We start from the raw sequence: 56834 nt of genomic DNA, 5'->3' as shown, positions 1-56834 counted from the left end.
AAGCTATGCGTTTGGTGGCGATGGCGGAGGGGTTCCACACGTACCCATCCCGAACACGACCGTTAAGCCCTCTAGCGCCGATGGTACTTGGACCGCAGGGTCCTGGGAGAGTAGGACGCCGCCAAGCGAACTCTTTCATCATACATAGAAAACAGGCTCTGCATGTTGATGTTGTACGATGAATTGCATTTGCACTGCAAATGCATATATTCCCTGATAGCTCAGTTGGTAGAGCACTCGACTGTTAATCGAGTTGTCACAGGTTCGAGCCCTGTTCGGGGAGCCATTAAGGCCCGTTGGTCAAGGGGTTAAGACACCTCCCTTTCACGGAGGTAACAGGGGTTCGAATCCCCTACGGGTCATATTATGGAGGCTTAGCTCAGCTGGGAGAGCATCTGCCTTACAAGCAGAGGGTCGGGGGTTCGATCCCCTCAGCCTCCACCATATAAACTTTATAACGACGCGGGGTGGAGCAGCCCGGTAGCTCGTCGGGCTCATAACCCGAAGGCCGCAGGTTCAAATCCTGCCCCCGCAATTATACTTTCCTTTGAGAAAGTGATCTGGAACCGTGGTGTAGTTGGCCTAACATGCCTGCCTGTCACGCAGGAGATCGCGGGTTCGAATCCCGTCGGTTCCGCCATTTTTATATTAATAATACCGTGTGCGGAAGTGGCTCAGCGGTAGAGCATCGCCTTGCCAAGGCGAGGGTCGCGGGTTCGATTCCCGTCTTCCGCTCCAATTTTTGCGCCCTTAGCTCAGCTGGATAGAGCGTTTGACTACGAATCAAAAGGCCGGGAGTTCGAATCTCTCAGGGCGCGCCATTATAACTTCAAATTTGCCGGCGTGGCGGAATGGCAGACGCGCTCGACTCAAAATCGAGTGGGAAACCGTGGAGGTTCGAGTCCTCTCGCCGGTATATATAACGGGATGTAGCTCAGCTTGGTAGAGCACCTGGTTTGGGACCAGGGGGTCGCATGTTCAAATCGTGTCATCCCGATCTCTAAAAAGCACTATCTATAATTAGATAGTGCTTTTTTTATTTATCTATATAAGATTCTATAAATGCAGGTTCGATATTAACTATGACAAATTCTCTAACCTAACACATGTGTGTTCCTTCTTCAGACTACAAGTTAATTGTGCATAAAGCCTCAATCTTTAGGTCACAATAGGTTTAAAAAGTGATAGAAGGGGTTCATGTGAACACGTTTAACTTCAGAAAACAATTCAAGAGACGCTGGGGACGGTGGAAACGAACAGTATGGATGACGGCGGCTCTGCTTGCAGTTACGATATTGGCTTACAGCGGGTTGTCTATCTCATCGGCGATAGAGCGTTTGCTGACAACTAATTTTAGTGAGGCAACCAGTGTGATGGGCCCTGTTACGCAGGAAACAAGATCAGAACAGGAGATTCAGGCGTTAGTAGAGCAACTTGATTCTGATCCGGATCATTTAACAAGTGTGGTTTTGGAGACAAAGTACATCTGCGGAGTGGAAACAGAGCAGTTAGGCAAGATGGCTAGACCACAGTTGAAGATGCTGCTGGCTCAACATCCGGAATGGGATGCTACCGTTGGAACATCAGATGAGTTGCATTTGAAGCAACGTGTAGATGACCTTTCACCGCTTTGTAAACAACAGGCTTATATCAGCATAGATGCTGTAGGGAACCTTAATTTGTACGAGGGTAAGCCTGCAGAAGAGAAGGTTATTCGTACGTTCTTTCAATTGGATGTTGGAACGTTGGAAAGTTCTTTGCCTGAAGGCGTACTAGAACAATTGCAGCAGGGTATTCGGATTCAAGACAAGGATGAGTATGATAGCGTGATCTCTACGTTCAGTGACTATGCCGTGGATGAAGACCATCATTTAATCCGTAATGGCGGGTAATCCAAACGTCCTCACCTATGGTATTAAAATTGTGAAGTACTGAAACGATGGTGGTAAGCAATAACATTGGTGGTTTACGTAACCAAGCGATTGAATCTAAAATACGTGGAATGTGATGAAGGACATCGAAGAGATGTCCTTTTTGTCGTTTAAACTAAAATAGTTAAAAATACGAATAAACATGTAAAAAATTCGCGAATAAAGACGAGTAATCAGTTAGACAAAGTTTTTCCTGCCGCAGGGTCTATCTTTTGTTATAATGAAATGAACGATACATATGTTCGCTTTTGTGAGGGAGAGATGGTTTTGCGTTTTTTGGGAATTGACCCGGGGATTGCGATTGTTGGTTTTGGTTTTGTGGATAAAATCGGCAGTAAGGTGGTACCCGTACAATATGGATGTATTCAGACGGAAGCTCATACCCCTGAAGAGGAACGGTTGCTTCATGTATATGAAGGTATGGTGCAATTGATTGATAAATACAAACCGGACGCAGTAGCGCTGGAGAAACTTTTTTTCAATCGGAACGTTACAACAGCAATGTCTGTCAGTCAGGCGAGAGGCGTTATGGTACTCGCTGCCGCACAGAAGGGTTTGCCTATTGCAGAGTATACGCCAATGCAGATCAAGCAGGCTGTTGTGGGGTACGGTAAAGCAGAGAAGAAGCAAGTACAGGAGATGGTCAAAATGTTTTTGCGTCTTCAGGTCATTCCTAAGCCGGATGACGTAGCGGATGCATTGGCTGTAGCCGTGTGCCACGCACACTCTTATACATTAAATTCCAAGTTGAATGAGGTATTGCGAAAATGATTGATTTTCTAAGAGGACAGTTCATTCATGTAGAGAATGATTATATTGTGCTGGATGTTCATGGTGTAGGTTATCGCGTATTCTGTCCAAATCCATTTGCGTTTGCGAAGCAAGAAGGCGAAATTACCGTGTACACTCACCATCATGTACGTGAGGATGCGATGTTGCTGTTTGGATTTGTTACACGGGATGAGCAGCGTTTGTTCCGTAAACTGATTGAAGTATCCGGTATCGGTCCAAAAGTAGCTCTGGGCATACTCGCTGGAGGTACACCAGAACATGTGGTTACGGCGATTTACCAGGAGAATCTTACGTTCTTGACCAAATTGCCAGGCATCGGCAAGAAGACTGCACAACGCATGATTCTGGATCTCAAGGATAAGCTGGATAGTTTTGGCGCGGCAACGTATGCAACAGGGTTGTTCGCTCCTCCATCGGAAGAGTCGGGAAGTGGTTCAGCCTGGGATGAGGCACGTGAAGGTCTCAAGGCACTTGGGTATACTGACAGTGAGCTTGATAAAGTATGGCTCAAATTGAAAAAGGATGTTACTACAGCAGATTCCGTTGATGTGTTGATGAAAAAGGCGCTGCAAATGCTGTTTACGGGATAATACAAATTGCATATTATAATATAGCTGTAGCCTGCAAAAAAAGGTAGGGATGAACATGGATGACCGGATTATTTCCGCGAACCTGATGATGGAGGACCAAAATGTTGAGTTGAGTCTTCGTCCCCGGTATCTGAATGAATATATCGGGCAGAATCAGGTGAAGGAAAATTTAAAGATATATATTGAAGCTGCCAAATTTCGTAATGAGGCATTGGATCACGTTTTGTTATATGGACCACCTGGACTTGGTAAAACAACACTTGCCAACATTATTGCCAACGAATTGGGCGTTAATTTACGAACTACGTCAGGCCCGGCCATTGAACGCCCGGGTGATCTTGCAGCATTGTTAACCAATCTGCAGGAAGGCGATGTCTTGTTTATTGATGAGATTCATCGTTTGCATCGTACGGTTGAAGAAGTCATGTACCCTGCTATGGAAGATTCGGCATTGGATATTATGATTGGTAAAGGTCCAAGTGCACGTTCCGTTCGGCTGGATCTGCCGCCATTCACTCTGATTGGGGCTACAACGCGTGCTGGATTGCTGTCTGCTCCACTTCGAGATCGATTTGGTGTTATAAGTCGCTTGGAATTCTATACAGTTGATGAGCTGGCTTATATCGTCTCACGCTCTACCGAAATTTTGGGTGTAGAGATTGTGGGAGATGCTGCGCAAGAGATTGCATTGCGCTCACGTGGGACACCAAGGATTGCGAACCGTTTGTTAAAACGAGTACGCGACTTTGCACAGGTACGTGGTGATGGGATTATAACGCAGACACTGGCGGAAGAAGCGCTGCAACGTCTCCAGATCGATCCACGCGGATTGGATGACATTGACCATAAGATGCTCAAATCGATGATCAACAGCTTCCGGGGAGGTCCCGTAGGATTGGATACAATTGCTGCTACAATCGGTGAAGAAAGTCAGACGATCGAGGATGTCTATGAACCGTATCTGCTTCAGATTGGTATGATTCAGCGTACACCAAGGGGCAGGATCGTAACTGATCTCGCCTATCATCATTTGGGTCTTCCTGTTCCACCAAGAGACGGGAAATAATCAAATCTGTTGAATATGCTCATTTGAACATTCATCATAAACATTGAAATAATCACGTGTTAACCCGATATAAAATGAAAGAAATGCATGGAGAGGAGTCTGATTGTGGGAAAAGCAATACGAACGAAGAAGTGGAGTCGTCGATTGAAGGTACTGGCGGCAGCTCTTTTGACAGTGGGTTGTTTGCAAGTGCCTGCGTATGCAGCAGCAAATGATGGACAGACGATCCGGGTTGCCATGTTTGCAAATCTGGGTAGTACGTATAAATCAACTACACCACTCATTACGCTTGAATCGACGGGACAATGGAGCATCCAATCGGAGAGTGGCGCAAATGTAAGCCTTCCGGCAGGGCAAGTCCGTTTCAGTGCAGATGGATTCCGAGTGAAAGTGTTGGAAACAGCGGATTTCAAGGCAGCATCTGCAGCAGCAAAATTGTTGCAAGCAACAGCGGATAAGCCTTTGCTGTTCACAACGTCTGTGAATGGAAATGCCATTTATCAGCTCTACACAGGCAACTATGCAACGGAGGCACTTGCTGGACAAGCTGTTACACGGGTACAAAAGGTAGCAGCAGCTCAATTGGCTGGTCAAAAGCCAGCTGTAACGGGAAGTAAACGCCTGTCTGCTGGAACCTATGGTTCGATTCAGGAAGCAGAGGCAGCACAAGCCAACCTTTTATCAGTAGGAGTTAGTAGTGTCAATCCAGTCCTTCAACTGAGTGGGGGAAGCCAAGCATACGCGGTATGGGTGGGTGAAGCTTCAACGGATGCGGAATTAACCGCATTGAAGAACAGTGTGGAAGCCAAAGCTCCAGGGGTAAGCCTTTCACCTGTCAACAATAGTGCAGGGCTCATCATCCGCCAGGATGCAGGATTAAGTACGGATGCACTCAAAACAGCTCCGCATTACACCATTGCAGGTACTGAATCCAAAGCATTGGTACAAGGGAATGGCAATGGTATCAAAGTAGTGGAACGTTCCCAGCGAACGTATCGTGGAGATATGGAAATCAGCATCGTAAGTGGTGATCTGGCGTTGGTCAACGTTGTTCCACTGGAGCAATACCTGTACTCTGTCGTAGGGGCAGAGGTGTATTCCTCCTGGCCTGCTGAAGCTCTGAAAGTTCAAGCCGTAGCTGCTCGATCCTACGCGCTTCAACAGGGTGAACGTTTCAAAATTGCGAATGTTGTGGATACAACGCTCAGCCAAGCCTATAACGGGATTGGTTCGGAAAACGATAAAGTAACCAGCGCAGTGGATGCAACTGCTGGAGAAGTGGTCAAGAGCGGTGGTAAAATCATCGAAGCTGTGTTCTCCTCCAATGCGGGTGGACAGACTGCGCATCCTTCTGAAGTATGGAACGGTGGAGCAGGTGTTTTCACCAATGTAGTTAGTTCGGGAGATACATCAGCCCAGGCAGGATTACATACGTGGTACCATGTGCTGCTGGGTACAGGTGTTAGTGGGTACATTCGTGAGGATAACATCAAAGAATTAACAACCAAGACCAATGCGGGACTGGCAAAAGTAACGGTAACCGCTCAGAACACCAATGTGCGTGCCGTTCCGTTAATTCAATCCACCGTTGAACCTGTAGCTAAAATGAATCCAGGCAACGAAGCTGTTGTGTTGGCAAAAGTTGCTCAATCCAACGATTATGCTTGGGTGAGAGGACCTTTCACGTCTGCCCAGTTGGTTAAATCCCTTCAGGGTAAAACAACAGCGTCTGTTCCTGCTTCAATCTCAACCTTGGAAGTGACCAAGCGTGGACCTTCCGGAAGAGCACTTGAAGTCACTGCCAATGGACAGGCTATGACGGTGAAATATGCCGATACATACCGCTCTGCGCTCGGTGGATTACCGAGCACTTTATTTGATATTGCAGGGACCGGAAGTTATACTGTATTAGGCGCTGACGGCAAAACAGCCAGTAAAACCGGCTCAAATGGTGCCTCTGTATTGTCTTCTTCTGGCGCAGGAACATCATCCGGTAATGCACTTGTGGTTATGAGTGGTGATGGTCAAGCGAGAGCGGTGACGCAGGGTCAGACCTTCATGTTCATCGGTCAGGGCAATGGCCACGGATTGGGCTTGTCCCAATGGGGAGCCAAAGGCATGGCAGATGAAGGGTATGATTACCAGGCAATATTGAAACACTATTATCAAAATGCGACTATTGTTAAGGAATGAAACTAAATGAATGTGAACTTATATGATTTTGAATTACCAGAGCAATTGATAGCACAGACGCCGTTACTTGATCGCACGGCATCCCGTTTGCTTACCTTGAACAAAGATAGTGGTGAGATTAATCATCAAACGTTTCCTGATATTATCGATTTTCTGAATCCCGGTGATACATTGATTCTGAATGATACACGCGTTCTACCAGCCCGTCTGTTCGGTACAAAAGAAGATACCGGAGCAAAAGCGGAAGTGTTATTGCTCAAAAATGTGGAAGGCGACAAGTGGGAAGCACTGGTTAAGCCGGGTAAAAAGCTGAAAGCCGGTTCGGTCATCGTATTTGGTGATGAATTGAAGGCAATCATTGAAGAAGAGGGCGAGATGGGGGCACGTACACTTACGTTTACGTATGATGGAATCTTTCAAGAGATTCTGGATCGTCTTGGTGAGATGCCGTTGCCACCTTATATCAAGGAGACATTGGATGACCGCGAACGGTATCAGACCGTGTATGCCAAGCATGAAGGATCGGCGGCTGCACCTACAGCGGGACTGCACTTTACGGATGAATTGTTGGATCAGATTCGTGCCAAAGGTGTTAATGTCGCCTTCATTACGCTTCATGTAGGACTGGGAACATTCAGACCAATGTCGGTTGATGTTGTTGAAGATCATGTTATGCATGAGGAGTATTACTCCTTGTCACAAGAAACGGCAGATCTGATTAACCAGACTAAAACGAATGGACACCGTGTTTTTGCGGTTGGGACAACGAGCTGTCGGACTTTGGAAACGGTAGGCAGCAAATTTGAAAATGGAATACTGCAAGCGAGCAGCGGATGGACCAGCATTTTCATCTATCCGGGCTATTCCTTCAAAGTGATCGATGGGATGCTTACGAATTTTCATCTCCCGAAATCCACGTTGGTTATGTTGGTTAGTGCACTAGCAGGCAGGGAACATATTATGCAGGCATATGAGGAAGCCATCCAAGAGAAATACCGGTTCTTCAGCTTCGGCGATGCCATGTTGATATATTAGTATAACGGTATAACGATTAACTTTTAGAGGATGATTAAAACCAATGGCAGCAATTACGTATGAACATATCAAAACTTGCAAACAATCCGGTGCACGTCTGGGACGTGTACATACACCTCACGGTATTATTGAGACACCAACCTTTATGCCTGTAGGTACACAGGCGACTGTCAAAACAATGAGCCCTGAAGAGTTGAAAGAAATGGATGCTCAGATTATTTTGAGTAATACCTATCACCTGTTTCTGAGACCAGGACATGAAATCATCCGTGAAGCTGGCGGGTTGCACAAATTCATGAACTGGGATCGTCCAATTCTGACGGACAGCGGCGGATTCCAAGTGTTTTCTCTCAGCGAGATGCGCAAAATTACGGAAGAAGGCGTTAACTTCCGTTCTCATCTGAATGGAGACAAGAAGTTCCTTTCTCCTGAAGTGGCGATGGAAATCCAGAATGCACTTGGCTCCGATATTATGATGGCGTTTGACGAATGCCCACCGTATCCGGCTGAATATGAATATGTAAAAAAATCACTCGAAAGAACAAGTCGCTGGGCAGAACGTTGTCTCGAAAGTCACGCTCGTCCGCATGACCAAGGTCTGTTTGCCATCGTACAGGGAGGCATGCATGAAGATCTTCGCCGTCAGAGCGCCGCAGATTTGACTTCCATGGATTTCCCGGGGTATGCTATTGGTGGACTGAGTGTTGGAGAACCGAAACATTTGATGTATGGTGTATTGGATTATACGTTACCTTTGTTGCCGTCCAATAAACCACGTTATTTGATGGGGGTAGGTTCGCCCGATGCGTTGATTGAGGGATCTATTCGTGGAGTGGACATGTTTGATTGTGTTCTGCCTACTCGGATTGCCCGTAACGGAACAACGATGACCAGTCAAGGACGTCTGGTAGTTCGTAATGCCAAGTTTGCAACCGATTTTGGACCATTAGATCCTGAATGTGATTGCTACACTTGTCGTAACTATTCCAGAGCTTATCTGCGTCATTTGATCAAAGCAGATGAAACATTTGGCCTGCGTTTGACAACGATCCATAATCTTCATTTCTTGCAGAATTTGATGCGTAATGTACGTAAAGCCATTATGGAAGATCGTTTGCTTGATTTCCGGGATGAATTTTTCGATCAATATGGTCTTCATGACAATGACAAAGGTTTCTGATTGAATTTTTGAGGAAACCGGCGTAACAAGTAATATCTGTATGTATAGTCGATAAGGGGGAGTTTGAATGTTTCAAGGAATGCCTCTAGCAGGAGCGCAAGGCGGTGGGATCGTATCTTTGATTGTACCTTTAGTACTCATGGTTGCGATTTTCTACTTCTTAATGATTCGTCCACAGAACAAAAAGCAAAAGCAACGGAATTCCATGCTAAGCCAATTGAAAAAAGGCGATAAAATTGTAACGATTGGTGGCCTTCACGGTACGATCGCTGAGATTACGGACGATGTGGTTGTATTGCGTGTAAACGATGTAACTAAGCTTACATTTGACCGTAATGCAATCAGCACGGCTGTAGCTCGTGATACGGCTGTTGAATAGTTACTGTAACATAGAATAACGAGGGTGCGTTTGTGGCGTATTCCCTAGTAGAGAACCGGATCTCCTTGGAGACCCGGTTCTCTTTTTGATTTATGAGGGAAGGTCGATGTTCTGTACCAGTCAGCTAGGAGCGATGCGTATTAACACCGAACATGCCACCGAGAGCTGAAATGAAGAACGCGCTAAGCAGTTGTAAACTATCCTTCCAATTAAACGAAGCATCCAGCGCGAGAAATCCGATCAACAGCACAAGGAGTCCATATACGATTCCGGTAATCCCTCCGTAGTACCATCCTTTTTCACCAGAACGTTTGCCTGCGACAAAACCACCTACCAATAATGACAAGCCATGAACAACATAGGTATACAACGAGAGGTCCTGTTCCCGCATTCCGCTCATCCAGAGAAACAAGGAGAGAATAAATGCCCCGATAAACATCCATACAAAAGCCTGACAGAGGCCTGACAGAATCGGATTGGACACTCGAAACGAAACCAAGCGGCGGATCAATTGCATGAAGCAACCCCCTTGTACAAGTTATAAGTTAATACAGTGTATGGTCAAGCCTTCGGACTTATGAACTGTTTTCCATTAAATGAACGGATTATTTCTGCATGAGCATGTAAGGTTCAGGTCAAAATAGGGATTGCACTACCCAGCTAACTGTTAAAAACTCAGTTTCGAAGGAGGACCCCTGTTGTGAACTTCCCAGATGTCGGATCACATATCTTTCGAACCATTCTCATGTACTTTCTGGTGTACTGTGCAATGAGGGTTATGGGTAAACGTGAGATTGGTAAGCTATCCATGTTTGATCTTGTTGTCTCCATTATGCTTGCTGAAATGGCTGCTTTTGTCATTGAAGATATTGATAAACCGCTCTCTCACGGGATTGCCCCCATGCTTACCTTGATCATTGTACAGATCGGAATGGCGTTTATAGGTCTTAAAAGTCGGCGTCTTCGCCTGATAATTGATGGCAAACCTACTGTTTTGATCTCCAAAGGCGTTCTTCACCGGGATGAGATGCGGAAGCAACGATATAATCTGGATGATCTATTGCAACAACTCCGTGAACAGAATGTAGACAGTATTGGTGAGGTTGATTTCGCTATTTTGGAGACCACAGGCAAGCTGACCGTGTTTCCCAAGGATGAGAATACTTCTAACGGCAGCAGTTCTTCCGGCTCTGATTCAGAAGGGGCTTCTTCCGGTAAATCCAAAACAGAGAAAAATCAGATTGACGGATTTCCAAATATCAAATATGAAGGTCTTCCACTCCCCTTAATTATGGACGGAAAGGTCCAGGATCAGAATCTGGAGATCATCCAGAAAACGAGATTTTGGCTGAAAAATCAAATTCAACAGAACGGAATTATGGATTTCAAAGATGTATTTATATGCTCCATTGACCACAATGGGAAGATATATGTCAGTCCAAAAGATGATAAAAAATGAAAATCATTTGCCTGAGCGGCGCTTGAACCATGAACCAATCAAAGGAGCACGGGATAGATCATGAAAGTCAATCATTTTGGTCCAGCCCATGACGATGAAATACACGATAAGCCCGACAAAAGGAGCGAGAAGCATCCTCACCCAAAAAGGCAATATCATGGCAGTCTCTTCGTATACGAGTAGGGTCGCCGCTCCCATGATAAACATTCCTGCACCCGTCTTGACCCAATCCAAAATTTTGAAGCGGAACTGTAGCAGGCTACGTACGCTTTGGGCATGTAACAGGGTAACTACCGTAGAATTCACACAGATGGCGATGACTGCACCGAAGATGCCATATTCAGGCCGGGACGCAAGCGTTAGAATCAACGTAATTTTGATAACAGCACCGATAAACGTATTTAGCAATGCTTTGCCCGGACGGTCAAGAGCTTGTAATGCAGCTTGAAGAGGAGCTTGAATATAAATGAACAAAGCAAAAGGAGCCATTAGCTTCAGCATGCTTCCGATCGATGCATCATTATACAGAACAAGACACATCGGTTCGGCAAGCACATACATAAACACGGAAAACGGAGCACCTGTCACAAGTGCCAAGCGTAATGCCTGATGCATTCTTTTGTGAATCAGTGCGCGATCTCCCTGAGCAGAAGCTTCGGACAGTGAAGGCACAAGTGATGTCGCGAGCGATGAGGTTAGTGCCCCCGGCAGCAGCAACAGAGGAATAATCATACCTTGTAATGCACCATATTGTGCTGTAGCGAGTCCTTTGGATATGCCTGCCAGAGCCAGACTCTGGGCAGTAACGATGGTTTCGGCCAAATAGGATAAGGAGCCAACCAATCGGCCTGCTGTAACAGGAATAGAGATTGCAAGCAAACGCCGGATTAATCCCGGCTGTGGAGTACCCGTTTCTTTCAGAACTGAAGGTATTGGGTTTAAAGGTTTGGCTGTGAGATTGGACATGTTCTGTTGGTTAGCGAGCGGTAACTCTTTCTTCTGCCTGTTATACTTCCACAACAGTATAAGCATACCGCCGAATTCTCCAACGAGCGCTCCCAGCATGGCACCAGCAGCAGCTTGGGCAATACCGTGGGGGAGGAGAAGCCAGGCAAACCAAATGACACAGACGATACGAATGATGGTTTCAACAATGGATGAAATGGCAGTAGGCATCATGTTTTGCTTACCTTGGAAATACCCTCTGTAGACAGCAGATACGGCGATAATGGCAATCATGGGGCTCATACTAACGAACGTATGGTATACCCGCTCATCTGTGAGCACGTACTTGGTAACCCAGGGTGCAAACAGGATGCACAAAAACATGAATACAACACCCAGGGTCAACGTAAAGCTTAAGCTTACCTGCAGGATTCGCTGGGGGGAATAACGATTGGCACCGGTATCAGCTTCGGCTACGAGCTTGGCTACGGCGAGCGGAATACCACCCGTAATTAATGTCACCAGTACGATAAAAAAGGGATAGCTCAATTGGTAGATGCCAACACCTTCTGCACCAATGACTCGTGGCAGCGCAATGCGCGGGATGAAACCAAGTATTCGATTAATTATGCCTGCCGCGAGCAGGATCATGGCCCCCTGGATAAATGTCTGTTTCTTCAAGACTACCCCTCTTTCCCGGTTGAAAGTACAGGCTATCAACATAAACGGGACAAAGCCGTTGTTCTTCATCCTATGCCAGTCCTTTATCTTCTCATGACAACTTGGACACGATTAACAAAAAGAACCATATTCAGCAAGAAGGAATATGATCAGGCGAAGTCGAATCATGTAATATTGATGCCGCATAAAGGCTTGGATGTACGAAGGGAGGCTCCCCGTTGGAAGAAATGAATGATGTGGAGTTGGAACAGTCAATAGAGATGCTCTGCCGTAGCAAAGCGGAGGAATTAAGGCTTGTAGGTTACGAATATGTCACCAGCAAAGATGTCTGGAATTGCGTCAGTCATAAATATGAAAAACAGGGCATTCCACCGCTTCACCAGCTGGTGAACGACATTTTGTCACTGAAAGCAACAAGCTTTATGAACTTTATGACCGTGTCTGCATACCGGGGGTCCTCTTTCTAGACGAAAGGGATCTTTTTTGTTGAAAATTGACTGCTTTTTACGGCATCGCTATAATAGGAATATTGAGAACGAAAGGGGATCTAGGAACGGCATGAAAAGAATTATCAGTTTCATTCTGGTCGTGCTTGTCACCACAGGGGTAATGGTGGGAACAAGCCCGGAACTGCTCAAAAATATACGCTTGGGCCTTGATTTAAAGGGAGGCTACGAGATCTTATATGAAGCAGAGCCGCTCGAAGCAGGTCAACAAGTCACCAAGGCATCTTTGGTGCAAACGGCCAAAAGCCTTGAAAGCCGCGCCAATGCGCTCGGAACAAGCGAACCGGAGGTAACCACTGAAGGAAGCAACCGGATTCGATTGAAGTTGGCAGGGGTTACGGATGAGGCTGAAGTTAGAGCCAAAATGAAAGAACCTGCTGTTTTGACCTTCCGTAGTAAAGCAGAGAACGACAAGGAAGGCGAATACACCAAAATTGAGCTTCGCGGAAATGAATTTGTTGAGAATGCAGCCAAAGTTGTGTTCACTCAATTGAATGAGCCGATGATTGACATTCAAGTGAAAGACAAAGCCAAATTTTCCGAGATCACCAAACGTTTGATCGGACAACCTCTCGCGATTTATTTGGACGATGAGCTGCTCTCTGCTCCAACCGTTAGACAACAGTTGACAGATGGTTCCGCTCAGATTTCGGGTGCTTACACACGTGACGAAGCAAACCAGCTTCGTGACACCATTAACCTGGGTGCATTGCCACTGAAACTTACAGAGAAGTATTCACAAAGTGTTGGTGCAACACTTGGTAAGCTTTCTCTGGATCAGACCATTAAAGCAGGATTGATTGGTTCCGTTATTATTCTAGTGTTCATGATTGGGCTTTATCGCATTCCTGGTATTATTGCGAGTTTTGCCTTGATCACACATACGTGGCTGGTACTTGCAATCTTCTATATGGGAGAATTCGTACTTACCCTCCCAGGTATTGCGGCGTTTATCCTGGGTATAGGGATGGCGGTCGATGCCAATATCATCACGTACGAACGGATTAAGGAAGAGATGCGAAGTGGTAAGTCGATTTTGTCATCGGTTAAAGCGGGGAGCAAACATTCCTTCCGTACAATCATTGACTCCAATGTCACTACCATTATTGCGGCCGCTGTTATGTTCTTCCTGGGTACAGGTGCGGTTAAAGGTTTTGCACTCGTGCTGATCTTTGATATTGTCACCAGTATCATCACGAATATTTTCTTCTCCCGCTTCCTGTTGACCCTGCTCGTACGGGCTAACGTGTTGAAGAAGCCTAAGTACTTCGGAGTGAAGGAGAGTGAAATTCGTGCGCTTTAATTGGAATTATAATTATGTTAAAGGTAGTAAGATTGCCTATATCTTCTCGATTATTCTTACGATTACGGGGATCATCAGCATTCTGGCTTTGGGTTTGAATTATGCAGTTGATTTCCGTGCTGGATCGAATGTGGATATTTCGGTATCCAAAGCAATCACAGCGGAGCAGATTAAACCTATCGTTAAGGACATCGGTGTTGATGAGGGTGATGTTACCATTACACCGGGGGCTGACCGTGTAAATGTTCGTTTCTCCAATGAACTGGATGAGACCCAAGAGAGCAAATTTAAACAGGAATTTACCAAACTGGATGCATCTGCTTCCTATGAAGTAAATACCGTTGATCCAGAGATGGCCAAAGAATTGGAGCGCAACGCGATCTACGCGGTACTCATTGCAAGTATCGGGATCATGATCTATGTTGCGATACGGTTTGAGTGGCGCTTTGGTTTGGCTGCGGTTATCGCACTCTTCCATGATGCATTTGTTGTAATAAGTGTGTTCTCTATCTTCCGGTTGGAAGTCGATCTGACCTTTATTACTGCAGTATTGACCATTGTCGGGTTCTCGATTAACGATACGATCGTTATCTTTGACCGGATTCGTGAGAATCTGCGTTTTGCCAAAAAGACAACCAAAGCCGACCTACGCGAGGTAGTCAATCGCAGTTTGGCTCAAACGATGACACGTTCCCTGAATACAACATTCACCGTGTTTGCAGCTTCAATCTGTTTGTTCATATTTGGTGGAGAATCCATTCGCATGTTCTCGCTTGCGATGGTTATCGGAACACTGTTCGGCGCATATTCTTCAATCTATATCGCTGCCCCACTATGGCTGATGCTCAAAGGTAAACAAGTGGATAAGCCAAAAACAGTAGCTAAAGAATCTAACTAAACATCTTATTGTGAAGCCGCGTCTGCCAGGCGCGGTTTTGCAACTTTATGTACAGAATTAAGGGGGAATATTCATGACCAGAGAACATATCCCATCTGCTCAGGCTGCCACATGGAGCGGTATTGCCGGTAATATGGGACTTGCGGTGATCAAAGCGGGAGTTGGTTATATGGCAAACAGCAAATCATTGCTCGCTGACGGCTTGTATTCTGCTTCTGAAGCTGGTTCTGCCCTGGCTGGTCTCTTTCCCTCCAAGTCTGTACGCGATAAGAGCAAGGCTCGCAGGGGACGGTTTAAAGAACATTCACGTGTTGCTAGACCGGGAATCTCAGTATTGTTATCTGTGCTGATTCTGATGGGTGGATTACAGCTTGCCATCTCTGCATTGGGTAGTCTCTCCGGAAGTGAACCGGAAGCACCCGGCAAGTCGGTACTTTTGGTGGCTGTTGCAGCTTTGGCTGTGAAAGAAGCGATTTTTCAATTTCAGTACAGATATTTCCGTAAACGAAACCAGTCTCAGGCGCTGGCCTATGCACAGCAACATCGCCGTGCACTCTATTGTTCGCTCACCGTGTTAATCGGCATTATAGGATCGATGGCTGGTGAAGAGACGGGTTTGAGCATGCTGCTCTACCTGGACCCCACGGCTGCGTTGATTGCTTCCTGTTTTGTGCTTCACAAGGGTTACCGAATGATTGTGGACACAGTCTATGGTTCACTCGTTCAGGAACTGGAGCAGGAAGAAGCGTCCGATTTCAAAGAGACTGTACAGCGGGTATATGGCATCATTACCATTGAGCATTTGGTTGCACGTGAACAGGAACATGACGTTACGATTGAGCTGGTCATTAGTGTGAATCCGAGGATCTCGATACTGGAAGCACAGGAGATTGCAAATCGTGCCAAGACTCTACTGTTAACCCGATTTAGTCATGTGAAAGAAGTACAGATTCAAGCGATACCTTATGATCCAGGTTATCCCTATAAATCCAATCATGAACTGCCCGATCACGAAGCGACATTAATTCAGTAGTGAAGCGCGGGTCCAGTAGATCAGGAAAGGAGCGTTATCATTGCTTTATTCGCAATACCGGTGGAATACACCGAATATCGATTTGGAGGCGGCTGCGGGACTCTCGCAGGCGCTTTCCGTTTCACCCCTTGTTGGACGTTTGCTTGTGAGTCGAGGAGTGCACAATGAGAAGGAGGCCGAACGTTTTTTGCATCCTGACCTGAATCAGATGCATGATCCCTATCTGCTCCTCGGCATGAATGAAGCTGTGCCACGTATCAAGCTGGCATTGGAGCGGGAAGAACATATTTTGATCTACGGGGATTATGACGCTGATGGCGTATCCAGCACATCGCTCATGATCCATTTGATGCGTCATCTTGGGGCTTCGTACGATATATATATCCCTCATCGCTCGAATGAAGGGTATGGATTGCACAACCATGCGTTGGATTGGGCCCATCAACAAGGCGTTTCATTGATTATTACCGTGGACACCGGAATCAGTGCTGTTGAACAGATTGCCTATGCGGCCACGCTGGGCATCGAAGTCATTGTGACAGATCACCACGAGCCGCCTGAAATTTTGCCCGAAGCCTTTACACTTATTAATCCAAAACTTCCGGGATGCCCGTATCCTTTTAAAGGTTTGGCAGGAGCGGGAGTAGCCTTGAAGCTCGCTCAGGCATTAATCGGGGAAGTGCCCGGTGAATGGATGGAGATTGCCGCCATCGGCACCGTTGCCGATCTGATGCCTTTGGAAGGGGAGAACCGGGTTATTGTCAGTTATGGAATAGAATCGATGCGTGGTTCACGTCTTCCTGGTGTAAGTGCATTGCTGGAAATCAGTGGTGTGGATCAGAGTCAGGTGACTTCGATTAATATTGCCTTTGCCATGGCACCTCGTATTAATGCCAGTGGACGTTTGGATCATGCCGGGAGAGCGGTATCGCTTCTCACCACCGAGAATCTGGATGAAGCTCATACGCTTGCGGGCCAGCTTGATCTATTGAATCGGGAGCGGCAGCAAGTCGTAGAGGGCATATTACAAGAAGCAACGGCACAGTTGGAACAAAAGATACAGCTTCGTTCAGGATCCGTTCCAGATGTAATCGTATTGGCTGGTGAGGGCTGGAACGTTGGAGTGGTTGGTATTGTGGCTTCCAAATTGCTGGAGCGTTATTACCGACCTACACTTATCCTTGGGATCGATCCAGAGAGCGGTGTCTGCAAGGGCTCTGCACGCTCCATTGAGGGCTTGGATATCTATCAGGCACTCACAGTCAATAAACACACTATGGACCATTACGGGGGACACCCTGCAGCAGCAGGTATGACCTTGCATCGGGATCAGCTGGAAGAACTTGAGGCTGGTTTGAATGAGTTTGCTGCATCTGTATTAACTGAAGAGGACTTTGTACCTCAACGTCTTGCGGATGATGAATGCAGAATCAGTGATGTTCCGCTGAAAGTGATCCAGGAGATCGACAGATTGCAGCCTTTTGGAATGAGCAATCCTTCGCCACGGTTTGTATTGAGAAGTGTGACTGTGAAGGAAACCAGAACGATGGGACGAGAGAAACGCCATCTGAAACTGGTTCTGGAACAGGATGGTCAGCAACTGGAAACCGTCGCTTTTGGTAAGGGAGCGTTAGCAGAGTTTCTTCTCCCAGGTTCCGTTATTGATGTGATGGGAGAACTGTCCATCAATGAATGGAATGGGATGAGAAAACCTCAATTGATGCTTCAGGACATTCATGTTCCTCAGGTCCAAGTGTTTGATTTGCGCGGTAATGCCGAGCCATTAAATGCGATGAAACATTTCTTGAGCTCACTTGAGGTGCATCTGCGATATAAATCTGGTTCTGTTGGTGCTATTGTTCGGAAAGAAACAGATGTTTCCGAGGGAAATTCATTGTATGAACCTTGCCTTTGGGTATATGATAGAAAGGTCGGGTTATTTCCGTGTAATGCTGCTGCACAGCATTATGGACAGGAACAAGTCCGGACGTTATTTGTGTTTGATACGCCGGAAACCCCGGAACAACTTAATGCCATGCTGGCTTTGTTCAGTGGAGCTGAGAATATCATCCTTCTGCACGGATCAGGCAACCGCCGAGATCGCCTTCAGATGCCTTCCAGAGAACTCTTTAAGCGTATTTATATGCAGGTGTTGAAATGGAAAGCTGAACCCGTGGAGGAACAAGAGATTACTCCTGTGCTCAGTCGTCAGTGTGGTTGTTCGCCGCGCATGATTACGATGATGTTGGATGTATTCGAAGAGTTATCCTTCATTACCCGTGATAACGGCAAAATTGCGTTTGTGGATAACCCGCCTAAGCGTGAACTAACCGCTTCACGTCACTATCAGGCGCTCGAAAATATGGCCGAAATAGAACAGGTGATGCTGGATGCAGCCACACCGCAACTGACACAATGGATGATATCCCGGATGAAGGGCGTATCTTAGATGGAAGTTTGTGTATTTATTTTAGGAGGAGATTATTTTGGATTTTAAAGATTATATTCGTGTCATTCCTGACTTTCCACAACCGGGAATCAGCTTTAAGGACATTACAACATTGTTGAAGGATGGAGAAATGTACCGCAATGCGATCAATGAACTGAAAGTGATGGTTTCTGATCTCAAAATTGACGTTATTGCTGGACCTGAAGCACGTGGTTTCGTTGTGGGCGCCCCTCTGGCATACGCTCTTGGTGTCGGTTTTGCTCCGATTCGCAAAAGTGGAAAACTGCCTGGAGAGACGATTGAAGTTGGTTATGATCTCGAGTATGGCAAGGATACACTCGCGATGCACACAGATGCGATTGAAAAAGGTCAAAATGTCCTGATCGCAGATGATCTGCTCGCAACGGGTGGAACGATTGCAACTTCCATCAACTTGATTGAACAATTGGGTGGGAAAGTTGTCGGAGCTGCCTTCCTGATTGAGCTGTCTGATCTGAATGGTCGTGCTAAATTGCCAGAAATCGATGTATTCACATTGATGAATTATTAAGCTGCAATCTCCACATGTACCGCTGTGACGAAACATGAATTGTTTTTTCCGTTTCCCGGGAAATAATATACAGCATTAATGATTATCAAAAAGCCTGTTCTTCCAACCGTAAGGTTAGGGAGAACAGGCTTTTTGATGTGTATACGATGGAAGTTAATCGGGCGTTTTTTCAGTGATAGGCTGTTTACGTGAATCGTCATTCAACCAACCCAGCACTTCAAACAGTTTGAACAACAAGCTCATCAGGATTCCGACGATGGTTGCCAATGCCATCCCTTTCAGATGAACGCCATAGAAGGTAACTTCTGTACCACTCAGTCCAATGACCAATACAAGTGTAGTAAGCAGCAGATTGGTCGGTTTGGCAAAATCGACTTTCTGTTCAACCAAAATACGCAGACCAGATGCTGCAATAACCCCGAACAGAAGCAAGGATACGCCACCCATAACTGGCACAGGAATATTGGCTACAAGCGCCGAGAATGTTCCTGAGAAGGAGAGTACGATTGCAATGACTGCTGCGCCACCAATGACATATGTGGAGTATACGCGAGTCAGGGCCATTACACCGATGTTCTCACCATAGGTTGTATTGGGAGTAGATCCTACAAACCCGGACAGAATGGTGGAGACCCCATTACCAAGCAGGGAACGATGAAGCCCAGGGTCTTTCGAAAGATCTTTGCCTACAATGCTGCTCGTTACAAGCAAATGTCCAATATGTTCAACGATAACCACAAGCGCTACAGGTAAAATGGTGAAAATAACGGACCAGTCAAATGTAGGCGTTGTTACGGTTGGTAGTGAGATGAAATCAGCGTTTCCAATAGCCTGTTTATCAACCAGACCCATAGAATAGCCAAGGATATAACCGACTACAATACCGATTAGAATATGAATGATTTTGGGGAATCCACGGAACGTTACGGCACCAATGACAGTGATACCAAGCGTGGCCATGGATAAAATGATTGGTTTGGCTTGAGGTGCCCAGTTGGGATATTTAAGGATATCGGGATTAATCAGACCTGCCATTCCGGCAGCCACGGGTACAAGCTCCAGTCCGATCAGAGCAACGATGGCACCCATAACCGCTGGTGGGAAGACAACATTGATCCATCCGGTACCCGCAAATTTAATAATGAGGGCCACGAAACAGAAAACAAGTCCTGTTATGATAAAAGCTCCAAGTGCCATGGAGTAGCCATTCTCAGGATGTTGTTTTAATACCATTGTGACAGGTGCAATAAAGGCAAAGCTTGATCCGAGATATGCTGGAATCTTTCCTTTACACATCAGTATGTACAACAGTGTTCCAATCCCGTTCATCAGCAGGATCATACTTGGATCAACACCGAACAGGTTGGGTACAAGTACGGTACTGCCAAACATGGCGAACAAATGCTGAAGGCTAAGCAGTGAACCTGAGCCAAGTGGCATCTTTTGATTAACCTGAATTTCGCGTTGCAATGAATTTCATCTCCTTTTCCGAAACACAAACTTTCAATAGATTACAGAGTTTCTCTTAATTAATCAATAACATTTTTGACGTAGCAAAGCGATGGATTTTATATTTTCATGAATTTTCCTTCTATTTCAGCAAATAACGGCAATAATACATAAGAAATAAGAAATACATCCAATCCCCTGTGAGTCATAGGGAAACGGGATAGAAGTAATTCAGATCACCAATATAAAAATTGGATAAGCGCTCTTATTCGTCAGCAGTTGACGGGAAACGGGCGAAGCGTCATAATTATAGGAAATTACTTTTACGGGGAACCTGTGTTGCAGCACTGTCACGGGTTCCATTTGGTATAGAAAGGACACGGAACAGATCAGAATGGGCATAGAGCAATTACTCGAGAAGGCCGGGGCATATATCAAAGAACCCGATCTGGTGCGCATACGAGAAGCTTACGAATTTGCTGATCAGGCCCACCATGGACAGACGCGAAAATCGGGAGAACCGTATATTCTGCATCCGCTTGCGGTTGCCGACATTGTTGTGAACATGCAGATGGACACCATCTCCATAATAGCAGCGCTTCTTCATGATGTAGTAGAGGATACTACGGTCTCACTTGAAGAGATCCGCAATCATTTCGGCAATACGTGTGCCATGCTTGTTGACGGCTTGACGAAGCTGGAACGTATTCAGTTTCGCTCCAAGGAAGAACAGCAGAACGAGAACTACCGCAAAATGTTCATCGCCATGGCGCAGGACATCCGTGTCATCGTGATTAAATTGGCTGACCGTCTGCATAATATGCGGACACTCAAGTTTCAGTCGGAAGAAAGCCAGCGCCGGATTTCATATGAAACGCTGGAAATTTTCTGTCCGATTGCAAACCGTTTGGGTATCTCTGCAATCAAATGGGAAATGGAGGACATCGCCCTCCGTTATTTGAATCCGCAGCAGTATTACCGAATTGCAAACCTGATGCACAAAAAACGTGCGGAACGTGAGCAATATATTGATACGGTTATGGATGGAATTACGAACAAGCTCGATGAGATGGGGATTCAGGCAGACCTTTCTGGCCGTCCGAAACATATCTACAGCGTGTTCAAGAAAATGACCACCAAGAACAAGCAGTTTAATGAAATTTATGATCTGCTTGCTATTCGTATTATTGTGGATAATATCAAGGATTGTTATGCTACCTTGGGAATTATACACACGCTATGGAAACCGATGCCTGGACGCTTCAAAGACTACATTGCGATGCCAAAGGCGAACATGTATCAATCGCTGCATACAACGGTAGTTGGTCCCAATGGCGAACCAACAGAAGTACAGATCCGGACATGGGATATGCACCGGACTGCTGAATTTGGTATTGCTGCCCACTGGGCCTACAAAGAAGGCGCTGCGAACGGAAATCATTTTGAAGACAAGATTACGTTCTTCCGTGAAATTCTTGAACTTCAAAACGAAGCACAGGATGCATCAGAATTCGTAGAGTCACTCAAAATGGATTTCTTCTCGGATCTGGTATTTGTATTTACGCCAAAAGGAGAAGTCATCGAATTGCCAATCGGCTCTGTTCCTTTGGATTTTGCTTATCGAATCCATACGGAGGTTGGTAATCGGACCATTGGTGCCAAAGTAAACGGTCGGATTGTTCCGCTCGATTATCATCTGAAGACAGGTGATATCATCGAAATTTTGACGTCCAAACATTCTTACGGACCGAGCCAGGACTGGATGAAAATTGCGAAATCTTCTCATGCACGAGCGAAGATCAAGCAATGGTTCAAAAAGGAACGCCGTGAAGAAAACGTTGAAAAAGGTCGGGAGAGCTGTGAGCGTGAACTGAAGCGCATGGGGCTTGATCCTTCTGCATGGATGACGGATGACAAGTTGATGGAAGCTGCCAAAAAATATGCGTTTAACGATATTGATGACATGCTTGCGGCTGTTGGATTCGGTGGGATTACTGCTGCACAGATTGTAACCAAAGCAACCGAAAAACTGCGTAAAGAGCAGGAAGAGTCCAGTTTGCTGGAATTAAATTCCGAGATGCGCGAGCTGAAACCTGCGCCTGAACGCAGAAATCGACCAACCAACGGTATTCGTGTTAAAGGCATCGATAATCTGCTTGTTCGATTCGCACGATGCTGTAATCCTGTACCTGGAGATGACATTATCGGATACGTTACACGCGGACGCGGCGTTTCCGTACACCGTAGTGACTGTCCGAATATCCCGACAAGTGCAGACGGTGAAGAAGCAGCACGTGTTATTGAGGTCGAGTGGGAAGAGAATATCGAAGCAAGTTACAGTGTGGATATTGAGATTACAGGCCATGATCGGAATGGCTTGCTCAACGAGGTACTTCAGGCTGTATCTGAAAGTAAAACCAACATATCTGCCGTTACAGGACGGACAGATAAAAATAAATTAGCATTGGTGCACGTCACAATTCTGATTCGTAATACGGATCATCTGCAATCCGTTGTAGAACGGATCAAACGTGTGAAAGATGTCTATTCGGTGCATCGGATTATGCAGTAAGGAGCCTGTAAGATGAGGGTGCTTGTACAACGCTGTAAAGAGGCTCAGGTGACCGTGGGAGACGAGCTGACAGGTAAGATCGAATCCGGATTAATGCTGCTCGTGGGCATTACCCATGAGGATACTGAGAAGGATGCCCAGTATCTGGCTGACAAAGTTAGTGGGTTGCGGATATTTGAGGATGATCAGGAGAAGATGAATCTCAGTCTGCTTGATGTTGGCGGTGCTGTATTGTCTGTTTCCCAGTTCACCCTGTACGGAGATTGTCGCAAAGGAAAGCGCCCGAGCTTTGCGGCTGCGGCCCGACCTGAAGCGGCAGAACTGTTATATGAAACGTTTAATCAACTGCTACGTGATAAAGGTATTCAGGTTGAAACCGGGCGTTTCGGAGCGATGATGGATGTAACATTTACCAACTGGGGACCCGTGACTTTGATGCTTGAAAGTCCGATTCGTCAGGAACCACGTGCATAATTCCATGGGGTTCAGGCCATAATAAGGGATAATTCGTTGATGACTATTTCATGATCAAAGGAGTATCCATCCAATTATGCGCCAATCTGCGAAAGAAACACGTACCCGTACAGAACCTTTGTTACTCCCTGGTAACCTGTATGAATCATTGCACCTTGCCCGTTCGGCTGCTGAGTATGTTGCAACGATCTGGGCACTTCAGGATTCGGACAAAGGGAAGCAGAGTCATCTTCCGCGATCTTGAATGTTTACACAGGGATATAAACATCCGATATTTGGATTATACAGATTGTGAAAAAGTCCTGATTCCTTCCCGAATCAGGACTTTTTGTCGTGAGTAGAACTTTTTAAGTGTTCGTTTGACGACTTCGTTACAAAATGAAATTACATTGAATTGTTATAAATTGCTCTGGTGAGGGTAATAACAAAACGAGGCACAACGAAGTGCCAATGTACTGCAAGACCCGATTTTATAAAGAAAGTTCGAACACGGAAAGGAGAACATACGTTATGAGTAAAGTTGCTTTTTTATTGGCGAATGACTTTGAAGATTCGGAGATGCAGGTCCCGTATGACGAAGTAAAAAAAGCTGGACATGAAGTAGAGATTATCGGATTAAAAGCCGGTGAGACCCTTAAAGGTAAAGGAGGAAAGGCCTCCTATACCACAGATAAGGCGATTGGTGATGCATCCGCTTCAGATTATGATGCAGTCGTGATTCCTGGTGGATCATCCCCTGAGAATTTGCGAAGTGATGCGCACATCTTGAAATTTGTCACCGAGATCAACAGTGCGAAGAAACCAATTGCTGCGATCTGTCATGGTCCGCAAATTTTGGCTAGTGCCGGTCTGTTGAAAGGCCGCACCATTACATCCTATCCACCACTTAAGGATGATATGGTAAACGCAGGAGCAAAGTTCAAGGATCATGAGGCCGTTGTGGATGGAAACTATATTACATCCCGAACGCCTGAAGATGAGCCAGCGTATGTACGTGAACTGCTAAAAGTTATATAACTTCAGCCAGTACAACTGACATACATTGATGTATCTTAACTACGTTACATCGTGGGGTTACCAAACTTCACGTTGCATCTCATTCCGAAAAAGGAGGGTTTGACATGACAAAACATATTCAGGCGTATTTTCGAACCGAGGACGAGGCAGAGGGAGCAAGAACTTCACTTCAGACGTTCCGTACAGAGCATTTGGAAGTAGGTCAACTGGATAGTGCGATAGGTAGAGACACGCGTGTTATGGTGCCACTGGTGCCTTATAATACAGCAGGTGGCGTAGGCACCAACGGAGCAATGGGTGTAGGTGCAGCCCCTGGTGTTCCAGCCAGCGAAAATGTGATCCCTGTGGTAGCCAATGTGGACCGTGATGCAGAACGGGATACTCGTGACAGAGTGAATGAGGATGGAGACCTGCTGAATGCTGCAGATGTGTCTTCGGCGGATTATAATGATCTGCATTATGTTCTGTCTGCCAAAGTAAGGGATGAGGATTATGACGAGATTGTTCATAAGCTTCGTTCCAACCATGCCTATGTGGAAGATTTGAATTAACGTGTAGATACTTCTTGGCCCTTGCACTGCTCGACTACACAGTCGAGTGATGTGCAAGGGCTTTTTGATCATGAGGATATTAAAAAAACTAATTTATAAAGCGCTATCATTTTTGTAATATTACTGTAATATTACATACATAAGCCTTTAACATAGTGGGCTTATAATAACACACATGACCCCCTTTTTTTATATATCCTTTGAGCCTGCACACCGTGTGCAGGCTATTTTTTTTGAGCTGAGAATGTGTATGTTTTGGGTAGAGCTTACCCCTTTATTCAATTTTTGCTAGAATAGAGAGATGGGTTTATATATTCTACAGCGAATTGTTTTCATAGTTGGGCTACATTGGACGGTAAATCTAGCTCCAGCGATTGGGTTCAGGCGAATCCAATCCTATGACAGAGAGTATGAGGAATTCATCGCCAGAGTGATCCGTCATATTCCAGATGAACATATACTCGCTGAAACGGCCCCGCCTTTTTTATATAAGTACGGGGCAGCGGTTTCTGCTTGATCGATGGAATTTGAAAGTAATATAGAATGCCTCGTTTGAGAAATGACACCTACAATGCTAAAGCAACAGAGTTCTCATGCGAATGGCTAGAGACAGATTTAAGGGGGAATTAGTTTTGAGTAAGATTGGAAGAAATGATTTATGCCCATGCGGTAGTGGGAAAAAATATAAGAAATGTTGTCTGAACAAGGAGTCCTCTGCAGTAGAATCCATACTGGGGATAATATCAACGGAGCAGCCGGTCCGGGAAGCCTCCATTCAGCCTGAGAGCAAACTGACCTTGACCAAGCTGAAAAAGATGGTGGCAAGCGATTTGAGATGGGAGCACCCGGCTCACGAACAGCTGGCCCTGCAGACTATTGAGAACATGAGGAACCAATATGAGCCAGAGGTAATTTTGGAAGCTCTGGTGTTATGGAACGGCTACTCCCGTCAGACCCGCCCTACTGTGAAGAAGACAGGCTCGTTCTCTGCTGCAATTGAGTTTTTGCTGTCCGAGGAATACGGCTTCAATGTCACAAAGGCTGAGCTGGCTGATAAATATGAGGTAACGACAGGCACGATCTCCCGGAAGGTTAAGGAGATGAATAGTTACATCGAAGAATACGGCATGGGCGGTGAAACGGACGAGCTATTGATGCTGAACGGTCCAGGCACATCGAAAGACAAAGCACAGGCTCTGCTGTCTAAGGCGAGGGAAGCGAGCTCTTCCAAACGGAGAGTACATCTGGCGGAAACAGCGCTGGAGATGTTTCCTGACAGCTCTGATGCGTATCTTATTCTAGCTGAGGAATCGGACAATGAGAATGATGCACGATCTTACCTCAAGGAAGGAATCGCTGCTGGCAAACGTGAACTGGGCGAACTGTTCTTTGAGGAGAACAAAGGGGACTTCTGGGGGCTTCATGAGACTCGTCCCTATATCCGGATATGCAAAAGTTATGCCGAATCCTGCTGGTTTGGCGGAGATACGAATGAAGCAGCACAGATTCTGGAGCATATGCTGGAGCTTAATACGGAAGACAATACCGGAGCACGTTACCTGCTCGCTGCTGTGTATTTGTACAGCAACCAATTGGAACAGGCAGAGCAATTGCTGGAGGAGTATGGAAGAGGTGACGCCGCAACGGCCTTTGCCTATGACAAGATCATTCTGGAATATAAGAAAAACGGAATCACCTCCCAGCTCAAAATGCTGTACCGTGTGGCCCGGGGTGTGAACAAACATGTGCCTGATTACCTGTTGGGTTTGAAACGGCTGCCGCATAACCTCCCTGACTTTGTCGGCATGGGCGACTCCGACGAAGCGATTGAATATGTCATTATGCATTCCCGTTTATGGGCGAGCGCGCCGGATCTGTTGAAGTGGATGCTGCAACAATAGAGAAATAAGAAGCGAATAGAAGTTGGAATTCATATGATGAATCCAGCTTCTATTATCCGTGATTTCTGTCACTCCCCCATCCGGTGCAGCGTGTTAGCAAAATTTTTTTAGAGCTATCTTTTCGTGTTAACCCTTGACTTTAGCACTGCGGTTCATTACAATCAGAAAATAATACGTTGACTATAGTCAATACAAGTCGATTTTTGAACTATATTACTGATTTGATGACGGGACCAAGTACTCCGTGCCCACATGACCAGAGAGGAATCCCCAGGCTGTAAGGATTCTCTTGATGAGCGGACGAATGACTTCCCCGAGAACAGACGGCGAACACAGCAGATATGATCTGTTGACCAGTAGCTGGCCTGCGCAGGACGTGCGTTACACGTAGAGCGGAATATCTGCTGATCACAGTGCCTTATGCAATGTTGAATCATCAGAGATCACCTGAACGGCTAAAGTGTCAGGTTTCCGGAATGTGGGTGGTACCACGGGTGAATGTATATTACACAATCTCTCGTCCCTTGTTTGCTGTATACACAGCGACAGGGCGAGGGATTTTTTTGTTATATAAGTTGATTTAAAAGAAATACACGAAAACGGAGATTGTAGAACCAAGCTGTAGAAGCGAAGCGTTCGCCTAAAAGCTTTCTGAAAGAAAGCTGCATCGGAAGCATATGCTATCCCCGGATTTCCACATTATAAAATTAATTCGAAAAATCTGGGGATAACAGCGATTGTAAGGTTGTTCTGCCCGCGCAGTGATCACGTGTAGAATTTTTTAACTTTTAGAGAAAAAAATCAATGCTGGAGGGATCAAGATGGCTTTTCAAAAACCGACTGGAACGCAGGACTTACTGCCTGGAGTTGTCGAGAAATGGCAGTACGTAGAAGAAAAAGCACGAGATCTGTGTCGACGGTTTAATTACCGTGAGATTCGCACACCGATCTTCGAACAGACTTCTTTATTTGTACGCGGTGTAGGAGAGACTACCGATATCGTTGAGAAAGAAATGTATACCTTTGATGACAAAGGCAATCGCAGCATGACTCTTCGTCCAGAGGGAACAGCAGGTGTTGTCCGTGCGTATGTAGAGAATAAAATCTACGGTGAACCGGATGTGAGCAAGCTCTATTACATCGGTCCGATGTTCCGGTATGAGCGTCCGCAGGCAGGCCGTCAGCGTCAGTTCCACCAGTTTGGTGTAGAAGCCATCGGTGCGCTGGACCCGGCAATTGATGCCGAAGTAATCGCACTAGGTTACCAGTTGTGCGTCGAGCTCGGCTTGAAGGATGTAAAAGTGGAGATCAACTCCGTTGGTAACTCAACCAGCCGTGCAGAATACCGCGAGACGTTACTTGGGTTCCTCAGACCGATGAAAGACAGCCTGTGCAAGGACTGCCAGTCCCGCATGGAGCGTAATCCGCTGCGTGTGCTCGACTGCAAAGTCGATCAAGACAAATTCGTTGGGGCACCGTCGATACTGGATAGTCTGGATGAAGAGTCTTTGAATCACTTTGCCAAGCTGCAGGCATACCTGGATGATTTCGGAGTGGATTATGCTGTGAACAATCGTCTGGTACGGGGCTTGGATTATTACACGCTAACTGCTTTTGAATTAAAAGCCCAAGGTATTGGAGCAATAGATACGGTTGGCGGCGGTGGTCGGTACAATGGTCTGGTTGGAGATATCGGCGGACCTGATCAGCCGGGCATCGGCTTCGGTATTGGTCTGGAGCGTATTCAACTGATTCTGGAGCACCAAAATATTGAGGTTAGTACGCTGGCTCCACTGGATGTGTACTTTGTTGCTCTGGGAGAGGCTGCTGATCGTGAAGTGAACCGTCTGTTGTTCAAACTTCGTCAGTCTGGACTGTCTGGGGAACGTGATTATCTGGGTCGCAAGATGAAAGCACAGATGAAATCAGCTGACCGTTTCAAATCCCGCTACACTGCCATCCTTGGTGATGACGAGCTGGAGCGTGGTGAGATCGCCCTCAAATCAATGGATACGGGTGAGCAACAAACCGTGAAACTTGATGACCTGGTAGCGACAATTCGCGAAGGTAAATAAGCACGAAGTGTTACATTAAGATCAAAACTTTCGAGTAAAACAATTGATCCGGCAAAAGTACTGAGGTTCACCGACGATTCCAATTAAGCGGAAGTTGGCGAGCCAGAGGTAACATGCCTTTTCGAATACATGGTCTACACGTAACCGGACTGTTGAAGAGCAGGTACTAACTGCCCACACAGAACGGAAATTCACATAATGAGGAGTTTGGTTATGAAAAGAAGTCATCATTGCGGCGCATTAACACCCGCACACATCGGTGAAACAGTAACATTGAACGGTTGGGTTCAGACCCGCCGTGACTTGGGGGGCGTACTCTTCATCGACCTGCGTGATCGCAGCGGGATTGTACAAGTTGTCTTTAACCCGGCTTATTCCGGTGAAGCTCTGCAAATCGCAGATCGCGTACGTAGCGAGTATGTTATCGCTGTAACGGGTAAAGTTGTTAAACGTGATGCAGAAACTGTTAATAAAAACCTGCCTACAGGCGAAATTGAAGTTCAAATTACAGAAATCGAAGTGCTGAACGCAGCTAAAACACCTCCATTCTTCATTGAAGATGGTGTCGAAGTTGATGAATCCCTTCGTTTGAAATATCGTTACCTGGACCTGCGTCGTCCGGAAATGTTTGAAACATTGAAACTGCGTTCCAAAGCATCCAAAGTGTTCCGTGACTACCTGGATGGAGAAGAGTTCGTTGAAGTGGAAACACCAATCCTGACCAAGAGCTCCCCGGAAGGTGCGCGTGATTATCTCGTACCGAGCCGTGTGCATGAAGGTGAATTCTTCGCCTTGCCACAATCCCCACAAATCTACAAACAATTGCTGATGGTTGGTGGCGTTGAGCGTTATTATCAGATCGCTCGTTGTTTCCGGGATGAGGATCTGCGTGCAGACCGTCAACCAGAATTCACTCAAGTCGACATCGAGACTTCTTTCTTGCAACAGGATGACCTGCTGCCAATGATGGAAGAACTGATGGCCAAATTGCTACGTGAAACCAAAGGAATTGAGCTGGAACTGCCTTTCCAACGGATTACGTATGCAGATGCAATGGGTAAATACGGTTCAGACAAACCAGATCTGCGCTTTGGTATGGAACTGGTTGAAATGAACGATATCGTAGCAAACAGTGGTGTGAAAGTATTTGCTTCTGTCATCGAAAAAGGTGGAGAAGTGAAAGTGCTGAACGCTAAAGGCTGTGGCACATGGAGTCGTAAAGAGATCGATGATCTCGGACCATTTGCTGCACGTTACGGTGCGAAAGGTCTGGCTTGGATTCAAGTGAAAGACGGCGAGTTCAAAGGGCCAATCGTGAAGTTCTTCACGCCTGAAGAAATCGAAGCTGTCAAAGAACGTACTGGTGCTGAAGATGGCGACTTGTTGCTCTTCTCCGCAGACACTAAAAAAGTGGTTGCTGACGTTCTGGGCGCATTGCGTCTGAAAATCGGCCGTCAACTTGGACTGATCGATGACAGCAAATTCAAATTTGCTTGGGTTGTGGACTTCCCACTCCTCGGATATGATGAAGATGCGAAACGTTATGTGGCAGAACACCATCCCTTCACACGTCCAAAAGACGAAGATGTACATCTGTTCGACACTGATCCGGGTGCAATCCGTGCTCAAGCCTATGACCTTGTTCTCAATGGTTATGAAGTAGGTGGCGGTTCAATGCGTATCTACAAACGTGATGTTCAGGAGAAAATGTTTGCTGCCCTTGGACTCTCTACAGAAGTAGCGAATGAGAAATTCGGCTATCTGTTGGAAGCTTTCGAATATGGAACTCCACCGCATGGTGGTATTGCCTTTGGTCTGGACCGCCTCGTGATGTTGCTGGCGGGCCGCACGAATCTGCGTGAAACGATTGCCTTCCCGAAAACGGCAAGTGCAACGGATCTGCTCATGAATGCACCATCCGAAGTGGATGACTCACAATTGGAACAACTGCATATCCGCGTAGCCCGTAAACCGGTAGCGGAAAAGAAATAAAGGAGGCATCGATTCTCAATGCTCCATCAATTTTCAAGAACAGAACTTGCGATCGGACCTGAAGGTCTGAACACATTGAAGAATAGTACAGTCGCTGTGCTCGGTATTGGCGGCGTAGGTGGAATTGCTGTAGAAGCTCTTGCCCGTAGCGGCGTTGGGCGTATCATCCTGATTGATAAGGACGTCGTGGACATCACCAATATTAACCGCCAGATTCATGCTCTGACTACGACAGTGGGGCAGAAAAAAGCGGATCTGATGGTGGAACGTGTGAAACTGATCAATCCGGAATGTGATGCAATTGCCCTGAATATGTTTTACACGGAAGAAACATATGAGGAATTGTTCAAATATGATCTGGATTATGTGCTGGATGCATCCGACACGATTATCTACAAAATCCATCTCATTAAAGAGTGCCTGAAACGTAAAATTCCGATGATTTCGAGTATGGGTGCGGCGAATAAAATGGACCCGACGAAATTCCAGGTTGCAGATATTTCGAAAACGACCATGGACCCGATTGCCCGTGTTGTGCGTACGACACTTCGTAAAGACGGCATCAAAAAAGGTGTGAAAGTGGTCTTCTCGACTGAAAAGCCGATGAAACCGCGTGAGGATGTAACACAAAAAATCGTTCCCGAGAATGCTCCGGAAATTCGCAAGGCTAAACAGCCACCTGCGAGTAACTCATTTGTGCCTCCGGTAGCCGGACTGATTATGGTCAGTGTTGCGATTAAGGATTTGTTAGAAATTGCAGAGAACAAGCAGCTGTAACTTGTTTCCAACTGAAGAAGCGTGGATGCTGATAAGGCATCTGCGCTTTTTTGTGTGATCATACTTCGCAAGAGAGGAGCGGATGGGACGTCAATCGTCTATGATAGCCGAACTGTATTCCTAGATAAATGTCAGAGTTACGTCATGTACTTCAAAGTCAAAACCGTGTATGATATTCACTGCTGCGCGAAATGATGATACATACATAAAGAATTTGCGGCTACAGAGAGGGGAATAGAACGAAATGAAACACGGATGGATGACCAGACGTCTTGGCATGGAGCCAGGAGACCAGTGGAAGAAGGAAGTTGTGGCGGGAGCCATTTCCTATTTTGCCGTGGTCTATATCGTTATGGTCAATGCTACAATTCTTTCCGATGCCGGGATGCCTTTGCAGGCAGCTATGGTTGGAACACTGCTGACGTCCATTGCAGGATGTTTGCTCATGGCATTTGGCGGAAAATCACCGATTATCGTGGTACCCGGAATGGGGATTAATGCATTTTTCACGTATACACTTGTACATTCCATGAAATTAAGCTGGCAAGAAGCGCTGGCTGTTGTAACCGTTACAGGTATACTGTTTGCCATTGTTGCGTTTACGTCACTATACAAAATGATCAGCGAAGCAATCCCGAAAAATCTGCAGCATGGCATTACGGTCGGGATTGGTTTGTTTCTGACATTTATCGGTTTGCAAAAAAGTGGAATCGTTATCGCACATCAGACCACGTTTGTTGCGATTGGGCATTTCAATGATCCCAATGTCATTACAGCCTGCGTTACGCTGGTGCTTGCCTTGATTTTATTTATACGTAACGTACAGGGTGGACTTCTGATCAGTATTCTGGTCGGGACAGGCCTTGCCTATGTACTTGGTGCAGTGAACCCGGGTGAGTCCGTATCAGCTATGGATGCGCTGCGTCAATACGGCGGCTTGTTTGGCGAATTATCTTTGATGAAACTGGCTGATGTCGCATTCTGGATCGCGGTATTTTTGCTACTGCTAATTGTGGTGTTCGAAAATATCGGATTAATTACCGCTCAGACACAGATGATTGGTCGTCCAGAGCGGTTCAAAGGAAGTCTACGCGCACTATCCATTAGTACCGTATTGGCAGGCGTATTCGGAAGCAGCCCTCCAGTTGCTGCAGCCGAGACTACAGCCGGAATTGCAGCAGGCGGTCGCACAGGTTTGACTCCGCTCGTTACAGCCGTGTTATTCGGGGCTACTTTTTTCTTCATCCCACTGCTCGGTTACATTCCGGACAGTGCAATTGCACCCATTTTGATCATTATTGGTGGCCTGATGGTACAAGGTGTGAAAGATATGGATTTTGGTGACTTCACAGAGGCATTCCCGGCATTTCTGATCATGGTCATGATTCCATTTACATATAGCATCGTGGACGGTATGGCGTTTGGATTTATTGCCTATCCATTAGCGAAGCTGGCAGCAGGTCAAGGTAAACAGGTGCCTGTGGTCATGTATGGCATTTCCATCCTCTTTTTAGCCAACTTTGTGTTGCATGGAGTTTTGTAATAACAAAAGGCAACGTCATGTAAGTTCATACGTATGATCTCTGGTGAGCAGATGGAGAACGGGAGGAACGGGAATGGAAGAGCAGCAACAAACAGGGCAGAATGAACCGAAGGTAGGAAAAAAGGGATTTAAGGATTTCGTCAAGCTTATCGCTTCCACGAACCCGCCAAAACTGATCTTGATTCTGGCCCTCATCTTAACCCTGATTCAAACTACAGCCGGACTGATCGTGCCATTGATGACCAAAGGTCTGATTGATGGATTAACCACTTCGGCATTGAACAAATCTGTTATTTTGTTATTGCTTGGGGCATTTGTGATTCAGGCGATTGCCTCGGGTATTAGCATTTATATGTTAAATTACGCCGGACAACGCGTCGTCGCAACACTTCGCACCAAGCTGTGGAACAAGGTATTGTCGCTACGAATGCCGTATTTCGACCGCAATCGTACAGGCGATACGATGAGCCGGATTACGAATGATACAAGCCAGATCATGACGTTGATCGCGGATTATCTGGTTTCCTTTGTATCCAACATCGTTGCTGTTGTGGGTGGCGTGGCATTACTATTTTACTTGGATTGGGTGATGTCGCTCATTATTCTGAGTCTGGTGCCGCTTACGCTGTTGATTCTGTTGCCGGTGGGTAAGAAAATGTACAAGATCTCCAAGAAGCAGCAGGATGAGATGGCTGGTCTTACGTCCGTGCTCAGTCAGGTTATTGGCGAGATCCGCTTGGTGAAAGCTTACGGAACGGAGAAACAGGAAGTGGAAGCAGGAGATTCCCGGATTCGTAAAATGTTTGCTTTTGGCTTGCAGGAAGCGCGCATTCTTGCTCTGATCGGTCCTTTGTTTACATTTGTCATGACTGCCGTTCTAGTCGTTATTCTGGGTGTGGGGGGAATGCGCGTAGCGTCTGGACTGTTGTCGCCTGGTGAACTGGTTGCGTTCATTTTACTGTTGTTCCAGGTCATTATGCCAATGGGACAATTCACGACGTTATACTCCCGTTTGCAAAAAGTCGTAGGTGCAACGGAGCGCATACAAGCTATTCTTGCCGATGAGGAAGAGCCACATGACAGCACTAAGGTAGCGCCAAAAGGAAATGAGACGATTGCATTCCATGATGTACATTTTTCCTATGTTACAGGTGAGGAAGTGTTGCACGGAATCAATTTGACGGTACCTACACAAAAAGTGACAGCCATTGTCGGTCCAAGCGGTAGCGGCAAATCAACACTGTTCTCTTTGATGGAGCAGTTTTATATGCCCGATTCAGGCCATATTTCATATGGGGGACAAGCCATAACAGATTATTCTTTGGCCTCCTGGCGCAGCAAGATTGGGTATGTATCTCAGGAAAGTCCACTTATGGCGGGTACGATCAAAGACAACATCACGTACGGATTAGGTCGTGAGGCCACGATGGATGAGATCCGACGAGCTGCTGAGATGGCCTATTCTGCCGACTTTATCGACAAGCTGCCACAGGGCTATGACACGGAAGTGGGCGAGAGGGGAATCAAGTTATCCGGGGGCCAACGTCAGCGGATTGCTATTGCTCGTGCCTTACTGCGCAGTCCGGATATTCTTATGTTGGATGAAGCGACATCCAGTCTGGACAGCACCTCGGAGTATGAAGTACAGCAAGCATTGTCCAATCTGATGGAAGGAAGAACTACGATCGTGATCGCGCACCGATTGTCCACAGTGGTGGATTCCGATCAGATTGTTGTATTGGAGCATGGGCATGTTACCGGAACAGGAACGCATACGGAATTAATTAGCAATCATCCGGTATACCGTGAGTTAGCTCAAAAACAGTTTGTGGCACAGGAAGGCAATGCAACTACAGTACAAAACGAAGAGTAATTCTCATTAATACAGGGTCTCCGTAATACCCATGAGGTATTTCAACGGAGATCCTTTTTCTTTTTCTAAAATTCCTCATATTGACAGTAAGACCAACATACTCTATATTATAGATACCGACCGTTGGTATGTATAAGGAGGAACTTATGGCCAGAAATAAATATCCTGAGCAGACACTGGACCTGATTCTGACTGTCTCAACTCAAATGTTTACCGAAAAGGGATATGAAAAAACCAGTATTCAAGACATTATAGATGAATTAGGTATGTCTAAAGGTGCGATATATCATCATTTCAAATCCAAGGAGGATATCCTTAGTGCAGTGATGGAGAAGGAGCTCGGGCGGGCAGAAGACATGTTTATGGAACTCATCCAGAACACGCATGCTCCGAATGCCAGACAGAAGCTCATCAGTATTTTGGAAAATATTATCGTTGATCCTGGAATTCAGTCCAACTCAATTGATCAGGTTCTTAGCACTCAGATCAAGAATCCGCAGTTTGTTCTTGGAGGGATCAGAAAAGGTGTTCTGAAGGATGCACGAATTATTGCCAATATTATGGAACAAGGCAAGGAAGATGGGTCCATTTCAGTCGAATATCCGCTGGAGTGTGCTGAAATCTTCATGCTGCTTGTTAACATTTGGATCAACCCTTTTCTATTTGGCAGAGATCAGGAGCAGACATTGGAAAGGCTTAAGTTTTTGCAACACATGATGAAGCTCTTGGGAGCAGATATCGTTAGCGAACAGCTCATTCAGCGAATTACGAATCGCCATGCCAGCACAGGAGGCTATGCGGAGGCGGAATAAACATATACCTGATTGTTTGAAATGGAGAGGGAAAAGATGTTGAAAAGTAGTGAGCTTGCCATATGCAAGAGCATAGACATTGATCAACCCATTCATGATATACAGTTAAATTGGTTGTCAGGAGATATCAGAGTTCTTCCGAGTGTGGATGAACTGATTCACGTTATGCAATATGCGGATGCGTGCTTTTCCAAGCGAAGGCTGATGCAAGTTAACATACGAGGGGATACCTTAAGCATTGTAGACGGGAGAAAAAGGAGAGGCCTCGTTGGAATAAATATTGCTAGAACAGCATTGGAGATTCAGCTTCCTGATCGGGTTTTTGATCGTATTTTACTAAACTCCACAGGAGGACAACTCCGGTTGAATCGGCTTCTGGCCACTCGCTGTCAATGTAAGATCACCTCAGGTAGTGTAGACCTATCAGGGAGGATGGATGAGCTTGAACTGTGTGCATTGGCATCGATAGTGAAAGGGCAGCACCTTAGTGCAGATAAGCTTAATCTTCAATCCAGTTCAGCCAAGATCGACATATCAGGGGAATTCCGTCACTTGCAGTATACAACTACAGGCAGAGGATTGAATATGGATTGTCTCAAGATGCCGGAGAGCTTGCATTCCGTATCCACAGGATCAAAAGTAGTGGTTTCCATTCCAGATAACGAAGGTTTCCGAATTTTACTTAAAAGAAGATCAGGAGCGTTAAAAAGCGAATTTGATTTGACTCCCCTTCATGGGGACAGCAACTGTCTAATACACAAAAGTGGAAAAAGTGAATTCCAAGTGGATATTCGAGGAGGAGCTTTTCATCTAAAATCCAGGAAATGAGAGACTGTTCGTGTGTACTGAAAACAAAGGGGGGCGGTAGGTATAATGGCTGGTTGGATTGTAGGGATTAGTTTTTCCACCATCGTACTGCTAATCGGGATTTACGGCGCATTAAACAGCAGGCGCAGGCTGGCCAGAAACAAGTGGGCCTGGTGGTTTATTCTGTTTGGTTGTTGTGCGCTTGTCAGTGCCATCATTAATTATCAATTCAGATGAGCCTCATATATTACAAAAGTAAGCCTACAAAAACGGATGTGGCTTTCAATTGCCCTATGTGATATAGTAAGTATCCTTTTGTATTGCCAGATCTAGGCGATGCAGAGCAAAACATATTCTTAGGAGGTAACTGAAACATGTCAGACAGCTTTCAAAGTGCCTATCAAGAAGAAGAGTACAGGTTAGAGCGAACGATGGAGGAAGTGGATAGTCAGCTGGAACGACTGCAGAACATTCCGGTATACACCGGCCACGACTTCACAGAACAAGTGCTGGAAGCTGGACGCGAAGAGCGCCGCACCGCCTTGTCCAAGAGCGCGCAGCAACCCTATTTCGGACGCTTGGATTTCGAAGAACAGGGCAGTGGTGCACGGAAACCGCTGTATATTGGCAAAATTGGCGTAGACCGCGAAGAGGTGGGAGAGCATCCGCTCGTCATCGACTGGCGTGCTCCTGTCGCAAGCCTGTTTTACTCATTTACGGGAGGGGAAGCCTCCGCTACGTATGAAGCCCCGGAAGGGCTTATTGAAGGTCTCGTATATCTGAAACGAAACGTTGTCATTCGGCAGCGGATATTGGAACGTGTGGCGGATACATATAACCGTGATAGCGACCAGCCAGCGGTATCTGATGAATTCCTCGTTTATCGTCTCGGAGAGAACAAGGATAACAAACTGCGTGATATCGTATCTACGATTCAAGCGGAGCAGGATCTGATTATTCGTGCGGCGAGAAACACTGCATTGATCATTCAGGGTGTAGCTGGATCCGGGAAAACGACGGTTGCCCTGCATCGACTTGCCTTTTTGCTATATCAGTATAAGGAGCAGGTATCTGCGGAGAAAATGGTTATTTTTGCACCCAACCATATGTTCCTGGACTACATTTCTGATGTGCTTCCGGAACTTGGAGTAGGGGACATTCAACAGCGGACATTCCCGGATTGGGCGATGAACCTGCTGGGGCTGGATATGCCTTTGGCGAATACGTCGGATACATTGAACACCTGGTTCGAAAAACCTGATGCACGACCTGAATTGAATGATGATGTACCTGGGCGTTACAAAGGATCCATCCGTTTCATGGAGCTTATTCGAGAATGGTTGTCGGGGATGGAAGCGGATTCCGTACCGGATACGGACTTCAGTCCATGGGATGGTAAGGTGCTTAGCAAGACAGAGATCGAGAACTGGTTCGGTGAGGAATACAAACATTATCCACTGGCCAAACGCAAAGAACGGGTTATGGCGAGAGTTCACCGCTGGATTGAGATGGAACTTAAGAAACCGATGCCAGAAGCTGTGCGTAAAGAACGCAAGAAAAAAGCGTCTACTCGTGAGAAAGCTTATGCCAAAAAATGGCCTCAATACGAGCCGCTTACGTTATACAAACAGCTGTTCAAAGCTGGAAAGGGCGGCTGTGTGCCAGCCTCGCTCAGCGGGCTGATTCCAAAACTAGTCATGAAACAAACCGCAGCAGATCTGAAACAGGATATCGTCCGTGAAGAGGATCTGCCTGCATTGGTATACATTCATACATTGGTCCATGATATTGAGGGCTCGGAGCGGTTTGATCATATTGTGATCGATGAAGCGCAGGACTTTTCCCCTTTTCATGTGGCGTTATTGGATCAGTTCGTCAAAGGGCATTCCTTCACCATACTGGGTGACTTGTCTCAAGGCATTCATGAGTACCGTGGTGTTCATGCGTGGGAAGAGATGAGTTCTTTATTTCCTGAGGAACAGAATGCATACTTTGCATTGACCCGAAGTTATCGTTCAACGATGGAAATTATCGATTATGCCAACACGATTCTGGAACGTGGTGTCAAGAGCGGGATTACGGCGATTCCTGTTTTCCGTAGTGGTGATCCGGTTCGGACGTTGGCTTATGGAGGCGAAGGGCGGACGGCGAGTCTGGAGCAGGCTTTGAAGCTGTTAACGGTCAAAGACTACCGAACGGTCTCCATCCTGACTCGTACACTGCATGAAGCAGAGGAACTTCACCGTGACCTACAGGCTGCAGGCTGGGATCTAAACTTGATCGATGGTGGCAAAAAGCAGTACACAGGTGGGCACTCCGTTTTACCGGTCTATCTGTCTAAAGGGTTGGAGTTTGATGCCGTTATTGTGGCAGACGTAGATCAGAAGCATTATTTGCCAAATGCAGGTGATGCAAAGCTGTTGTACGTTGGTTGTACACGGGCCTTGCACGAATTGTGGTTGTTCCATGACGGTGAACTGCCGATCTATGCGGCTGCAACACATAATCCCGATGGCGAGTCCGTAACCATTCAGGGTTGGCCAGAGCTTGGCTAGATAAAGTTTATTTATACAGAAAAAGGCATGACGTTTATGGAGAGTCCCATAAGCGCATGCCTTTTTTGCTTTTGTGCGAGAAATGATTAATCTTCCAAGGAAGAACGATGGGGGAGTTCAAGTTTATGTTACGCTATTTCTCATTCTGGATGAGCGACGGTTCACCAGGAATATGCCAACACCAATAAATAAACCGCCTGCTAATGCAAACCACTGAACGTGCTCTCCTAGTAAAATCCAACTCGATAGTACACCAAAGAACGGCGCCAGAAACAGATACGAACTGGTTTGGGCTGGGTCACTATTCTGAAGCAGATAAAACCAGAGTGAGAACTGAATGATGGAGCAAACAAGCGTTAACCAGAGCAGCGCCATAACCGAGGTGGTATTGATCGTAAAGTGAGGCTGTTCAGTCCATACGCTCAGCAGAAGCAACGCAGCACCTCCAGCAAGCATCTGATAGGCTGTTAAGACAAAAGTATCGTAGCCATTGCCCCAGCGTTTGATGAGCAATGTGGACACGGCAAAGGAGATCGCTCCACCAAATCCAATCCAGGTTCCGGGGCTAAAGCTCATTTGCATTCCAAAGGTTAACATAATCCCGATGAAACCGAGTATAACACCGATCCACTGACTGAAACGGTAGGTCACTCTATATAAGAGAGCACTGAGGATAATGACCAGTAGCGGATTGGTAAACGTAATAATGGCGGATTCACCGGATGTAATCCAGTTCATGCTGTAGTAGGCGCAGCCCATCACTCCTGCGGATTGGAACAGGCCAATAAGGATTATTTTCAACCAAGACTGCCATCCAGTAGGCAAAGGACGTTTACGAAGGAACAAGGCCATCAAGCCACCTGCCAGTATATAACGTATGCCCATGAGCAGGAAAGGTGGGGCATATAACATGCCGATCTTGCCAACTGGAAAAGAAGTGCCCATGATTAACGTTGTCAAAATGATCAATAATGTATATTTCAATGGTTTGATGATCCGGGTATCTTTATCATGACTGGAGCTCATAACGTCTGTCCGCTATCTACAGTAATTAGTTGCCCGGTCATGGATTGCTGTTCCAGCGCAGCACAGATCATGTGTGCGATATCTTCAGGTGAGGCAATATGCTGTAATAACACTTCTCCACCAAGACGATACATTCGCTCCTCGTTTCCAGCCCACCACCTTGTAGCAACTGCGCCAGGGACGATAGCATTCACCCGAATGTGTGGTGAGAGTGCGTGCGCAAGTGATAAAGTTAGACCGTGAACGGCCGCTTTGGAGACGGCGTAAGGGAGGCAGGAGCCCGAGCCCGTACTGCCTGCGATGCTGCCCAAATTCACGATAGAACCACCGCCAGCCTGTCTCATGCCTTCCGTCACTGCACGAGCGCAATGAAACATGCCTTTCACATTCACATCAAGTAGCTCATTCCAGACGTCATCTGTAACAGACTCCAGATCGTGCATGGGGATATGACGCGTGATTCCGGCGTTATTTACAAGTGCAGTGATCGGGCCGTAGGTTTCAGTTATTGTAGTGACCATCCGCCGGACATCAAGATCATTGGCAACATTAGCTTGAACGGCGAATGCATGGCCTCCCGTATCCAAAATGTGTTGAACAGTCTCTCTTGCTGCATCTTGTGAGCGGGAATAGTTGACAGCGACCAAGGCTCCGCGTTCAGCGAGCATCTCACTTACAGCACGTCCTATACCTGTTCCACCACCTGTGATCAGAGCAACTCTATTTTTCCAGTATGTCATGCTGAACACTCCTTATCATCATCCAGTCAGATGACTGGTTTGGGATCTACATGAATTGTAGTCCGGTTTACACATGAAGTATAATGATTGGTAATGAAGCGGATATCATTTTGAATGATGTCAGAGTGGAGGGACCATGGAGAGCGGGGATCTTAGAATATTTCAGTGTGTTGCACAGGAAGGGAATCTGACCAAAGCTGCCTCTAAACTGGGGTATGTTCAATCCAACGTAACGGCACGAATTCGGCATCTGGAAGCAGAAGTAGGTACAACGTTGTTCATTCGTCATAACCGAGGCATGACGTTATCTCCAGCCGGAGAGATGCTGCTGACCTATGCAGATAAAATTATTGGCTTGCTGAATGATGCTTCCAAGGCGCTTCGGGCGACGAGCACACCATCGGGTCCAATGCGAATAGGTTCTACACAAACCTCAGCGGCCGTGCGGCTACCTGAACTTTTCGTCAGATATTACAAACAGTATCCAGATGTCTCCTTGTCACTGGTTACTGGCAATTCGCAGATGCTTATGGATCAGGTTATTGGGTATGAATTGGAGGGAGCATTTATAGGCTGTCCCTGTGATCATCCTGATATCGTTTCTATTCCCGTATTTGATGAGGAACTATTTGTTGTCTATTCTGGTATGGGTCCTACGGATGAAGATCTTAAGAGTAAACCTATTCTTGTCTACAGCATGGGGTGTTCCTATCGTCAGGTTTTGGAGGAATGGTTAGAGGTGGGTGGTGTTACCCGTCCAGTAATTATGGAATTCGGAACCCTTGAAGCGATTATTAGTGGAGTTACGTCCGGTATGGGAATTTCCTTATTACCAGAGATTGTGATTAGGCATCAGATCAAAAATGGATTATTGCGCACGCATACACTCCCCGTAGGTATGAATCGCATGATGACTCATTTTATTACTCGCAAGGATACCTTTGTCAGCAGTGCACTTCATGCATTTATGGCTATGTTACCGCGAGAGTATGATATGATAGAGAGTGGAGAACCATCAGAAGTATAATTGTAATCAAGGCAAGGCAATCCGTTAAGGAAGTGATGAGCAATGGATTTATTTTCGTTTCAACAGGACTCAAAACCACAAGCTAGACTGCTCGCGGACCGCTTGCGGCCAGAGCATCTGGATGAATATATTGGACAGGAACATATTATTGGACCAGGGAAATTACTCCGGCGCGCCATCGAGGCTGATCAGATTTCGTCCATCTTGTTATACGGCCCTCCGGGATGTGGCAAGACAACCTTGGCACATATTATTTCCCAGCAAACGCAAGGACAGTTCGTACGTCTGAATGCAGTGGAAGCTTCCGTCAAGGATGTGCGTGAAGTTATCGAACAGGCCCAAACGAACAAACAGCTGTATGGAACAAAAACCATTTTGTTCCTCGACGAGGTACATCGGTTTAACAGTTCACGTCAGGATGCGCTATTGCCAGCGGTAGAGAAGGGTACGATTATTTTTATCGGCGCAACAACAGAGAATCCCTTTCATTATGTCAATGGAGCCTTGATGAGTCGCTCCACCCTGTTCCAGCTGGAATCGCTGAACAAGGATCATTCCCTAATTGCAATGCGCAGAGCATTGAGTGATGTGGACAAAGGTCTGGGGTTCATGGAACTACAGGCGGACGATGAGGCGCTAGAGCATATTGCCACGATGGCCAACGGAGATATTCGGCGTGCGCTTAATGCGCTTGAACTGGCTGCGTTGACCACGCCACCGGAGAAGGATGGGTCCATTCATATCACGCTTGGTGTAGCTGAAGAGTCTATTCGGCGCCCCATTGTGAAGGCAGATGAATCCACACAGTATGATGTGCTGTCTGCATTTCACAAGAGTATTCGGGGTTCCAGTGATGCGGCGTTGTTTTGGTTTCTATACGCGGTGGAGAAGCTCGGCATGGACCCGATGACCTTCATTCGGCGTCTGATTGCAGCGAGCAGTGAAGATATTGGACTTGCAAACCCGCAAGCCATGACTCAGGCGATTGGAGCACTTGATGCGTACCGAAATAACGGCTGGCCCGAAGCCAAGCTGAACATTGCACAAGCGATTCTGTTCGCGGTCGAAAGTCCAAAATCCAATGCGGTGTACACCGCCATTTCCAAAGCCATGAACGCGATTGATGAGATGAAATCGGCAGAAGTTCCGCTTCACTTACGAGATACGCATTACTCAGGTGCCGTGAAGCTTGGACATGAGGGCTATCAATATCCACACAACTATCCGGGGCATTACGTGAAACAAGAATATTTGCCAAAGCAGCTCTCACGGAGAGTATTCTATGAGGCAACGGAGCAGGGTAACGAATCGAAGATCAGGCTGAACCAACAGCGGCGCAGAGATCTATAAGATCAGTCAGATCACTCGGGAGATGCACACAACATGAAAGAGCTTTTGTATATAGGGGCGGGTGGATTTCTCGGTACATTGACCCGATATGCCATACAGTTAGCGATACCAACTGTCCATGGGGGGTTCCCTTGGGCGGTGCTGTTAATCAATGCGATGGGCAGCCTTTTTTTGGGTTGGTTCTTTACCATAGCTGTTCCAGGCAAAATAACACCACAACTTCGACTGGCGATTGGTACAGGTTTTACTGGCGCATTTACGACATTCTCCACGTTTACGCTTGATATTGTTCGTTTATCCGAAGGGGGCGAATGGATCAGTGCCGCTATTTATATGATCGTGAGTCTGTTGGCAGGATTGTTGCTCTGTGCGCTGGGAATGAGCCTTGGACATCGTATGTTGGGAGCACAAAGACAAGAGGGTGATGCCTCATGATCCTGTGGATTGGTTTTGCAGGTGTGCTGGGTGCGGTACTGCGTTACAGTCTGGGAAAATGGGTCTCTGGCTTGCTGGGAATGGCCTTTCCATGGGGAACATGGATCATCAACATCAGTGGTTCACTGTTGCTTGGGTTGTTATATGGGTGGCATGAATCTGCAATGATCTCAGATGGAATCTGGGTGATGTGGGGAACCGGATTTTGCGGTGCGTACACCACGTTCTCTACCTTTGGTTATGAGACGTTAGGACTTATGGGTCGACAACGATACGCAAGCGCGGCGCTCTACGTTGTAAGTTCGGTTCTAGTTGGGGTGTTGGCCGCCTGGGCAGGAGTCTGGTTGACTGCATAACGAACTATTTTTTATTTTTTTGCAAAAATAAGCAGGAAAAAAGCCATCCTTCATGGTATACATGAAAGACGGCTTTTTTTATAGGGATACACGGTATTGTGTATAATCCGCATTTTAATGGACAAGCTCTATTATTGCATTGCGGGTACAGGTACTTTTTGCACCTGATCGATCGTACCCCCACCCAGGCAGACCTCTCCGTCGTAGAAAACAACGGCTTGTCCTGGCGTGATGGCTTTTTGCTGCTGGTCAAATTGTACATCCACACTTCCATCTTCCTGCCAGGTCAATGTTACACCTTGATCCGGCTGACGATAGCGGAATTTGGCAGTACAACGGTATGGCACATTAGGCATGTGCTCTGCACCAGCAATCCAGTTCACACCCGTTGCGGTAAGACCAGTGGAGTACAGGCTTGCATGGGCATCGCCCTGAACAACAAGCAGTTGATTCTTCTCCAGGTTCTTGTCTGCAACAAACCAGGGTTCACCATTGCCGGAACCACCAATGCCAAGACCTTGGCGCTGTCCAAGTGTGTAGTACATCAGACCGTCGTGGCGACCTTTGACTTCACCGGTTGCGATATCAACCATGTCTCCACCTTTGGCAGGCAGATAGTTACTCAGGAACTCTTTGAAATTACGCTCACCGATGAAGCAGACACCTGTGCTGTCTTTTTTCTTGGCAGTATACAAACCAGCCGCTTCTGCGATTTTGCGTACTTCCGGTTTGGGCAGATGACCAATCGGGAACATGGCTTTGGACAGCTGGTTCTGATTGAGTGCGTTAAGGAAATACGTTTGATCCTTATTGTTGTCCACACCACGAAGCAACTTGAGTGTGCCATCTTCTTCAATCAGACGAGCATAGTGTCCTGTGGCTACATAATCTGCGCCGAGATCCAGAGCTTTGTTCAGGAATTCACCAAATTTGATCTCACGATTACACATGACATCCGGATTTGGCGTGCGGCCCGACTTATATTCATCAAGGAAATAGGTAAATACTTTATCAAAATATTCTTTCTCGAAGTTGACAGTGTAGTAAGGAATGCCGATCTGTTCACATACGCGGCGTACATCCTCTGAATCTTCTTCAGCGGTACAGTGGCCGAACTCGTCGGTGTCATCCCAGTTTTTCATGAAAATGCCGATGACATCGTACCCTTGCTCTTTCAGCAGCAGTGCGGTAACGGAAGAATCGACACCTCCGGACATGCCAACGACGACCCGTGTATTTTCAATTGTTTTGGACATCGTTATCACCATTTCTATATATAAATGTGTTTCGTTTCTTATTCTAGCATAACCGGACTCAAGATACGATACACCCGGCCAATTTTGGATAGTGTCCACCACAGACGCACATTTTGGAATATCGTCAATCTTTCTTTTCCATAAAGCATGCAGATATGTTAACATTAGCTGAGGGTTATGATCGGAATACGGAGGATTAGAAGGTTTATGCTAATCTCAATGCATCTCCGCTGTGGACAGATCGTGAAACAGACGGTCATGGACCATAGGATTAAATATAAAGTTTCCAATCGTTTCTGAAAATTGAAAGAGGTGACTCCTTTGAAAATATCGACAAAAGGCCGTTACGGCCTCACAATCATGATGGAGCTTGCTGCCAGAATAGGCGAAGGCCCTACATCACTTAAAAGCATTGCTGAGCGCAACCAGCTCTCGGAGCATTACTTGGAGCAACTGATTGCTCCACTGCGTAATGCAGGACTGGTGAAAAGCATTAGAGGTGCTTACGGCGGTTATATCCTTGCGGGTGATCCTGCAACCGTGACTGCAGGCGATGTAATCCGTGTACTGGAAGGGCCAATCTCTCCAGTAGACTTCACGGAGGAAGATGATCCGGCGAAGCGTGATCTGTGGTTGCGTATTCGTGACGGGATTGCGGAAGTATTGGATTCCACAACACTGAAAGACCTGATTACCTTCCAGGATCAGGACAAAAAAGACAGCTACATGTTTTACATTTAAGGTCACTAATTCGCATCACAGAAGACACAATAAAGCCTCCAATTTGGGGGCTTTAGACATGCCAATGGGTACTTTGTTCTTCAATTTCTGCAGATCATTTTAATTGAGCAGGGCTATGTATTCAGCCGCGGGATTAACAAGATGGTCAAGTGTGAACTTAACTGGATCACTTGTAAATCAGCGACTTTTTAAGGTTTCTATATCAGCTTCCAAGCGTAACTGACGGCGATTCAAAATATCAATGCTGTGCTGATGGGTATTCAATTCGGTAGTTACTTTGCGTTCAGAGGCGGATTGGGAAGCGTCAAGACGTTTCGTAACTGTCAATGTTTCCAGAACAGCTTGTTGAAGAAGCGGAATGTTTTTAGTTTGTTCCTCAATAGCATTGAGTGTGCGATCAACAGTGTCGAGTCTGCTCTCTACGGCACCGAGCCTCTCTTCCATAGCATCAAACCGGTGGTCTATTTTTCCAAGATGTCCATCAATACTGTCGAATCGTTTGTCCATTTGTTGAAGCTGATTCAGAATCTGCCTGAGAATGGGATTACTCATGTCTCTCTCTCCTTTTTGAAATGGATATATAACATTATACACGAAGATGTGACAATAGAGCATCCGTTTCAGTTTCCAATTTTGACAGTTTGCCATGAGATAGAAATTTAACATATAACGGGGTGAAGATAAATGAAACGAATTTATTTGGATCACGCCGCATCGACACCTATGCATCCACAAGTCGCAGAAGCGATGATGAACGTCATGACAGGACAATTTGGCAATGCATCAAGTATCCATGCCTTTGGGCGTGAGGCCAAACGGACTGTCAGCGGAGCAAGGGATGTCATTGCGGCGTCTTTGGGCTGTTTCCCGGACGAATTGGTATTCACTGGAGGCGGCACGGAGAGCGACAATCTGGCAATCTTTGGAGCAGTCTCATCCAGGCAGGATAAGGGGAAACACGTCATTACAACCGCAATTGAGCACCACGCTGTCTTGCATACGTGTCAGGAATTGGAGCGGCAAGGTTATGAAGTAACCTATCTATCTGTGGATCGTCATGGACGAATAAATCTGGATGAGTTGCAAGAGGCCATTCGGCCGGATACGGTGCTGATTACCATGATGTATGCCAACAATGAAGTGGGCACCATTCAGCCGATTCGCGAGGTAGGTGAGCTTGCCCGTCAGCATAATATCCTTTTCCATACCGATGCGGTTCAGGCTCTGGGCAGCCAGAATATTTCCTGTAAGGAACTGCCTGTGGATCTGATCAGCTTCTCTGCGCATAAAATCAACGGACCTCAGGGCGTGGGTGCACTCTATGTACGGCGAGGAATTGTGCTGGAAGCAAGAGCTCACGGTGGGTTGCAAGAGCGTCAGCGTCGGGCTGGTACGGAAAATATCGCAGGTATTACCGGATTTGCAGAGGCTCTCAAGATTGCATCAGCACAGACGGAGGTGCATCGTCAGCATGATTTGGAATTGCGTAAACTTTTGTTGGAACAGCTTGAAATTCATGTGGGTACGGAGCACTTTCACGTGAATGGACACCTGGAGCATACGCTGCCAAACATCCTGAATATCAGCTTTCCGGAAGTGTCCACAGAGACGATGTTAATGAATCTGGATATGGAAGGAATTGCTGTTGCAAGCGGTTCTGCCTGCACTTCCGGTTCACTTGAAGTCTCTCATGTGCTCAAAGCGATGAAATTGCCTGAAACATTTTTACACTCTGCGATTCGATTTAGCTGGGGATTGGGTAATACTACGGAAGAAATCATGATAACCGCCGAAAAAATTGGAACCATTCTTGGACGACTGCGTAATAGACCCTAAGGGGAACTTTACACATGGAACAGAAGGAGGGAAGAAGTTCCATTTCATCGGTTGGATAGAAGCGGTTTTGATGATCGGCGTCTGATTGCCACTCATCAACTTTGGGCATACCTAGCAATAGCGCCGCGCCTATTTAATGATAAGAAGATGAGGGGGACCCAGCGATGAAGCTTCAGGAAATGATCGGACTTGCCGTTTTTGATGTTGAGGACGGGAAGCAGGTCGGTAAAATCCAGGATTTCATTGTGAATGATGATTGGGAGATCGAAGGCATTGAGCTTGAGAACAAAGGTCTGTTTACCAATCATGTCAAAATCGTGCAGTGGCAAGATATCGTTGCCTACGGCGAAGATGCCGTCATGATCCGTAATCAACAGGCTGTCCGCAAGACGGGAGCCGACGACATAAAATACACGTACCTCCTCGGTCGGTCTAAATTGAAGGAGATGTCCGTGCTCACCGAAGAAGGTTTGCTGCTCGGGCGTGTCTCCGATGTTTATTTTGACCAAGAGTTGGGAAATACAATAATAGGGATTGAAATTACGGACGGTTTTGTGTCCGATCTGATCGAGGGCCGCAAATGGCTGCCATGTACAAGCGATATGTCCATCGGGGAAAGTGCCATTATGGTGCCGTCTCTGAGTGAACAACGCTTGGAAAATGCCATTCATTCTGTTAATGGATAGGTGAATGAATATGAAATGTCCAAACTGTAGTTCCAAAGATATCGGGAAAATTGGTTCCCACCAGTTTTATTGCTGGGGATGCTTTATCGAATTAACGGTGAACGGTGAGAAAATGTCTGTATATCAGGTGGAAGAAGACGGTACGCTGAGTTCCCTGGATGATCTGTTTTTCGGGGACGAGCTGCCACAAGACTTCCCTCATCTTCACGCTTCTTCTTAATAAGCAGAATAACTTCCTCTATATGCGGTTTCATGACAATGTCTGTCATGGGAGGCTGTCGCTAATTGTTGGCAGATGTATATAGATGCGGTTACATAGTGGTTCGGCTGGTGTATGGTTGATTATATGCTAACCCGTACTGCAAAATGCGCTTCCTTCTCTGATGAAGGAGGCGTTTTTTTTGGGTTTAAGAAAAAATGTTCGGATTACTCCTTTCCACTTTTGCGCTGTGTTAATAAATATTACCTTTCCTACATATACTGACTCTCAGAGCCAGTCCAAAAGGAGAGATGCAAGTGGAGCAATTAACCAAAAACAAGCTGTTCCGTTACGCGATCTGGCTGCTGCTCGGATTGATCATTTTATATTTTATTTGGCTGCTGCGGCCTTTACTGCTTCACATATATGCGTTCCTGAAAACAGTGCTGGCACCCTTTATCGTAGCCCTTATCATATCCTATGTACTTAATCCGATTGTCAGCATGCTGGGAGGGCGCAAGGTGCCGCGTACAATTGCGGTTCTACTCATATATGCCTTTTTCCTGACATGCCTCGGTGTCATTCTGATGAATGTCATTCCGGTATTGATTGAACAGCTGGGGGAACTCAACGAGCATATGCCGGAGCTATCCATGCGTGCCCAGAGCCTGATGAACAATATGGATCACAAATTAATGCCGCCAAGTGTGCGAACAGGCATGAACAGTTGGTTTTTTCAGATGGAGGATCGACTAACTCAGGGAATTACTGTGCTTATGGACAATATCGGGGCGACCATTAATGTGTTATTCAATGTGTTTATCGTGCCATTTCTGATCTTTTATATGTTAAAAGACTTTGAGGTGTTTGAGCGCACCATTGTGGCGTATCTTCCGCGTTCACGTCGGAAAGCGATTGTCTCGGTGATGAAAGAGATCGATACTGCACTGGGGAACTACATTCGGGGACAGTTTATTGTCTGTGTCATTGTTGGTATCTTTGCCTACATTGGTTATATCGTCATTGATATGCCGTATGCCCTGCTACTTGCAAGCATTGTAGCTGTGTTTAACATTGTGCCCTACTTGGGGCCTTTCCTTGGAGCTGCTCCTGCTGTGGTCATGGCATCAACCGTATCGTTTAAAATGGTACTACTTGTTGTCATTGTGAACACACTGTGCCAGGTGTTGGAGAGTAATGTTATTTCTCCTCAGGTGGTGGGACGTACGTTGCATCTGCATCCACTGTCGATTATATTTGCACTGCTCGTCGGAGGTGAACTGGCAGGCATTGTAGGTTTAATTTTGGCAGTACCCGTTTTTGCCGTGCTGAAGGTGATTGTGCAACACTTTTTCGCCTATTACATCAAACGAAGGACCGACTAAATAGCAGGGTTAAAACATCAACGAGGCCGCGTTGACACCCGCTTGTGCTACCGATATAATGAGTGTGTATGTTGAGAACATGAAATCGATGATGAAATAAAGTACGCCGAGGGTTCCTTTCCTCAGAGAATAGACTTCATCGGATCAGGGTGAGCCTGAACTGATGGCTGGAAGAGTCTTGAAAGATGAAGCGGCGGAAAGCTAATTTCGGAGTGCAGGACAACCCTGCCGGGAGCGACCGTTATTTCGCATTAACGAGGAGATTGTTTGTTTGTCCGGGCAGCAAGGGATGAACAGCAATAACCAGGGTGGTACCGCGATAACATCGTCCCTGATTATTCAGGGGCGTTTTTTGTGTTTATTTTTACAAAAACAATGTTGACCAACCGGAGCGAATACGCAACGGACTATTATAATTTAATGGGGGCATCCAGTATGAAAGCCAGTGAAATCCGGTCCAAATGGATAGAGTTTTTTGCAAGTAAAGGTCACAAAATCGAGCCGAGCGCATCGCTCGTGCCTCACAACGATCCTTCTCTTTTGTGGATCAATGCAGGTATGGCACCGCTCAAACCATATTTTGACGGACGTGAGAAGCCGGAGAACCCGCGTCTAGCGAACTCCCAAAAATGTATCCGTACCAATGATATCGAGAATGTTGGTAAAACGCGTCGTCACCATACGTTCTTCGAAATGCTCGGCAACTTTTCTATTGGAGATTACTTCAAGGAAGAGACCGTAACATGGGCTTGGGAATTCTTGACCAGCAAAGAGTGGATCGGATTCGATCCGGAACGTCTTTCCGTAACGGTATATCCGGAAGATGAAGAAGCTTTCAAACTGTGGAACGAAAAAGTAGGACTGCCTGCTGAGCGTATCATTAAATTGGATGAAAACTTCTGGGATATCGGCGAAGGCCCATGTGGACCTTGTACCGAGATCTTCTATGACCGCGGCGAAGCTTACGGAAACGACATGAGCGATCCTGAAATGTATCCAGGTGGGGAAAACGAACGTTACCTGGAAGTATGGAATCTGGTATTCTCCCAGTTCAACCATAACAAGGACGGCAGCTACACACCGCTTCCTAACAAAAACATTGATACAGGTGCAGGTTTGGAGCGTTTTGCTTCCATTCTGCAAAATGTGGATTCCAACTTCGACACAGACCTGTTCCAACCGATGATTCAAAGAACAGCCGCTCTTGCGGGTGTGAAATATAACGACAGCGTAGAGATTGATGTTGCATTGAAAGTCATTGCCGATCATATCCGTACGGTTGCTTTTGCAGTAGGTGATGGCGTTCTGCCAAGTAATGAAGGACGTGGATATGTCATCCGTCGCTTGCTTCGCCGTGCAGTTCGTTATGGAAAAGTGCTTGGACTTGACCGTCCATTCCTGTATGAATTGACAACAACCGTTGGTGAAGTGATGGGCATGTACTACCCTGAGGTAGTAGACAAACAGGAGTTCATCGCCAAAGTAATCAAAACCGAGGAAGAGCGTTTCCACGAAACACTAACAGATGGTCTGGCTATTCTGGCTGATATCAGCGGCACAGCCAAATCCGAAGGACGCACCGTTATTAGCGGACCTGAAGCTTTCAAACTGTATGATACGTACGGTTTCCCGTTTGACCTGACAGAAGATTATGCTGCAGAGCATGGTCTGACTGTGGACCGTGAAGGTTTTGATGCTTCCATGCAGAAACAACGTGAGCTTGGACGTGCTGGGCGTCAAGAGAACGAGAGCATGAAAGTCCAAGGCGGACCACTTGCTGATCTGGAGGTTAAAAGCGAGTTTGTTGGTTATACTGACCTGTTGACGGAAGCAAAAGTGGTAGCCATCGTAGCTGGTGACGCCCTTGTTGAATCTGTAGGCGAAGGACAGACGTGTCAGGTTGTTCTGGACAAGACTCCGTTCTACGCGGAAAGTGGCGGTCAAGTGAGTGATCAGGGCTTGCTGCGAGGTGCTGGTGTAACAGCAAAAGTACAAGGTTTGTTCAAAGCTCCACTCGGACAACATGTACATCTGGTGACTGTGGAGTCTGGTGAACTGCGTGTAGGTGATGTGATCAACGCCGAAGTAGACTCAGCGAAACGTGGCGACATTATCAAAAACCATACGGCTACCCACTTGCTGCACAAGGCACTCAAAGATGTGCTCGGCACACACGTAAACCAGGCAGGATCGCTCGTAGAGCCACAGCGTCTGCGGTTTGACTTCTCTCACTTCGGTAGTATTACGCCGGAAGAGTTGACAGAGATTGAACGTCAGGTGAATGAACAGATCTGGAATCGTCTGAACGTGAACATCGAGCTGAAAGCTATTGATGAAGCCAAAGAAATGGGTGCAATGGCCCTGTTTGGCGAAAAATATGGAGATATTGTACGTGTTGTTCAAGTCGGAGACTACAGTTTGGAACTTTGTGGCGGCTGTCACGTAAATAATACTTCAGAGATCGGAATCTTCAAACTGGTGAGCGAGAGCGGAATTGGCTCCGGCGTACGCCGGATCGAAGCTGTAACTGGCCGCGGCGCATATCTGTATGTGGAAAGCCAGTTGGAACTGCTTAAACAATCAGCAACACTGCTCAAAGCAAATGTGGCTGATGTACCTAAACGGATTGAAGGTCTGAACCAACAACTGAAAGAAGCAGCCAGAGAGACTGAATCCCTGCAAAGCAAGCTGAGTGCCATGGAAGCGGGTCAATTGACCGATCAAGTGGTACAAGCAGGAAATACACAATTGCTGGCAGCACGCGTAGATGCTCCGAACATGGATGCGTTGCGTACAGTGGCAGATGAGTTGAAAGTAAAATTGCCTAACGCGGTACTCGTATTGGGTGCTCCAGCGGACGGCAAAGTGAATTTTGTTGTAGCAGTACCTGCTGAACAAGTAAAACAAGGATTACACGCAGGCAAAATCGTCAAAGAAGTCGCAGCAGTGTGCGGCGGTGGCGGTGGCGGACGTCCAGATATGGCGCAAGCCGGAGGTAAGGATGCGACCAAGCTGGATGAAGCGCTGAAACTGGCGGTTTCTCTGGTTAGCGGGCATAATGCATAAATCCATTGAGTGGCTTTCAATCGTCAAAAAATAAATCGAAATGGTTCTGTTCGTTTATTTTTTGTACCCGAGAGCGTGTGGAATCGAATGATGCAATATGCTGAAGCCAGTAAAGGACAAGCAAAAAACACAATTGCCTTATCCTTTGTTTACTTGTGGCAGTCAGAATATGTTATTATATAAACAGAAATCAATTCGGCAGGACATGGTCCCCATGTTCATGCAGGAGCGAGGTGTCATCAATGGACTCCATGGATAAGACGGTTAAATTTAATGTGAAAGGTGACGAACAGGAAGCATCATCCAAAGAGATTCTTCTCACGGTATATGATGCATTGGTCGATAAGGAGTATAATCCAATCAACCAGATTGTTGGGTATCTGATTTCCGGAGACCCGGCATACATTCCTCGTCACAACAACGCACGTAGTCTGGTCCGTAAAAAGGAGCGCGATGAGCTGATTGAAGAGCTTGTACGTTCCTATCTGGCCAATCACCGGTAATGTACGCCGCTTCCGCTGTGTTGCAGCCTTGCAGACAGCGGGAAATGAACCGACAGAAGACAGCCTGAAGCTTGAGAAGGCGATTATTCGTAATCGACCTGAGCAGGCCCCAGGATGGGAGAGCATGGATGAAAATATTAGGTTTGGACTATGGGGACCGAAGAATCGGAGTTGCCGCGAGTGACGCCTTCGGTTGGACTGCCCAGGGATTGGAAGTGCTAGAACGCCGCCGTGATGAAGGCGAGTTCGCTCGGATTGCCGAACTTGTGCGTGAGCATGAGATTAGTGAGATCGTAGTCGGACTTCCCAAAAACATGAACGGCACCGTAGGACCGCGCGGTGAGATATGCATTGCTTTTGCCGATCGACTGCGGGATGAACTGAATTTACCTGTTCACCTTTGGGATGAACGGCTGACAACCATGGCAGCAGAACGTACGCTGATCGAAGCGGATGTCAGTCGGAAAAAACGCAAGCAGGTTGTGGACAAAATGGCCGCAAGCTTGATTTTGCAAAATTATTTGGATGCCAATAGTAGAAGGTGAGGGGGATCAACAATGGCTGAAGATCAACTGGGTATGGAAGAAGAAGCGGAAATTATTTACATTGCGGATGACGAGGGTAATGAAGAGGAATTCGAAGTCATCATGAAGTTTGAAGTAGATGGTTCGGAGGCCAAGTACATGATGGTTGCTCCGGTTGAACCTGAAGATGGCGAAACGGATGTATATGCATTCCGTTATGAAGAAGAGGGCGACGATATTAAACTTTTCGTCATCCAAGATGATGCCGAATGGGATATCGTCGAGGAGACGTTTAATACATTTCTTGCTGAAGATGAAGAGGAAGCGAACTAAATGACGGAATATAGCCGCAAAGACCTGAAATGGACAGATTCACTGCGTCTGGCATTCGGTGCTCATGTTGAGCTCGAGGAAGAGAACGGTAAATCACAACCGTATGACTTGTTGGCTGAGTTCGAAGTGAACGGTCAACAGTACGCGGTGCTCCGCAGTTCGTTGCGACCTTATGACGAGGTTGAACTTCTGCGGGTATCACCTGGAAGTGAAGACCAGATCATGCCAGAGTTAGTTACGATCGACGATGACGATGAGTGGGAGAACATCTCGGAACTGTATGATGAGTGTACACTCCCCATTGACGAAGATTAAATCAGCTTCAAATTGAAGAAACCGGGAGGGCGGAGAAGTCCGCTCTTTTTGGTTGTGTAAAGGAGTTGTTTCTTTTTTGAAAGGGAAAGCAATTGTAGTCATACTGCTTATCATTGTAGTTCTTGTCGGAGGCGCAGGCGGTTACGTGTGGAGTATGATGCGTCCTGTGGAAGCTTCTACAGAACCGGTCGTATTCGAGATTAAGAGCGGATCGGGAACTTCGAAAATCGCGGATCAGCTTCAAGAAGAAGGCCTCATTCGAAGTGGGTTAACCTTCAAAGGGTATTTAAAGTGGAAGAAACTGGGTTCTAATTTCATGGCGGGTACATATTCAATGAATCCTGGCGTGACATATGATGAGATTGTTAGCAAGCTGAGTAGTGGCGAAGTTGTACCGGAAGAAATGGTGAAATTTACGATTCCGGAGGGTTATAACGTTCTGCAAATGGCGGGTAAGCTTTCTTATGAGCATGTAGTAGATCGGGATGAATTCATCAAGCTGGCCAATGATCCTTCGGCCTTTGATGTAGATATCATCAAAGATATTCCAGTGGATGAAGAACTTCGCTACGTATTGGAAGGGTATCTATTCCCGGATACGTATGAGATGAAAAAGGGAAGTTCCACGCATGATGTGATGCAACGGATGCTGGAAGAATTCCAGACCAAGATTAATTCCATTCCTGATTTGGAAGCCAAGCTCCAGGAAAAGAACCTTTCCCTGCATGAACTGCTGACGATCGCGTCACTCGTGGAGAAAGAAGTTGTAGTGGACGAGGAACGTGCTCTGGTTGCAGGTGTAATCTACAATCGGATCAATCAGGATATGAAGCTGGAGATTGATGCTACCGTGCAATATCTGCTCGACAGACCGAAGGAACGATTGTTTTTCAAGGATCTAAAGGTGAAAAGTCCCTATAATACGTATCTGAACAAAGGCTTGCCACCAGGTCCAATTGCCAGTCCAAGTCTTCCGTCCATTGAGGCAGCGCTAAATCCGGAAGCTTCGGAGTATCTGTTCTATGTGACAAAAAAGGATGGCTCGTCTGGACATCTATTTGCCAAAACGTATAAGGAACACCAGCAAAATATAGCCAAAAGTAAGGCTGCGCAATAAGCGGAGGGGATTATATGAGTAAGAAACATGAACTGCTCGTTACAGCAGCGAATGTGAAAGAGGCAGAAGTGCTGCTCCAGGCTGGAGCAGATGCTCTGGTCATTGGAGATGATCGATTCGGCATGCGTCTTCCAGGCAGCTTTAGCGTGGAAGATACAGCAGAGGTAGTTGCCATTGCAGCCAAACATCAGGCGCGTGTGTATGTATCCATGACTAATCTGATGTCCAACGAACTGTTGAAAGAATTGCCTGAATATGTTCAAGCACTTGGCAGGATCGGTATTGATGGTGTGGAGTTTAATGACCCATCCGTGCTGGCCACCATGAAGGAATACGCTCCACATGTGAAGCTGCACTGGAATGCGGAGATGACTTCAACGAACTATGCGACGGCCAACTATTGGGGAACCAAGGGAGCTAGTCGCGTTGTACTTGCCCGAGAGTTGAATATGGACGAGTTGACGGAAATGGTTCCTTTTTTGAAGGTGGAAGCTCAGGTTCAGGTGCATGGCATGACGAATATTTATCATTCCAAGCGCAGTCTGGTACAA

The 56834-nt window shown here is 46.4% G+C and carries 54 protein-coding genes, 9 tRNA genes and 1 rRNA gene (1 of these 64 running past the window's edge); 57 read left to right on the top strand and 7 right to left on the bottom strand.

The annotated features are described in order from the left end of the window. Positions 1-10: 10 nt before the first annotated feature. From rrf to yajC, 18 genes are all read left to right on the top strand, one after another. Positions 11-127: ribosomal RNA gene (gene rrf, locus CXK86_RS22000) — 5S ribosomal RNA — on the top strand. A gap of 83 nt (positions 128-210) precedes the next feature. After that, positions 211-286, top strand: a tRNA-Asn gene (locus CXK86_RS21995). Between the two features lie 4 nt (positions 287-290). Then, positions 291-362 (top strand) — tRNA-Glu (locus CXK86_RS21990). Positions 363-368: 6 nt separating this feature from the next. Continuing rightward, a tRNA-Val gene (locus tag CXK86_RS21985) sits at positions 369-444 on the top strand. Positions 445-461: 17 nt separating this feature from the next. After that, positions 462-535, top strand: a tRNA-Met gene (locus CXK86_RS21980). A gap of 27 nt (positions 536-562) precedes the next feature. Next, positions 563-640 (top strand) — tRNA-Asp (locus CXK86_RS21975). A 23-nt stretch (positions 641-663) separates the two neighbouring features. Then, a tRNA-Gly gene (locus CXK86_RS21970) sits at positions 664-738 on the top strand. A gap of 6 nt (positions 739-744) precedes the next feature. Further along, positions 745-821, top strand: a tRNA-Arg gene (locus CXK86_RS21965). 16 nt (positions 822-837) lie between these two features. Then, positions 838-916: transfer RNA gene (locus tag CXK86_RS21960), tRNA-Leu, on the top strand. 7 nt (positions 917-923) lie between these two features. Next, positions 924-997, top strand: a tRNA-Pro gene (locus tag CXK86_RS21955). Between the two features lie 202 nt (positions 998-1199). Continuing rightward, positions 1200-1892, top strand: coding sequence for a BofC C-terminal domain-containing protein (locus CXK86_RS21950; protein WP_076252972.1), 693 nt, complete (start codon positions 1200-1202; stop codon positions 1890-1892). Between the two features lie 306 nt (positions 1893-2198). Continuing rightward, on the top strand, positions 2199-2702 hold the full coding sequence (gene ruvC / locus CXK86_RS21945) for a crossover junction endodeoxyribonuclease RuvC (protein ID WP_076252971.1): 504 nt from the start codon (positions 2199-2201) through the stop codon (positions 2700-2702). Then, positions 2699-3313 carry a Holliday junction branch migration protein RuvA gene (gene ruvA, locus CXK86_RS21940; RefSeq protein WP_076252970.1) on the top strand — a complete coding sequence of 205 codons (615 nt, stop codon included), beginning with the start codon at positions 2699-2701 and terminating at the stop codon, positions 3311-3313. Before ruvC ends, ruvA begins: the two co-directional genes overlap by 4 nt. Before the next feature lie 55 nt (positions 3314-3368). After that, positions 3369-4379 carry a Holliday junction branch migration DNA helicase RuvB gene (gene ruvB, locus CXK86_RS21935; protein ID WP_036616868.1) on the top strand — a complete coding sequence of 337 codons (1011 nt, stop codon included), beginning with the start codon at positions 3369-3371 and terminating at the stop codon, positions 4377-4379. A gap of 105 nt (positions 4380-4484) precedes the next feature. Then, positions 4485-6572, top strand: a complete 2088-nt coding sequence (locus tag CXK86_RS21930; protein ID WP_101314554.1) for a SpoIID/LytB domain-containing protein — start codon at positions 4485-4487, stop codon at positions 6570-6572. 6 nt (positions 6573-6578) lie between these two features. Further along, on the top strand, positions 6579-7607 hold the full coding sequence (queA, locus tag CXK86_RS21925) for a tRNA preQ1(34) S-adenosylmethionine ribosyltransferase-isomerase QueA (protein WP_076252968.1): 1029 nt from the start codon (positions 6579-6581) through the stop codon (positions 7605-7607). Between the two features lie 43 nt (positions 7608-7650). Beyond that, positions 7651-8787 carry a tRNA guanosine(34) transglycosylase Tgt gene (tgt, locus tag CXK86_RS21920; RefSeq protein WP_036616872.1) on the top strand — a complete coding sequence of 379 codons (1137 nt, stop codon included), beginning with the start codon at positions 7651-7653 and terminating at the stop codon, positions 8785-8787. A gap of 67 nt (positions 8788-8854) precedes the next feature. Continuing rightward, positions 8855-9166 (top strand): preprotein translocase subunit YajC, encoded by a 312-nt coding sequence (yajC, locus tag CXK86_RS21915; RefSeq protein WP_036616875.1) that lies wholly within the window; start codon positions 8855-8857, stop codon positions 9164-9166. Positions 9167-9290: 124 nt separating this feature from the next. Here the strand turns inward: yajC and CXK86_RS21910 are convergent, their stop codons facing one another. Beyond that, positions 9291-9683, bottom strand: a complete 393-nt coding sequence (locus CXK86_RS21910; RefSeq protein WP_036616878.1) for a TIGR04086 family membrane protein — start codon at positions 9681-9683, stop codon at positions 9291-9293. A 228-nt stretch (positions 9684-9911) separates the two neighbouring features. Between CXK86_RS21910 and CXK86_RS21905 the strand changes: the two genes are divergently transcribed. Beyond that, positions 9912-10625 carry a YetF domain-containing protein gene (locus tag CXK86_RS21905; protein WP_076253003.1) on the top strand — a complete coding sequence of 238 codons (714 nt, stop codon included), beginning with the start codon at positions 9912-9914 and terminating at the stop codon, positions 10623-10625. A gap of 3 nt (positions 10626-10628) precedes the next feature. On the opposite strand, the gene spoVB is transcribed toward CXK86_RS21905, so the two are convergent. Next, positions 10629-12251 (bottom strand): stage V sporulation protein B, encoded by a 1623-nt coding sequence (gene spoVB / locus CXK86_RS21900; protein ID WP_076252967.1) that lies wholly within the window; start codon positions 12249-12251, stop codon positions 10629-10631. Between the two features lie 227 nt (positions 12252-12478). On the opposite strand from spoVB, the gene CXK86_RS21895 reads away from it, so the two are divergent. From CXK86_RS21895 to CXK86_RS21870, 6 genes are all read left to right on the top strand, one after another. Further along, a complete protein-coding gene (locus CXK86_RS21895; RefSeq protein WP_036617497.1) occupies positions 12479-12718 on the top strand; it encodes a post-transcriptional regulator in 240 nt (79 codons plus the stop codon). 91 nt (positions 12719-12809) lie between these two features. Next, positions 12810-14060: a protein translocase subunit SecD gene (gene secD, locus CXK86_RS21890; RefSeq protein WP_076252966.1), complete on the top strand. Its 1251-nt coding sequence runs from the start codon at positions 12810-12812 to the stop codon at positions 14058-14060. Continuing rightward, positions 14050-14958, top strand: a complete 909-nt coding sequence (secF, locus tag CXK86_RS21885; protein WP_076252965.1) for a protein translocase subunit SecF — start codon at positions 14050-14052, stop codon at positions 14956-14958. Before secD ends, secF begins: the two co-directional genes overlap by 11 nt. Before the next feature lie 73 nt (positions 14959-15031). Further along, the gene (locus tag CXK86_RS21880) at positions 15032-15991 is read left to right on the top strand and encodes a cation diffusion facilitator family transporter (RefSeq protein ID WP_076252964.1); all 960 of its coding nucleotides are present in this window, start codon (positions 15032-15034) and stop codon (positions 15989-15991) included. Positions 15992-16031: 40 nt separating this feature from the next. Further along, entirely contained in the window at positions 16032-18440 is a 2409-nt protein-coding gene (gene recJ, locus CXK86_RS21875; protein ID WP_076252963.1) for a single-stranded-DNA-specific exonuclease RecJ, read from the top strand. 37 nt (positions 18441-18477) lie between these two features. Beyond that, a complete protein-coding gene (locus tag CXK86_RS21870) occupies positions 18478-18990 on the top strand; it encodes an adenine phosphoribosyltransferase (protein WP_017686780.1) in 513 nt (170 codons plus the stop codon). A gap of 153 nt (positions 18991-19143) precedes the next feature. On the opposite strand, the gene uraA is transcribed toward CXK86_RS21870, so the two are convergent. Next, positions 19144-20460 (bottom strand): uracil permease, encoded by a 1317-nt coding sequence (gene uraA / locus CXK86_RS21865; RefSeq protein ID WP_036674549.1) that lies wholly within the window; start codon positions 20458-20460, stop codon positions 19144-19146. Positions 20461-20833: 373 nt separating this feature from the next. Between uraA and CXK86_RS21860 the strand changes: the two genes are divergently transcribed. From CXK86_RS21860 to CXK86_RS21800, 15 genes are all read left to right on the top strand, one after another. Next, a complete protein-coding gene (locus CXK86_RS21860) occupies positions 20834-23011 on the top strand; it encodes a RelA/SpoT family protein (protein WP_036616894.1) in 2178 nt (725 codons plus the stop codon). A gap of 12 nt (positions 23012-23023) precedes the next feature. Continuing rightward, positions 23024-23485 carry a D-aminoacyl-tRNA deacylase gene (gene dtd / locus CXK86_RS21855; protein ID WP_076252962.1) on the top strand — a complete coding sequence of 154 codons (462 nt, stop codon included), beginning with the start codon at positions 23024-23026 and terminating at the stop codon, positions 23483-23485. Positions 23486-23561: 76 nt separating this feature from the next. After that, entirely contained in the window at positions 23562-23729 is a 168-nt protein-coding gene (locus tag CXK86_RS32260; protein ID WP_156946186.1) for a hypothetical protein, read from the top strand. 266 nt (positions 23730-23995) lie between these two features. Continuing rightward, entirely contained in the window at positions 23996-24502 is a 507-nt protein-coding gene (locus CXK86_RS21850) for a type 1 glutamine amidotransferase domain-containing protein (protein WP_076252961.1), read from the top strand. Between the two features lie 104 nt (positions 24503-24606). Then, positions 24607-25053 (top strand): hypothetical protein, encoded by a 447-nt coding sequence (locus CXK86_RS21845; RefSeq protein WP_076252960.1) that lies wholly within the window; start codon positions 24607-24609, stop codon positions 25051-25053. Between the two features lie 632 nt (positions 25054-25685). Then, positions 25686-26954, top strand: coding sequence for an SEC-C metal-binding domain-containing protein (locus CXK86_RS21840; RefSeq protein WP_076252959.1), 1269 nt, complete (start codon positions 25686-25688; stop codon positions 26952-26954). An 821-nt stretch (positions 26955-27775) separates the two neighbouring features. Next, entirely contained in the window at positions 27776-29029 is a 1254-nt protein-coding gene (gene hisS / locus CXK86_RS21835) for a histidine--tRNA ligase (protein WP_076252958.1), read from the top strand. Between the two features lie 213 nt (positions 29030-29242). After that, complete coding sequence (gene aspS / locus CXK86_RS21830; protein WP_036616911.1) at positions 29243-31021, top strand: aspartate--tRNA ligase; 1779 nt, start codon at positions 29243-29245, stop codon at positions 31019-31021. Positions 31022-31039: 18 nt separating this feature from the next. Then, on the top strand, positions 31040-31798 hold the full coding sequence (locus tag CXK86_RS21825; protein ID WP_076252957.1) for a tRNA threonylcarbamoyladenosine dehydratase: 759 nt from the start codon (positions 31040-31042) through the stop codon (positions 31796-31798). A 244-nt stretch (positions 31799-32042) separates the two neighbouring features. Further along, positions 32043-33341 (top strand): NCS2 family permease, encoded by a 1299-nt coding sequence (locus CXK86_RS21820; RefSeq protein WP_036616916.1) that lies wholly within the window; start codon positions 32043-32045, stop codon positions 33339-33341. 73 nt (positions 33342-33414) lie between these two features. Continuing rightward, positions 33415-35214 carry an ABC transporter ATP-binding protein gene (locus tag CXK86_RS21815; protein ID WP_076252956.1) on the top strand — a complete coding sequence of 600 codons (1800 nt, stop codon included), beginning with the start codon at positions 33415-33417 and terminating at the stop codon, positions 35212-35214. Between the two features lie 146 nt (positions 35215-35360). Beyond that, positions 35361-36026: a TetR/AcrR family transcriptional regulator gene (locus CXK86_RS21810; protein WP_076252955.1), complete on the top strand. Its 666-nt coding sequence runs from the start codon at positions 35361-35363 to the stop codon at positions 36024-36026. A gap of 21 nt (positions 36027-36047) precedes the next feature. Next, positions 36048-36854, top strand: coding sequence for a DUF4097 family beta strand repeat-containing protein (locus CXK86_RS21805; protein WP_127551062.1), 807 nt, complete (start codon positions 36048-36050; stop codon positions 36852-36854). Positions 36855-36899: 45 nt separating this feature from the next. Beyond that, a complete protein-coding gene (locus CXK86_RS32255; protein ID WP_164783408.1) occupies positions 36900-37070 on the top strand; it encodes a hypothetical protein in 171 nt (56 codons plus the stop codon). Positions 37071-37207: 137 nt separating this feature from the next. After that, the gene (locus tag CXK86_RS21800) at positions 37208-39388 is read left to right on the top strand and encodes a HelD family protein (protein WP_076252953.1); all 2181 of its coding nucleotides are present in this window, start codon (positions 37208-37210) and stop codon (positions 39386-39388) included. Positions 39389-39511: 123 nt separating this feature from the next. On the opposite strand, the gene CXK86_RS21795 is transcribed toward CXK86_RS21800, so the two are convergent. Both CXK86_RS21795 and CXK86_RS21790 read right to left on the bottom strand, forming a co-directional pair. Further along, positions 39512-40414 carry a DMT family transporter gene (locus tag CXK86_RS21795; protein ID WP_076252952.1) on the bottom strand — a complete coding sequence of 301 codons (903 nt, stop codon included), beginning with the start codon at positions 40412-40414 and terminating at the stop codon, positions 39512-39514. Beyond that, a complete protein-coding gene (locus CXK86_RS21790; protein WP_076252951.1) occupies positions 40411-41154 on the bottom strand; it encodes an SDR family NAD(P)-dependent oxidoreductase in 744 nt (247 codons plus the stop codon). Before CXK86_RS21790 ends, CXK86_RS21795 begins: the two co-directional genes overlap by 4 nt. Positions 41155-41290: 136 nt before the next feature. On the opposite strand from CXK86_RS21790, the gene CXK86_RS21785 reads away from it, so the two are divergent. Genes CXK86_RS21785 through crcB form a run of 4 tightly spaced genes read left to right on the top strand, consistent with a single transcriptional unit; the run spans position 41291 to position 44322 of the window. After that, the gene (locus CXK86_RS21785; protein WP_076252950.1) at positions 41291-42181 is read left to right on the top strand and encodes a LysR family transcriptional regulator; all 891 of its coding nucleotides are present in this window, start codon (positions 41291-41293) and stop codon (positions 42179-42181) included. A 42-nt stretch (positions 42182-42223) separates the two neighbouring features. After that, entirely contained in the window at positions 42224-43531 is a 1308-nt protein-coding gene (locus CXK86_RS21780) for a replication-associated recombination protein A (RefSeq protein ID WP_076252949.1), read from the top strand. Positions 43532-43564: 33 nt separating this feature from the next. Next, positions 43565-43966, top strand: a complete 402-nt coding sequence (locus tag CXK86_RS21775) for a fluoride efflux transporter FluC (RefSeq protein WP_036674530.1) — start codon at positions 43565-43567, stop codon at positions 43964-43966. Beyond that, positions 43963-44322 carry a fluoride efflux transporter CrcB gene (gene crcB, locus CXK86_RS21770; protein WP_076252948.1) on the top strand — a complete coding sequence of 120 codons (360 nt, stop codon included), beginning with the start codon at positions 43963-43965 and terminating at the stop codon, positions 44320-44322. The genes CXK86_RS21775 and crcB overlap by 4 nt, the downstream gene beginning before the upstream one ends. 131 nt (positions 44323-44453) lie before the next feature. On the opposite strand, the gene mnmA is transcribed toward crcB, so the two are convergent. Next, the gene (gene mnmA / locus CXK86_RS21765) at positions 44454-45578 is read right to left on the bottom strand and encodes a tRNA 2-thiouridine(34) synthase MnmA (protein WP_036616942.1); all 1125 of its coding nucleotides are present in this window, start codon (positions 45576-45578) and stop codon (positions 44454-44456) included. Between the two features lie 321 nt (positions 45579-45899). Here mnmA and cymR point away from each other — a divergent pair, with 321 nt between their 5' ends. Then, complete coding sequence (gene cymR / locus CXK86_RS21760) at positions 45900-46319, top strand: cysteine metabolism transcriptional regulator CymR (RefSeq protein WP_017686811.1); 420 nt, start codon at positions 45900-45902, stop codon at positions 46317-46319. A gap of 177 nt (positions 46320-46496) precedes the next feature. Here the strand turns inward: cymR and CXK86_RS21755 are convergent, their stop codons facing one another. Then, positions 46497-46871 carry a hypothetical protein gene (locus CXK86_RS21755; protein WP_076252947.1) on the bottom strand — a complete coding sequence of 125 codons (375 nt, stop codon included), beginning with the start codon at positions 46869-46871 and terminating at the stop codon, positions 46497-46499. Positions 46872-47003: 132 nt separating this feature from the next. Here CXK86_RS21755 and CXK86_RS21750 point away from each other — a divergent pair, with 132 nt between their 5' ends. The 12 genes from CXK86_RS21750 to CXK86_RS21700 form a co-directional block, all read left to right on the top strand. Further along, the gene (locus CXK86_RS21750) at positions 47004-48155 is read left to right on the top strand and encodes a cysteine desulfurase family protein (protein WP_036674524.1); all 1152 of its coding nucleotides are present in this window, start codon (positions 47004-47006) and stop codon (positions 48153-48155) included. Between the two features lie 164 nt (positions 48156-48319). Next, complete coding sequence (locus tag CXK86_RS21745; RefSeq protein WP_017686814.1) at positions 48320-48841, top strand: PRC-barrel domain-containing protein; 522 nt, start codon at positions 48320-48322, stop codon at positions 48839-48841. Between the two features lie 10 nt (positions 48842-48851). Continuing rightward, positions 48852-49061 (top strand): hypothetical protein, encoded by a 210-nt coding sequence (locus tag CXK86_RS21740; protein WP_017686815.1) that lies wholly within the window; start codon positions 48852-48854, stop codon positions 49059-49061. A gap of 296 nt (positions 49062-49357) precedes the next feature. Next, the gene (locus CXK86_RS21735) at positions 49358-50425 is read left to right on the top strand and encodes an AI-2E family transporter (RefSeq protein ID WP_076212453.1); all 1068 of its coding nucleotides are present in this window, start codon (positions 49358-49360) and stop codon (positions 50423-50425) included. A gap of 435 nt (positions 50426-50860) precedes the next feature. Further along, positions 50861-53491 carry an alanine--tRNA ligase gene (gene alaS, locus CXK86_RS21730; protein WP_076252946.1) on the top strand — a complete coding sequence of 877 codons (2631 nt, stop codon included), beginning with the start codon at positions 50861-50863 and terminating at the stop codon, positions 53489-53491. A 242-nt stretch (positions 53492-53733) separates the two neighbouring features. Next, positions 53734-53994, top strand: a complete 261-nt coding sequence (locus tag CXK86_RS21725; protein ID WP_036616950.1) for an IreB family regulatory phosphoprotein — start codon at positions 53734-53736, stop codon at positions 53992-53994. Next, positions 53963-54178 (top strand): hypothetical protein, encoded by a 216-nt coding sequence (locus tag CXK86_RS32250; protein WP_179087905.1) that lies wholly within the window; start codon positions 53963-53965, stop codon positions 54176-54178. The genes CXK86_RS21725 and CXK86_RS32250 overlap by 32 nt, the downstream gene beginning before the upstream one ends. Further along, entirely contained in the window at positions 54123-54539 is a 417-nt protein-coding gene (gene ruvX, locus CXK86_RS21720) for a Holliday junction resolvase RuvX (protein WP_036616953.1), read from the top strand. The genes CXK86_RS32250 and ruvX overlap by 56 nt, the downstream gene beginning before the upstream one ends. A 12-nt stretch (positions 54540-54551) precedes the next feature. Continuing rightward, positions 54552-54851 carry a DUF1292 domain-containing protein gene (locus CXK86_RS21715; protein ID WP_017686820.1) on the top strand — a complete coding sequence of 100 codons (300 nt, stop codon included), beginning with the start codon at positions 54552-54554 and terminating at the stop codon, positions 54849-54851. Beyond that, positions 54852-55166: a DUF1292 domain-containing protein gene (locus tag CXK86_RS21710; RefSeq protein ID WP_047844066.1), complete on the top strand. Its 315-nt coding sequence runs from the start codon at positions 54852-54854 to the stop codon at positions 55164-55166. It abuts the gene before it with no gap. Positions 55167-55242: 76 nt separating this feature from the next. Then, the gene (gene mltG, locus CXK86_RS21705; RefSeq protein ID WP_256720109.1) at positions 55243-56283 is read left to right on the top strand and encodes an endolytic transglycosylase MltG; all 1041 of its coding nucleotides are present in this window, start codon (positions 55243-55245) and stop codon (positions 56281-56283) included. A 14-nt stretch (positions 56284-56297) separates the two neighbouring features. Beyond that, positions 56298-56834: the 5' portion of a peptidase U32 family protein gene (locus CXK86_RS21700; RefSeq protein ID WP_076252945.1), read on the top strand. The gene runs 393 nt beyond the window's last position; only the first 537 of its 930 coding nucleotides appear in the window; the start codon lies at positions 56298-56300; the stop codon falls past the right edge of the window.

The sequence above is a fragment of the Paenibacillus sp. BGI2013 genome (genome assembly GCF_002843485.1).
Classification (GTDB): domain Bacteria; phylum Bacillota; class Bacilli; order Paenibacillales; family Paenibacillaceae; genus Paenibacillus; species Paenibacillus amylolyticus.
Note: the sequence above shows the minus strand (reverse complement) of the source record. Positions and strands in the feature narration are given on the sequence as shown.

Excerpts from the sequence above, each read along its gene's own strand:
- aspS (WP_036616911.1), top strand. The coding sequence starts at position 29,243 with ATGAAAAGAAGTCATCATTGCGGCGCATTAACACCCGCACACATCGGT.
- tgt (WP_036616872.1), top strand. The coding sequence starts at position 7,651 with ATGGCAGCAATTACGTATGAACATATCAAAACTTGCAAACAATCCGGT.
- CXK86_RS21775 (WP_036674530.1), top strand. The coding sequence starts at position 43,565 with ATGAAAGAGCTTTTGTATATAGGGGCGGGTGGATTTCTCGGTACATTG.
- CXK86_RS21780 (WP_076252949.1), top strand. The coding sequence starts at position 42,224 with ATGGATTTATTTTCGTTTCAACAGGACTCAAAACCACAAGCTAGACTG.
- ruvX (WP_036616953.1), top strand. The coding sequence starts at position 54,123 with ATGAAAATATTAGGTTTGGACTATGGGGACCGAAGAATCGGAGTTGCC.
- ruvA (WP_076252970.1), top strand. The coding sequence starts at position 2,699 with ATGATTGATTTTCTAAGAGGACAGTTCATTCATGTAGAGAATGATTAT.
- CXK86_RS21785 (WP_076252950.1), top strand. The coding sequence starts at position 41,291 with ATGGAGAGCGGGGATCTTAGAATATTTCAGTGTGTTGCACAGGAAGGG.
- CXK86_RS21820 (WP_036616916.1), top strand. The coding sequence starts at position 32,043 with ATGAAACACGGATGGATGACCAGACGTCTTGGCATGGAGCCAGGAGAC.
- CXK86_RS21825 (WP_076252957.1), top strand. The coding sequence starts at position 31,040 with ATGCTCCATCAATTTTCAAGAACAGAACTTGCGATCGGACCTGAAGGT.
- yajC (WP_036616875.1), top strand. The coding sequence starts at position 8,855 with ATGTTTCAAGGAATGCCTCTAGCAGGAGCGCAAGGCGGTGGGATCGTA.
- alaS (WP_076252946.1), top strand. The coding sequence starts at position 50,861 with ATGAAAGCCAGTGAAATCCGGTCCAAATGGATAGAGTTTTTTGCAAGT.
- CXK86_RS21845 (WP_076252960.1), top strand. The coding sequence starts at position 24,607 with ATGACAAAACATATTCAGGCGTATTTTCGAACCGAGGACGAGGCAGAG.
- secD (WP_076252966.1), top strand. The coding sequence starts at position 12,810 with ATGAAAAGAATTATCAGTTTCATTCTGGTCGTGCTTGTCACCACAGGG.
- CXK86_RS21715 (WP_017686820.1), top strand. The coding sequence starts at position 54,552 with ATGGCTGAAGATCAACTGGGTATGGAAGAAGAAGCGGAAATTATTTAC.
- crcB (WP_076252948.1), top strand. The coding sequence starts at position 43,963 with ATGATCCTGTGGATTGGTTTTGCAGGTGTGCTGGGTGCGGTACTGCGT.
- CXK86_RS21815 (WP_076252956.1), top strand. The coding sequence starts at position 33,415 with ATGGAAGAGCAGCAACAAACAGGGCAGAATGAACCGAAGGTAGGAAAA.
- CXK86_RS21880 (WP_076252964.1), top strand. The coding sequence starts at position 15,032 with ATGACCAGAGAACATATCCCATCTGCTCAGGCTGCCACATGGAGCGGT.
- CXK86_RS21740 (WP_017686815.1), top strand. The coding sequence starts at position 48,852 with ATGAAATGTCCAAACTGTAGTTCCAAAGATATCGGGAAAATTGGTTCC.
- CXK86_RS21895 (WP_036617497.1), top strand. The coding sequence starts at position 12,479 with ATGAATGATGTGGAGTTGGAACAGTCAATAGAGATGCTCTGCCGTAGC.
- mnmA (WP_036616942.1), bottom strand. The coding sequence starts at position 45,578 with ATGTCCAAAACAATTGAAAATACACGGGTCGTCGTTGGCATGTCCGGA.
- CXK86_RS32255 (WP_164783408.1), top strand. The coding sequence starts at position 36,900 with ATGGCTGGTTGGATTGTAGGGATTAGTTTTTCCACCATCGTACTGCTA.
- CXK86_RS21790 (WP_076252951.1), bottom strand. The coding sequence starts at position 41,154 with ATGACATACTGGAAAAATAGAGTTGCTCTGATCACAGGTGGTGGAACA.
- queA (WP_076252968.1), top strand. The coding sequence starts at position 6,579 with ATGAATGTGAACTTATATGATTTTGAATTACCAGAGCAATTGATAGCA.
- CXK86_RS21905 (WP_076253003.1), top strand. The coding sequence starts at position 9,912 with ATGTACTTTCTGGTGTACTGTGCAATGAGGGTTATGGGTAAACGTGAG.
- ruvB (WP_036616868.1), top strand. The coding sequence starts at position 3,369 with ATGGATGACCGGATTATTTCCGCGAACCTGATGATGGAGGACCAAAAT.
- CXK86_RS21750 (WP_036674524.1), top strand. The coding sequence starts at position 47,004 with ATGAAACGAATTTATTTGGATCACGCCGCATCGACACCTATGCATCCA.
- CXK86_RS21745 (WP_017686814.1), top strand. The coding sequence starts at position 48,320 with ATGAAGCTTCAGGAAATGATCGGACTTGCCGTTTTTGATGTTGAGGAC.
- hisS (WP_076252958.1), top strand. The coding sequence starts at position 27,776 with ATGGCTTTTCAAAAACCGACTGGAACGCAGGACTTACTGCCTGGAGTT.
- CXK86_RS21805 (WP_127551062.1), top strand. The coding sequence starts at position 36,048 with ATGGAGAGGGAAAAGATGTTGAAAAGTAGTGAGCTTGCCATATGCAAG.
- CXK86_RS21860 (WP_036616894.1), top strand. The coding sequence starts at position 20,834 with ATGGGCATAGAGCAATTACTCGAGAAGGCCGGGGCATATATCAAAGAA.
- CXK86_RS21795 (WP_076252952.1), bottom strand. The coding sequence starts at position 40,414 with ATGAGCTCCAGTCATGATAAAGATACCCGGATCATCAAACCATTGAAA.
- CXK86_RS32260 (WP_156946186.1), top strand. The coding sequence starts at position 23,562 with ATGCGCCAATCTGCGAAAGAAACACGTACCCGTACAGAACCTTTGTTA.
- CXK86_RS21755 (WP_076252947.1), bottom strand. The coding sequence starts at position 46,871 with ATGAGTAATCCCATTCTCAGGCAGATTCTGAATCAGCTTCAACAAATG.
- dtd (WP_076252962.1), top strand. The coding sequence starts at position 23,024 with ATGAGGGTGCTTGTACAACGCTGTAAAGAGGCTCAGGTGACCGTGGGA.
- CXK86_RS21810 (WP_076252955.1), top strand. The coding sequence starts at position 35,361 with ATGGCCAGAAATAAATATCCTGAGCAGACACTGGACCTGATTCTGACT.
- CXK86_RS21710 (WP_047844066.1), top strand. The coding sequence starts at position 54,852 with ATGACGGAATATAGCCGCAAAGACCTGAAATGGACAGATTCACTGCGT.
- CXK86_RS21850 (WP_076252961.1), top strand. The coding sequence starts at position 23,996 with ATGAGTAAAGTTGCTTTTTTATTGGCGAATGACTTTGAAGATTCGGAG.
- CXK86_RS21725 (WP_036616950.1), top strand. The coding sequence starts at position 53,734 with ATGGACTCCATGGATAAGACGGTTAAATTTAATGTGAAAGGTGACGAA.
- CXK86_RS21910 (WP_036616878.1), bottom strand. The coding sequence starts at position 9,683 with ATGCAATTGATCCGCCGCTTGGTTTCGTTTCGAGTGTCCAATCCGATT.
- CXK86_RS21800 (WP_076252953.1), top strand. The coding sequence starts at position 37,208 with ATGTCAGACAGCTTTCAAAGTGCCTATCAAGAAGAAGAGTACAGGTTA.